The sequence below is a fragment of the Halobaculum sp. MBLA0147 genome (assembly GCF_041361345.1).
In the GTDB taxonomy this organism is placed as follows: Archaea; Halobacteriota; Halobacteria; order Halobacteriales; family Haloferacaceae; genus JAHENP01.
In genome coordinates this window covers 115,344-173,014 of the sequence record NZ_JBGKAD010000005.1, presented here as the reverse complement: position 1 = coordinate 173,014, position 57,671 = coordinate 115,344, and the positions used below count along the sequence as shown (strand labels likewise).

Sequence of the window (57,671 nt, the reverse complement as noted above, 5' to 3'; positions counted from 1 at the left end):
CGGAGTGCGGTCGTGATCTCACCCCGGTGGCCAGCCCGAAGTTCTGTCCAGAGTGTGGTCGGGAACTCCCGTGAGCGAGCTGACCGAGCCCGTGACGAGGTCGACCGGCGAGCCGATACGTGGACTCGCTCTCGACGTCGGGACAGCACTAATGTGGTCGTACACCGTTTGGGACAGTGACAATGAATAAAGACCGTGTACAGTCGATAGTTGACACGGCCGAGCGCGATCCGTCAGCCGTCGACATCGACGAGGCACGATCAGCACTCGATCACCCCGACGCGCAGATTCGAAACGGGGTCTTGTACAGTCTCAAACAAGTGGCCGACGACGATGTCCAGCGAGTTCGTCGCTACCTCGACGACATCGCTCCGCTGTTGTCCGACAACGAAGAGACGAACCGTAACCTCGCGGCCGCGATCTTCCAAGAAGCCGCGAAGGTAGATCCGAACCGAATTACCGACTACTTCCCGGATCTGGCACCGCTGCTTGACGATCCCAACGAGTACACGCGCCACTACGCTGCCTTCACGTTCAGCGAAGTGTCGAAACGAGACCCACGACAGATTCGACGATACCTCTCGGATCTGGCACCGCTGCTAGACGACCCGAACGAGACGACACGCAACTTCGTCACGTTCGCCCTCAACCAGTTCGCCAAAGAGCGTCCCGCCCGCGTGCTGGATTGGTTAAGCGGCCTCGCACTCAGACTCGACGACACGAACGAGTACACGCGCCACTACGCCATGTCGGCGTTCAAGGAGGTGGCTCGAGATCACCCACGAGAGGTCCGACAGTACCTCACGGCTATCGTGTCCCGAATCGAGGACAGTGTTGAGGAAACTCGGAACTTCGCTGCATTCGTCGTCAAGGAGATCGTCGAGACCGACCCAGAGGCGGTTCTCGATCACCTCGCGACACTGTCTGTGGGCCTCCGCGATCAAAACGAGTACGTCCGTCACTACACAGTGTACACGTTTCACGAAGTGGCGCAGGTGAATCCGGGTCGTGTGGCGACGTTCGTCGACGGGCTCGAACCACTCACCGACGACCCGAACGAGAACACGTGCGACTTCTCCGAAGCAACGCTCGACGAGATCGACGCCGAGACCCGAGTCGATCCCGACCCTGGGTCTGGGTCGCTCGAGACAGAACCGATCGAGAAGTCCGAGACAGTCGTGTGGGACGGGTCTGACGACACCGAGATCGAAGACAGCACGAGCGACACGAAAATCTACGACCCGGAGTGACTGTGGACGCCGACGGACGACACACGAGTCAGGAATCCGACGTGGGATCGAACACTTCGGTGTCGGAGGTCGTGTGATTCGTTCCTGTCCCCGAGGTAGTACCGTACGCCTCCGTCCCGGTGGTCGACGGTCCAGCTAGTGCATACACGTCGTTGCCGCCACCGACGTAGATTGTGTCGTCGACGACTGCGAGTGAGTCTGTCACTGGTCCCGTGTCGAACCGCCACTGTGTTTCCCCGCATTCGACACTCAGTGCGTACAGATGTTCGTTGCTACCGACGTAGACTGTGCCACCTACGACCATCGGTGAAGCGTACAGGGCGTCCCCGATCTCCCGGGACCACTGTTCGGTTCCGATCGTGGCGTCGAGTGCATACACGCTGCCGTCTCCACCCGCGGCGTAGACGGTACCGTCGACGACTGCCGGTGACGAACTCACACCGTCGTCGGTCTCGAACGTCCATCGTTCGGTTCCACTCGCTGCGTCAAGCGCATAGACACTTCCGTCTCCGATGAAGACAGTGTCGTCGACGACCGTCGGTGAAGACATCACGTCGCCCCCCGTCTCGGCGCGCCACCGCTCCTCCCCAGTCTGTCCGTCGAGTGCGTGAACGTAGTCGCTTCCACCCCCAATGTAGATAGTTCCGTTCACCACCGCCGGGGACGACCAGATCTCGTAGGAACTGACACTCGTGGTCCACCGTTCGGCTCCGTCGGCTGCGTTGAGCGCGTAGACGTTCCCGTCGAAACTCCCCACGTAGACGGTGCCGTCAACGACTGCGGGCGACGAGTGCACGCCGTCGTCGGTCTCGAAGCGCCAGTGTTCACTCCCCGTCGCTGCATCGAGTGCAACAACTTCCCCACGCGGGTGCACGCGTCCGAGGTAGACTGTCCCGTCGACGACCGCAGGATTACCGTCCAGTCTTGGACCGACCTCCAAGCGCCACTGTGGATCTCCGTCCAGAGTGAATACGAAGACACTGCCAGCTTCGGTCGTACAATACACCTGCCCGTCCCACACCGCCACGTCCGACAACCGTTGGATCTCGTGTGTCCACCGGACGTTCGGAGAAGCTGTCGGCCCAGTGGCCCCCTCCATATCGAACCTGTGTGTCGAGTTGTACATCCGGACACGCCGCATACGTGGTTCGGCGACTGCCACCCACCTAACTGTATCGCTGGATGCACTGACATCTCAAGCCCCATTCGAAGTCCTCCAGGGCACTCTGGGCTCCACTGTCGGAATCTGATGACTGGCCGAGCGTTGAAGTCGGTGCGCCGAGTGCGGGGCGGTAGTGAACACGTGGACTGCGTACCGAGGCGGCCCGGCACGAACGGGATCACTCGCGGGCGTCGACCCTGCCCGTGATCCCAGTTCCGAGACGGCGTGGACGGTCCAACTCGCAGGGGGAACGGTACTCCCGGATATGATCCGCGTTGCCGCTGAACGTGTCTACGTCGGTCGCAGTGACGGGCTCTCGGTTCTCGATGCAGCGACGGGCCAACAGCGCTGGCGGTACACCGACCACGCTCCGGAGGCTGGGCTCACGATTCTCCCCGACTCGAGCCCGGCAGTCCCCGACGGGGTGTGCGATGGAGCGGACGCGGTCGTCTTCCTCGCCCACAGTGATGGAATCGTACAACTCAGAGACGACGGCGACCGGGGGCAGGTCGTACGGACGACCGACGCTACCGTCGACACGTCGGCCTCGTCCGTGCTCTGTCACCCACCGGACTCCCGATACATTTACGCGGTCGTCGGCAGCGGAAAGACCGACGACCGCCGTGTAAAAGTCCTTCCGATTGGTGATCGGTCTGCCGGCGTGTCCCTGCGCGCACCTCGGATTTCGAACTCGGTGTACTCCCCACTCAGTGCCGGCCGAGTCAACCCGACAGCTGGCGAGAACGGGACACGGGTGTACGTCCCGACTGGGGACGAGTGGTTTCCGAAGAGCGTGTCGATCGTCGAGGCGCACTCTGTCGTCGGGCAACTGACAGAGATGGGTGATCTCGATCCACCGATCGTTCCGAACGAGGAGGTACTGTTCGGTCGGTACAGAGATGCAATCTCAACCCGTCTGTTCGAAGGACAAGACCTGTTTCGGTGCGATCTGTCGCGAGGTCTCGACACACCCGACTGGTCGTCCGGATACTGTGTCGCAGACCACGCCCCAGTCGTTACGACCGACCGACTGGTCTCCACGTGCAGACGCGGGGAGACCCTCACTGCAGTCGATCACGACGGTTCCGACCAGTGGACAGTCGACCTGGATGGGGGACGGACGGATCAACCTGATCCGATCGCCGTCGGGGATGTCGTGTACGTCGTGGCGGGAGATTCGCTGCTCGCCTTCGATCACCGCGGGAACGAACTCTTCGACTACACACCGGACGCGCCGATCACGGCGCTCGCTGGAGCCGATCCCGGCCTGTACGTCGGGACCAAATCGGCGGTACACGCACTCACAGACGTCGACGGAACACGTGTGTTCGCGCCGTCCCACAGCACCTGTCCCGACTGTGAGTCGAACCTCGACGAGTACGATGCTCCGGACTTCTGCCCAGAGTGCGGCCACGCACTGTAGTGGAGTTGCCTCACCCTGGGGGTGTCGTCGACTGGACCGTCCACCGATCCGTTAGCGAATTCCCGTTGTCTGCGACCAACACGTCCGCAGAGATCGAGAGGTTCGACGGATCCACCGCTTCGGCGAACGTCAGTGTGAACAACGACACCGGCTCCGAGCGCCCTTGCACCGACTGTGACAGGTCCGCACCGCGAACGCGGACCCGCTGTGAGCCCGAGCCGCCTTCGACGATCTGGAACTCCTCACCGTCGATCGCTCCGGCGTCGACACTCGTGAGTTCCACACTGTCGTGACTGACGCTGAACGCGAACTTCTGTACCCCGTCTGGTGCGCTCTCGAGTTGTACTTCGACTGCGGGACTCGTCGAGTCCGTCGGTGTCGCCGTGGCACTGTCGGCGGCAGGCGTTCCGTCACCACCGTCGGGACCGAACCCGAGACAGCCACTCACACCGAGTATCGCTCCGACACCTGCCGCGAGCGTCGCCCGCCGCGTTACTGCGGTGGTCTCACCGGAGTGACCTGCCGCAGTAGTCGAGTCGGAACCGTCCGTCGGCGTCTGCTCAGTTCGCCTCTCGTTCGTCTCGACAGGCTGTGCACCGTCTGTTGATCGAGGTGTGTGGTGATCGTGGCTCATTCGAATGCGAGTGCGATGGCGTCGTCGATGTCGAGGTCCCCGTCGCCGTCGAAGTCGAGGGCCGTTACCTGTTCGGCGTTCAGTGTGTCCGGCGAGACGAACGCCAGCGCGATGGCGTCGTCGAAGTCTGTGCCGCCGTCACCGTCGACATCTTCGTACAATCCATCCCCATCGAGGTCGCGTGGCGGAGCACCACTGCCGACGGTCGGCAACGGTGCCGGGAACACACCACCTGTCGACACGGAGAGTGTCATCAGATCTGGTGAGAGTGTCTCCCCGTCATCGTCTTGGAACGAGGGTACACGGAGGCTCACGTTCTCCTCGTCGAGCGCGCCGGTGTACGTGAGTGTGACGAGTGTTTCGGAACTACTCGTTTCCTCAACGGCCCCGGCCAAGTCGACGAACTGGAGACGGGTTGTCCGCGACTCGTTCGCCTGTTCGACGATGCGGGTTTGTCCATCAGAGACCAGTGCAGGACTTACAGTCTGGACCGTTGTGGGACGACTCGTCTCGACAACGACACTCGCCTTCTCGAACCCATCCGGGAGTGCGTCGACAGTCACCACGACAGTCGTTGTAGGTCCCGCATCAACGACACTATTGGTCTCGTCGTCACCCGAGTCCGTGTCGTCCCCATCAGTTCCATCTTCGCTGCCGTCGGACTCGTCTTCACCGTTGTCAGATCCGCCTTCGACGACCGCGAGTCTGGCGGCGGGCGTCGCAGTGACGGTGTAGCTGTTCCCAGCTTCGTCACCCAGCGCGGCGACTGCGACATCGACTGTGGCATCACCTGGTTCGACTCCAGTGACAGTGACATTCGCGACCGTCACTTCGCCGTCGTCGGCCGTGTCCATCAGTGCAGCCTCGATGGACGCACGTTCACCGTCGTCGGATACGGTGACGTTCGACGTGCCAGGGTCACCCGCTACCTCGACCCCGTCGATCTGCGCCTCACTGTCGACAGAGACCGTCGCATCGATCGCACCGACACCGTTCGTAGTGCGGTCCACGACGACCGAGAACGTCGTCTCCGCGCCGACGGCCGTCTCGCCGCTCGTCGGACTCAGTCTGACTGTGGTCTCACCACCGTCTGACGACTCATCCGACTCCTCAACTGGGATCGTGACCGAGTCCTCTGCGAACTGGGTGTCGTCCGTGTCGGCCTTGCTCGCGACGGCTGTCACTGCACCTGCGTCGGTCGTGGCCTCTCGAATCTCGACCTCGGCGACGCCGTCAATCCCCGTCTCGAACGTCTGGTCACCGACCGTCACTGTCGCGGCAACTCGGACATCGGTATCCTCCCGTGTGACAGTGAAGCCGACCGTATCACCGACCGTTACTGCCGATCGGTTCGCCGTGACAGACAACGAGACGGTGTCTGTCGCGTCCAACACCGTGACCGACGACCCGAGCGTCGCGGCGACATCGTAGGGGTCTCCATCCTCGTCACCCAACGCCGACACCGATAGGTCAAGCGTCGCGTTACCAGGCTCACTCGCACTGATCGTCACCTCGGCAACCGTCACCGATCCGTCGTCAGAAGTGTTCATCAGCGCACCACGGAGCGTTGCACTTGACCCGTCGTCGGCGACTGTCACGTCCGAGGTCCCTGGATCGCCAAGGAGCGTCGCCGACTCAATCTCGACCGCGTCACTGTCGGTCGACACCGTTGTCGTCACGGCACCGACTCCACCATCTGCGTCGTCGACAACAATCTCGAGTGTCTGTGTCTCTCCGTCGGTCAGCTCAATGTTAGCAGGCGTAAGCTCGACATTCGTCGAGCCGGCTGCCGTGCTCGCTGCTGCAGAATCATCTGACACGATCGTATGACTCGGTCCCTGTGTCGCGGAGACCAGCGGAACTCCAGCAGTCGAAGCGACGACGAGACCGACCACGACGGCGACAAGCAAACGCTGTCCCGTATGTGATGTAATCGACACCGTCAATCACCCCTCCTCTTGGAGTGACGCGAACAGTGCTTGCACGTCTGTCACGTCCACCTGACCGTCTCCGTTGAAGTCGAACAACTCGGGGTTATCCTGTACGGCCGCCGAGTCGAGGTTCGCGAACAACGCCTGCACGTCGACCACGGAGAACTCACCGTCTCCGTTCACGTCCTCAAAGAGACCGTCACCGTCGGGATCTGTGGCGACGTTCCCGTCACCGGTCACGTCTGGCGCGTCCGGTGTCGTATCGGCCCCTTGGAGTGCGTATACAAGTCCGTCCGTACTCGCAGTGTACACAGTGCCGTCGACCGCCACAGGTGGTGCGACGACGTTGTTCCCCGTCGCGAACGACCATCGTTGCTCTCCCTCCGTGTCGTACGCGTACACATTATTATCAGACGATCCGAAGATCAGTGTGTCCCCGACGAGAATCGGTGAGGTTGGGTTCCCGGAGAGATCGGTCGACCACTTCGCCGTTCCCAGTGCTGGATCGATCCCAACCAATTCGCCGGTCGCAGCCGCGTACACGGTGTCAGCTGTCGCTGTCGGGTACGTGCGGACGTTGCTGATGTCCGTGTATCGCCACTCCACTGATCCACTCGCAGCGTTGAGTGCGACGACACCCTGTGTTTCGCCACCGGCCCACAAGCCGGCGTAGAGGCTCCCATCCACCGCTGTCACGGTCGTGTCGAAGTTTATATCATCATCGGCGTATTCTAATTCGGTTTGCCACTCCCGCTCCGGTGACTCAGCTGTCGGGTCCGCAGTGAACGACGACAGGTAGACATCACCGCCGTAGTCGTCATTGGGATACATCACGTACACGCTCCCGTCAGAGACGGTCACGGCGAGTTCGTCGTTTCGTGCTGCGCTAAGATTGTTTTCAAACGAACCGCCGCTCCACTGTACCTCACCACCCGTTGCGTCGATCGCGTACAGTTTGCCACCGCTGCGGGTGTACAGAGTTCCGTCGGACACTGTCGGCGTTCCGACTTGGCCACCGACATCGACCGCGAACTGACCGTCACCCGTCGCCGCAGAGTACGCGAGGAGTCTACTGCCGGCCGGGACGTAGACGAGTCCACCGGAGACAACGGGCCCAGAGTCTAGTGACTCATCGTGGTTTCGAGACCACTGCTCGGCACCCGTCTGTGCGTCCAGTGCGTACAGCGTCCCACCGGTGGTGCCGACGAAGACTGTTCCATCGACGATGATGGGTTGTGTAGTTACCTTGCTCTCGGTGTCGAACGTCCACTGTGCTTCGACACCCTCAGTAGGCACAGAGCCGCCAGGGACATGGCCCGTGTTCGCCGCGTCGTACCTGAGCATCGAAGCGCCACCAGTAGGTGCGACGCTCGGCTCATCTCTGTTGGTTGTCTTCCCTGTTGGTGACCCACGCTGTTCTGCTGACGCATCAGTCGCTCCGAGACCGACGCCAGCTACCCCTGTGACCCCAATGACACCGAGTGTCTGGAGCCACTGCCGTCGACTCTCGGTGCAGTTTTGTTCAGTATCCGTCACAACGGGACACGATTGTAGGAAACCTGTTAAATCCAGCGAGGTCGCTCACTGCCCTGTGAGTTGTCTGATCGGTGGATATGGAAGCTGCCGGGTGATTAGGATGAAATTATTTTATTTTGCTTACATAAGTTATGTTTGATTATTTCAGCTAAATTTTCTAATCCTACTAACACAGACATGAGTAACCAATTCTGACAGGTCCCTATCTCCTCAGAACACGAGAGCACTTGCAGGGTGGTGTGTCTGAGGCCGGTAACGGATTGCAGGAACACTCGCACGGTGGTGACTGCTTCGTCAGGGGAGCACAACAAGTTCGCTCGCGGCGAGCACGAGCTGTGGATTCACACCTTGGTAGCCGTGACAGCCTTCGGAGGCGTGGTGGACTCCTACGTCGACCAGGGTCGATTTGGAGAGTCGGAGGCCGACTTCGCGCAGGTGGCGGTGTTACTCCACGACGGTTGGAAGCACGGTGACTCGGTCAATCGGTTCGTCGAAGGACTTGAGTCGTTCCCCGAACCCACCCCACCGTGTCCGCTGTTCTCGGTCGGTATGCATCGCTGGAGTACCGCCCATCGGAGATGCACTTCTCGCATCGCCGGTTGGACAGTCATCGGTCCCGTCCACCGAAGCGACGGTCGACAGTTCGGGGTTGACGGGCATCACCAAAGTGGCACTCACCGGGGTCACGTCAATCCGGACACGCCCGGTCGGTCTCGTTGCACGAAGGATCGGCGCTGGCTCCTTCGAGAGAGTTCGGAGGTAGTTCGACACACCCCACTGTGTCCGCTGTTCTGGGCCGGGTCAGAGCGAGAACAGCGGACACGGTGGTGTCGGATGGTTCGAACGGACGATGCTCTACCACGAAGCCGTCGAGTAGCACCTCTCGACCGCAGATTTAGACGAACCAACGGACGGAGCGACTTCACCGACACACCCACCCCACTGTGTCCGCTGTTCTTTCGGACCGGTAGGCCTCTGTCTCCCTCAGCGCTTTTCTAAACACATCTTATTCCAGAATAAACCTCTACGCTGCGTGCTTAGTGAACGATACTCACGCACACATCATAAAAGTACCTATATTCACAAAGCCGTCTCACAGGTCCCTCCCCCGCCCCGTACGTTCTGTAGAGAACAGCGGACACAGTGGGGTGGGTGTGTTCCCACCAATACATATAAAGAACGAGAACAGCGGACACTCCGGACGCGGTGGTTTTATCAGGTAGCCGTCCGACCCCCGGTGTGAGATGGGGATGTTCGAGCGGGACACCGAGATCTACCGGGACCGCGACGCTCTTCGCGAGGACTACCAGCCCGAGACGCTCGTCGGCCGCGAGGCGGAGATCGACACGTACCGTGCCGCCCTCCAACCCGTGATCAACGGCGAGCAGCCGAACAACATCTTCCTCTACGGGAAGACCGGGGTTGGGAAGACCGCGGCCACGCGGTACTTACTCGACCACCTAGAGGACGACGCAGCGGAGTACGAGGATCTTGACCTCTCACTCACGGTCCTCAATTGCGACGGTCTCACCACCTCCTACCAGGTCGCCACTCGACTCGTCAACGAGTTCCGCGACGAGAACAACCAGATCTCGACGACGGGCTACCCACGAGGCTCCGTCTACGAGATGTTGTGGGAGGAACTCGACGCCTGCGGCGGGACCATTCTGGTCGTTCTCGACGAGGTCGATCACGTCGAAGACGACTCCGTCCTCTACCAGCTCCCACGAGCGCGGGCGAACGGCAACCTCTCGGAAGCGAAAATCGGGATTATCGGGATCTCCAACGACTTTTCGTTCCGCGAGGACCTCTCCCCGAAGGTCCGCTCGTCGCTGTGCGAACAGGAGATCCACTTCCCCGCGTACGACGCCACGGATCTCGAGTCGATCCTCTCTCAGCGCGCGGAAGTCGCGTTCCACGAAGGTGTCCTCGACAACGGCGTGATCCCGCTGTGTGCTGCCTACGGAGCGAAAGACGCCGGTGACGCTCGGCAGTCACTCGACCTCCTGATGAAGGCCGGCGACCTCGCCCGCGACGCCTCGACCGAGGTCGTCCAGGAGGACCACGTCGAACGAGGCCGCCGCGAACTCGAACGTGGCCGGATCAAGGAGGGGATCACCGGGTTGACACAGCACGGTCACCTCGTGTTGTACGCACTCCTGACGCTCGAACTTGAGGGTGAGACGCCGATCAGGTCCCGTGATGTCCGCCCGCGGTACACTCGCTTCGCCGAGTTGGCCGGACGCGATCCACTCGTCCCGCGACGGATGCGCGATCACCTCTCCGAACTCACGATGCTCGGGATCGTCGCCGTCACCGAACGCAACGAGGGGCGTCGCGGTGGGACCTTCCGCGAGTACGAACTCGACATGGACGAGAACCTCGTCGTCGAGGCCATGGAAGGAACTGTCGAGGATGTCGGCGTCCACTCGTCCGTCCAAGACCTCCTGATCGAAGACACGGAGCCCGACATGGTCGACGCCTCCGTCAGCGACTTCGGGACGAGTGAGTGATCGGGTGAGTGAGCGGATGAGACGGTCGGGTGGTGGGTGAAGCGTTGCCACCGAGTCGAACGAACTCGGAACGAACCAGACTCGGAACGAGCAGTCGACGACTCCGAACCCACCCCACCGTGTCCGCTGTTCTTCGCCACTCTGGGGAGTCCATCGAGCGGACGAGTCGTCGGCCGAGAGACGAGGCGTTCGGCGAAGATCCCACACCACCGTGTCCGCAGTTCTCGACCGAACAGAGTCCTCACGGCCTCCGGTACACCACGGTGTCCGCTGTTCTACCGATCATTCGACTTCTCCCGACTGGAGAACCGCAGCACTGGTCGCTCTTCCCCGTACGGACCCACCCCACCGTGTCCGCTGTTCTGGGCGACGGCGACCACAGGCGGGTCGGTCTCTCGGGAACCCACTCCACCGTGTCCGCTGTTCTTGACTGGCATGGGTCGCTGCGGAGTAGGCCAGCCGTGGACTGTTCTTCGGGACGGTCGAGTGATCACACCCCACCGTTTCATGTGTTCTGGTGGAGGAGGTCGTCCCTCACCCGATTCAAACTTCGACAACTCCCATCCCACTGTTTCATCTGTTCTTCCCGACGAGCTCGCTGCTCGTCTAATCCACGTGTCGACCCACACCCCACCGTTTCATGTGTTCTGACAGGGAGACTCCCAGTCCCCGAGAAACTCAGGTTCCTGACTGCAGTGCGGAATCTTCGACAGATACGTTGTTAGACCTCGAGAGACGGCGATTCTTGGGGGCTGCATGAGGCAACACTCTTCACCGACGGTGGTGGAAGTGTCGGAGTGCTCCACCTCTCGAGTCCATCCGAACCCCCACCCCACTGTTTCATGTGTTCTGGGCAGACAGACGGAGGGAGGGGGGCAACCACCAACTAGAGAAGCACATTTGACAAGAAAAGACTAAATAGACGCGTCTAGAAGTGTCCCGTACTGCAGTCCCAGTTAGCGGTTGAGGTAGCATCACAGTCGGTTGATCCACCGGCGACGAACCCCACCCATCCCCCTCCAGCGAGAACACTTGAAACAGTGGGGTGGGAGTTCCCGACACTCTCCGACTCTCCACACCTTCGTACTAGCTCCACGACGTTGAACCTGAACGGCTCTCCTAGACACCGCCGTGTAGGTATTTACCACCGGCCCCCGTGAACGTAGAGAATGCGCGACAGTTGGCAGTCCGTCCTCCCACTCGTGGCGATCGTGATCCTCGCGGGGTGTTCGGGGGGCGTGACCGACGGCGGAGTCGCAGGGACCCCGACGCCCGAGCAGACGACCCCGCCGTCGACGACGACTGCCGCCGCCCCCGACGGCTCGGTTGAGATGCACTTCATCAACGTCGGCCAGTCGGCGAGTACCCTGATCGTCGGGCCGACGGGCGAGACGATGCTGATCGACACGGGCGACTTCCGCACCGACGGGAAGTACGTCCTCCAGTACCTCAGAGCACACGACGTCGACCGGATCGACCACCTGGTCGTCACGCACAACGACGCCGACCACATCGGCGGGAACGCACCCCTAATCGAGTACATGGAGACGGAGGCCGACGGGATCGGGGCGATCTACGACCCCGGCATCGCCGCCAACACGCAGACGTACGAGCGGTACCTCGACGCCGTCGAGGAACACGACGTGCCGCTGTACGAACTCCGCGAGGGTGACCAGCTCCCGTTCGAGGGCGTCGACACGCGCGTCCTCGGCCCGCCAGAGCCGTACCTCGACGCCGACACGCGCAACGAGAACGGGATCGTCCTCCACCTCGGCTTCGGACGGACGAGTCTCCTCCACACCGGCGACGCCGAGGAGAAGCAGGAGTCGTACCTCGTCGACACCTACGGTGACTCGCTGGCGGCCACCGTGTTCAAGACCGGGCACCACGGGAGCGACAGCAGTTCCCGTCCGGAACTGCTCGACGCAGTCGACCCAGCCGTCGCGATCGTCTCCAGCGCCTACGACTCACAGTACGGCCACCCGCACGAGGCGGTGTTGCGGCGGCTCGCCGACCGCTCGATCCCCACGTACTGGACCGCCACCCACGGCACGATCGTCCTCGAGAGCGACGGGTCGACGGTGACGGTGCAGACCCAGGCCGCCGCGCCGTCGGACCCCCTCTCGCTCCGCGACGCGGACGAGGTTAAACCGGGAACGTCCGGTGCCGTCGAACCCCGCGCTACCGTCGCTGGCAGTGCCGGCGTGCCAGCGCAGACGGCTACTCGCGGGCAGACCAGCACGCCCGCACAGACGGCCACAGCCAGTCAGAACGAGGCCGTGACCGACGGGGGAGCCGACCGGGACGCGCTCGCACTCGTCGATGTCAACGCGGACGCGGCGGGCTCGGACGGCGAGAATCTGAACGACGAGTACGTCGTCTTCGAGAATACGGGTGACGCGGAGCTGGACCTCTCCGGGTGGACAGTGGCGGACGCCGCCGACCACGTGTACACGGTCCCCGACGGGACGACACTCGCCCCCGGCGAAGAACTCACGCTCCACACGGGGTCCGGCACAGACACGGCGAGTGACCTCTACTGGGGTGCCGATTCGCCGATCTGGAACAACGCCGGCGACACCGTGATCGTCCGCACGCCAGATGGCGAGGTCGTGATCGAGGAGGCGTACGATGGGTGACGATACGCTCCCAGAGGGGACACACTCGGCGGTCGTCGACCGTTTCGAGGGCGACACGGCAGTCCTCGAGGTGACCGTCGGCGAGGAGCGACGACAGTCGACTGGCGGCGACGACCTCCGCCAGTGGACCGTCGCCCGCGAGACGCTCCCGACGGCGGCGCGCCACCAGGACGCGGTCGTGACACTAGCCGTCGACGGGACTGGACAGGTAGAGATCGCGTACGACGAGACGACGACCACGGAGCGCACCGAGGCAATGCAGGACCGGTTCGACCGACTCTCTCGTCGTCTGGACGAGGACGACGGGTAGGCGACCTGACGGTCACGGCGACTGTACAAGTCGTTGTCCCGTTCCCACCGCATCGATCACCAGCGCGACGATATCGCCGTCGGCTGTCACGAGAACGTGCCCGGTCCGGAACTCTCCCGGAGCGAAGTGTACCATCTCACCCGCAGCAATACGCACCCTCTCACGGTCTCTGCCAACGGTGAACACGATCGTCTCGGAGAAGACTCAGAAGACATCCCATTGATCGTGGTGGATGTGAAACCCCGACGAGTCGTTCTCACTGGGGTCAGCTCGAGGTGATTCATCGCAACGCTATCAGTGTCGAGCACACCGGAGACCGGACGACGGGATCGGTGGTTCACACGGCTTCTAGTAATGCTGCCAGAGAGATGTCTGACGAGTGATCCCGTCGGTTCGCGCTTGCACGGACCCGGCTTGTTCGAACATCCCCCACGCTAATGCACAACTGCCAGTAAAACTGTGATATGAGCGATTCAGAGCAACTGGAGGAGCCTGTGACGACACGTGTATCGCAGAAGGGGCAGACGACGATTCCGAAAGAGATCCGCGACAGACTTGGAATCGAACCTGGCGATCGGGTGGAGTGGACCGACGACGGCGGTGAGATCACCATCAACAAGCAGATTCCAGAGTCCTCCCGCGGCGCGCTTCGACCGGAGGACATGACCGACGAAGAGGCCGAGGAGTGGGCCCAGCAGATGGAGGACTACGTCAGAGAGAAACGCCGGACAGAGTGGAACGGCGACGCGACACCGTCGGAGGAGCAGTGAGATGGCTACGTACATGGCCGACGCGGTTGCGATGTTGCGGCATCTCGTCGGGCGAGACCCCGAGCGCGTCGCGGACATCTTCGATCGGGCGAACGAGGGCATCGACCTGATCGAAGCACCTCCGACACAGATCGCAGAGGTCGTCGACACGATCGAGAGCGGGCAAGCGGAGGCAGGGGTCGACCCTGCTGGATCGGGTCGAGAAGCCGTACGAACGTTGCTCGATGGACCAGTCGAGGTAGCGAACCTCGACAGAAGCGTGTTCTTCCGTCTCGACAACCTCTACGACGTCTACACGATGCACGACGCGATTCTCGTCGCCGCTCACAAGAGCCGTCAGACAGACGGGATTCTCACGAACGACGAACAGATCCGGACGTACGACGGTGACGCAACTGTCTGGGGGTGATGTCGCGCCACCTCAACGGACTGGAATCCCTGACGGCAGGACGGAACAGAACCTCGACTCCACTGCGGACCTCTGGATATGGCTGGACCCCGATCGTCTCGTGATGACGGTCCGAACCCTGGCGTCTCGATTCCTGTTACCAACTACTCCAGTTCGGTCCTCGTCTCAGAGAACCGTCTCTCGGGTGCACCACCCCACACCATATTTCCGGAGTCGTGTCGGACCGAGAGACTAGAATGTGGTTCCATCCCTCTCCTACCCACCCACACTGGATTTCCGGAGTCTTCCTGGGTCTCAGTCGAGAGCACTCTACTACCCTACACCACGTTTCCGGAGTCGAATTGAGATGGAGGACCGAACACCAGTGTTGGACCCGCGCGACTCGACCACCCCACACCGGATTTCCGGAGTCCGACGCGGACCACGCCGCACCAGGAACACCACCCCACACCACATTTCCGGAGTTTCCTCACCCCACACCGAAGTCACTCCACCACCCACTGGACACACTCAACGAGCACGTCGAACGAAATCCTGCCCACTCCGCCTCATCGGGAGGTCGAGGGTGCCAGTACAGGACACCACAGAGACCCTCCAGTAACGTCTGACAGACACACCACATTTCCGGAGTTGAAGGCCGGTAGAGGGTCTGGTATCACGGTAATTGCTGGATGCGAGTCAAACGTAGCCAGTGACGGACTCGTGGGTGCCGAGCGCTTCGATGGTATCGTCGAGCGCGGTCACCATCACGTCGACTGGGTGTGCGAGTTCGACCTGGATGTACTGGCCACCGACCTGGCCTTGGTTCTGCTCGTCGATGTGTACGGCACCGAGCATCTCCAACTCCCGGAGGAAGTCACGGACACGCCGGAGTGTGAGCCCGTCGACGGCCGCGAGATCACAAATCACCTCGTACCGCTCGTGGATCGGCCGCGTTCTGACCGGTGTCTCCTCTTCGGCGGCCAGCGTCGCGAGTGCGTACAGCGTGTAGCGACTGTGCTCGTGGAGCGACCGGATCCCCTCGATGATGTTCTCTCGTTCGACACGCGACTGGCCCGTCTCGACATCCGCTTCGGTCACCGTCTCGCGGTCGTCGTTCCGGGCGATGTCGCCAGCCGCACGGAGGAGGTCGAGCGCCTCGCGAGCGTCACCGCTCTGCTTCCGGCCGTAGGCGGCACACAGCGGAATGACTCCCTGTTCGAGGGCCCCGTCTTTGAACGCCACCTCGGCTCGCTGCTGGAGGACGGCCCGGAGTTCGTCGGCGTCGTACGTCTCGAAGAAGATCTTCTTCTGACACAGCGAACTGTTGACCTTCGGGCTCAGCTGGTCGCTGAACGTGAGGTCGTTCGAGATTCCGATGACGCCGATCCGCGTCTGGTGGAGGTTCTCGTTCTCCTCGGCCCGAGAGAGCTGGTACAGGATCGAGTCTTCGCCCACCTCCGTGTGGTCGACCTCGTCGAGAACGAGCAGGACGATCGGCGTCTGGGTGGGTGGAGTCCCCTCGGCGATCTGGTCGAGTTCCCGCCACATCATGTCGTACACCTCGCTGGTGCTGTACCCACTCTCACTGATCCGGTCGTGCGGGTCGCGAATCGCGTTCACGATCGCGACCGCGACACGGTACGACGTCGAGAGTCCGTCACAGTTCACGTGGATCGACTCGACGTGTGTGTCGTCGTACTCGGCCACGTCCTCCTCCAGCGCCGAGACGAGGTACTTCGTCGCGGCCGTCTTCCCGACACCCGTCTTCCCGTAGAGGAAGATGTTGTTCGGGTCTTCGCCCCACACGGCCGGTTCGAGGTACTCCTTGTACTGGGCGAGTTCCTCGTCTCGCCCGACCAGCTCTCTCGGCGTGTAGTGATCCGAGAGAGCGTCGCGATTGGAGAACGGCGTGCTACCGCGAGAGAATACACGGTCGCTCATCACCTCACGGATGTGACGGGGAGTATATAAAACCACCCGGACCGGCGTTTCCGGAGTTTCCGGAGTCCCCGCACACACACACCAGATTTCCGGAGTCCATTTCGGACGGGGTGGGAGACCGAGAGTTGACCACAGCAAGCTATAAGCCATCGCTAGCATATAGCAACCGCACGTCGTACATCTACGAGCGATTAACAGGACAGAGACTGTTATTTGAAGATACGTAGCCATTCCGTCTGTGCCCCCCACCCGCAGGTGTGGTCGGAACTCCGGAAATCTGGTGTGTGTGTCTGCGCTCGACTACCGGTCAGGTCTGGAACGTCGCCCTGGCTCGTCGGCACGGAACCCGCGCCGCCGGCCGTAACGGACGCGGCCGCGTAGCGTCTCCAGTTGCGTTCGGCTGGCTCGATACGACGGTCGCGACGCACGGACTACCCGTGTGGCGTACGGCAACGCTCGGTAGATGGTGTGCACGCTCGATGTCCTCGCCGACCTTCGCGTCCCTGAAGATGACTTTCCGAGTCGAAGAGCCCACGAGTAATCGACGTGGTAGACAGTTCGTTGACACTGAGCGGTCGAGGGCCTCCGGTCGAAAACCAATTAGGCGGATGCACACAACCGTATACACGTGTCGAAGCGCATCTACCTCTCGGAGAAGGCCTACGACCGCCTCGCTGCCCACAAGGCGGACGACGAGACGTTCTCGGACATCGTCCTCCGACTGGCTGGCGAGCGGTCGCTCCTCGACCTCGCCGGGATTCTCGACGACGAGGAGGCGGACGCGGTTCGTGACGCCGTCGCCGAGCGTCGCGAGCGACGGAGTGGGGACCTCGAGGCGACGGCCGACCAGTTGGAGAACGCATAGCGTGCTCTCGACACCGCGGCTCTCGTCACTCCGATGAACAGACTACTGTCGCGTGGACCCGCATTGGCCGATTAGTATAACTTCTCGTCGTCCGAGACACCGATAGTGCGTGGAGACGACGGTCGAGTGATCACCGCCGGTGTCGGTGGATTGGGACTCGTCGACATCGCGCTGCGACTCGTTCCCGAAGCCCTCGGTGTCGGGGACGGAATCGTCCTCCCGGCCGCACTCAAACTGATCACCGAGGAGACGATCACCTCGTCGGAGCTCGGCATCGCGACTGGTCTGGTCATGCTGGTCGTTCCGGTGCTGTATCTCACGCCCCGACTGTTCCCGCGCGAGTTCTTCACCTCGCGACACAACATCGTTCTGCGGACTGTTGTCGGCGTGAGCGTGTTGGCTGTAACACTGTACACGAGAGAGGCGATTCTGGTTCTCGTCGTCGGTGAGTCGACGTGGGTGCCGGTGACACCATCTGTTCGGTCAGCTGTGCAGTTGTTGGTCGGCATCATCGTCGGCCTGATCGGCATCCTGTACCTCCCTTGGGAGCGGGTCGGCTCTGCACCCCGTGTGAGCGGGCCGTCGACGGGGGCCGCCTCTGGCGGGTGGTCCGACGTGGGCGACGGTGGAGCGTGGCCATCGGTCGCCGACCTTGACGCACCGATGGGGCCGCTCGCGACGGCGACGTTGCTGGTTGTCGGGGTCGGCGTCGTCTTGGCGACGGTGTCGCTTCTGTATCCGATTCCGGAACTGCTCGCAGTCGGTGTCGGACTCGTGGTTCCCGTGGCGGGGGTGACGACGCGTACTGTCGGCCTTGAGGTTCCGTGGATACAGTCTGGAGATCAGCTGACCGACATCGCCGAACCACTGGTGCTCGCCGTCCGTTCCGTCTGGGACGGTGTCGGTGGCGCAGCGGTCTTCGTCTACACCGTCGTCATCCTCTACAGCCTCTCACTGGCTGGCGCACAAGATGTGGTCTCACAGTTCCAGCAGCACGGCCCGTTCGTCTGGGTGTTGTACGGCGGCACGGTACTCGTGCCAGTCATCTACGCCGTCAGGTACGTCGAACGAGCGTATCGCCACCTGCTCACTGGTGGTGTCGTCCACGTCCCCTACGGCATTATGCTCCCAGCAGGTATCCTCTCGGGACTGGCTGCTGGGGTGAGCCGAGCGGGATTCGAGCGACCTTCAGAAGTAGTGAGTGCGTGGACGACGCCGATGCTGTGGCTTACTGTCGGTGGTGGGGTCGTGGCGCTGGCACTGGCGTTTCTCCCTCGGTGGCGTCGGCGAACTGCGAAAGCGACCGGTGGCCCTGAGGTTGGTCTCTCGGCACCCGAACGTTCGATTCCAGTTGGGCTCGCCGGGCTCGCTGGGTCACAGGACATTACCGCGAGTCTCGTCACGTACCACTTGACGAGTCGAACGACCGTAGCCGGAACGATGCAGGCACTCGGGGAAGCAGCGGTGACCGGGGGGCTCGTCGCGGTCGTGATCGTCGTCGTCCCGTGGGTCGGCGTGTACCTGTTCGTGCGAATCGTACGGACGCTCGTCCGAGCCGTTCCGGTTCTCGGCCGTTAGTGGCAGTGTCTCAGACCAGTCGGTCGAGTCCGACACGTCGGTCTCGAATATCGGCCGATTCGATCCGAGTCGCACGTTGTGATGGCTTTCCAACCAGACGACCAGCGACTCCCCATGCTCAAAACCCCGTCACGGCTCCGTATAGTCGAGTAGATCTCCGAGACGTGCGACGGCCTCGTCGGGCCACTCCGATCGAGCCGTCGTCGCACAGTGCAACCGACGGCACCGAGCAGGCGAGTCGAAACTGTCGAGTGTGATCACCGGTGCCGTTCGGCGCTCGCACGCGGCTCGCCACGGGTCGGACGACTCACACCTGAGGTAGGTCACACCCTCGACGCCGTCGAGTTCCGAACGTCGACGCCGATGACGGCCGGCTGTACTCTTCGCGGCGACGAGGAAGAAGGGGTCCGCGACTTCGGTCTCCGCGACGACGGCGTCGACAAACTGCTCCATACTGTCGGCCGTCCACGCGCAACTCACGTGGTTCGAGACGCGCTCGACGTACACCGTCGGTTCGACGGGGAGCGGGACGCCCATACACGTCGATCACTCGCGACCCGATTCACGCTGTCGGTCCCGTGAGTGGGTTCGCGGTGACGAGCGCCTACGCGTCCGGCCAGTGGCCGTACGCGATGTCACGCTGGACGGCGTTCGGGCCTTCGTAGACGCTGGGGTACTTCGCGTCCCGGAACACGCGGTTCACGCGGGTCTCGGTGCGGAGTCCCTCGCCACCGTGGAGCTGTGTCGCCTCGCGAGCGACGCGCTCTGCCGTCCGGGTCGCTCTCGCCTTCGCGAGACTCGCCCAGAACGCCGGATTCTCTCCGGCGGCGACGTGTTCACAGGCCGTCCACGTGAGCGCCCGCGCCGCCTCGAACTGTTCACGCATCTCGACGAGTCTGTGTTGGACGGTCTGGTTGTCGGCGACCGCCGCGTCGTACAACTCGCGGTCGTGGACGTACGCCCACGCCTCCTCGATCGCCGCGGCGGCGAGTCCGATGCCGTGGCCCGCGACGGCGATCCGGCCGTAGTTGAAGAACCGCGCCAAGTTGTAGAACCCCTGTCCCTCCTCGCCGAGGCGGTTCGCGACCGGTACACGGACTCCGTCGAGTTCGACACGAGCCTGCTGGCTGCCACGCAGTCCCATCTTCTCCGTGATCGGCTCGGCGTCGTACCCCGGATCGTCGGTCGGTACGACGAACAGCGAGTAGCCGTCGTGGCCCGACTCCTCACCCGTCCGGGCGTAGACGACGATCCAGTCGGCCACGACGCCGTTGCTCGTCCAGTACTTCTCGCCGTCGAGAACGTACTCGTCGCCCTCGCGACGCGCAGTCGTCTCCATCCGCGCGAGGTCCGACCCGCCACGTGGCTCCGTCGCCGCCAACCCGGTGATCGTCTCGCCAGCCGCGACGGGTGGGAGCAGTCGCTCTTTCTGGTCGTCGGTGCCGTACATCGTCACCACTTTCGCACCGAAGTCGACGAGCTGAAGCGCGAGTCCGATCCCCCCGTCAGCACGGAAGAACTCCTCGACGACCGCCAACCGCTCGGCCAGGGACCAGTCCTCACCGCCGTACGCGGCGGGGACGTACTGGCCCGCTAGGTCGGCTTCCTGTGCGGCCCCGACGACATCGGACGGGTACTCGCCGCTGGTGTCGTACTCGGCAGCCACGGGGAGGATCGTCTCGTCGGCGAACGCTCTCGCCCGACGCTTCGTCTCGTGGGCTTCCTCCGGGACCAGACTCCGTGAGAGTAGATCCATCGTGCCGTATCACGGCCGTGTGCCGGTTAGCGCTTTCGTCGCTTTCGTCGGTGTCGTTCGGGTCGTGGCTGGACCCGCTGCGAACTCCCCGACAGTACCGGAGCGAGTCGGTCGCAGGCTGGTGTCACCGTGCTCGCTTTCCGCGGTGGACGACGACCTTCTACCCCGCGTCGTGCGGATCCGCTCGCCCGTCTCCGAGGACGACCTCGTAGCTCGGCGGGAACTCCGTGTCGACGAGGAGCCGTGCCCAGTGGGTCGTGATCTCGAAGAAGACGCTCTCGTCGTTGTTGAGGTACTCGCTGGGTCCGTACTTGTCGGTGTACTCGCGAGCGACGATTGCTGCGTCCTCACCGACCAGCTCGGTCGCGGTGCCCTCCAACTGGAGGTTGTACTCGCCGTCGACGACGACGGCGACACGTGGATTCTCCGTCAGGTTCGCGTACTTCTGGTACGGTCGCTCCGTCGTGATGTAGATATTCAACTTGTCGGTTGCGACGAATCGGACGGTCGCTGCCTCCGGCACGGCGTCCGCCGAGGCGGTCGCGAGCGTGCATGTCCGCTCCGTCTCGAGGATCCCCCGTGCCGTCGCACGAGGGTCGGTTGGCGTCCCGTCGCTCATACACCCCCACGACGGTCGTCGAACAGATGAGTGTTGACCACGGCGTGTGGAGACGAGCTGGTGCCAATGACGGTGCTTATAAAGGTGAGAGAAAGGCCCGACCTGTCTCATGGATCACTTCTCGCTCTCGGTCGAATAGGCAGGCGCGCAACCTCTCGTATGTACACAGATCACACGTTTCAGCGCCGTCTCGCACTCGCAGTGTGGACCACACTGCTCGTCGTGACAGTTGTTATCCTGGAACTGGAAAGTGGTGAGTTCTATCCGGCTCTCGGTACACTCTATCTGCCACTGTGCTCGGTATCGTCGTTGCCGTAGGGTTCTCCGGCACACTGCTCTTCGATGAATTCGCTCAACCTTCGCCGACGATGTACCACCACCACACTGCCTGACTGGGACCCGACGCGGAGAGCCTGCTATCCCTGTGGTCGACGGTGACGATTTGATCGGCCACCCATCTGCTCGTCAGCGTTGGTGAAGTGTCGAGGGGAGGAAACGCCACGACGCCGCCAGGGTGATCACCCAAAAGACGGTCCAAACGTTCACAAGGAGTGGTGAGCCGAGTAGTCCCTCACTGTCCAAGACACCCCGAGCGAGCAGTGGGTTGGCGATACCCTGGATACCGACTTCGAACAGAACGTACGGGAACAGAAACAGTGCGACGAAGATCACTCCACGTCGCCGGTTGGACAGCGTGGTGAACGCCCGGTACAGAGGGGGACCGACGAGCAGCAGTACGAGGACGAGGCCAACTGCAGTCAACAGTGACGTATCAACGCTCGGAAAGGCTCCGGTGAGAATAACCATCTCGTCGCCACCACCCAGCACGCCGACAGTGTACACCCGGCCCAGTGGCAGTGCTCCGAACACGAGGCAGAATCCAATCGACCGCCTCTCAGACGGATTGTCGGGAGCGAGGAGCAAGTACCCCACCCACATCAATCCGTACGAAAACACGAGTCCGGCGAGTGGTGCTAACACGATCTCTGGTATCGGAGAACAGGCAGTTTGCCAGCTGTTGAAGTTGCGTGGCCCCCACTCTCCACAGATCATCCGCCCTACCGCCGTATGTGCGATCTCGTGAAGTTCGATATGGACGAACACGAGCGCAACGAACGCTACGATCCAACCCGGTCCGATATCGAAATTCAAAGGACTTCTCTGTGATAAATCTGGGAGCTGTACCATACGCGTACAGGTGTAATCGGTGAAGTTGTTAATGATTGCCAGGAGTTTCGAGGGGAGAAACTGTACCCGAGGAGCGGTTGTATCACGACGACGGTGGTCGCGCAGACGACGAGTAGTCGCTGCTCGAAAATTTGTTGAGGAAGATTGGATTCGGGATACCGACGCCTTCGCCACCGACGACGAATGTAACGACCGTCTCACCCGAGACTCTCTGACCGAGGAGTATATGTCGGCCGACCGGTCACCTGACGACTAACCGACTGGGTGGACAGCGTTCACCTACGAGCGACGACGACGGACTCACGGGTCGGTTGGATCCGGAGGTGGCTGACGCGGTCGGAGCGTATGCTGAGGAACGCGAGCTCCCGGAGCCCGAAGTGGTCCACCACGCCGCCGACAACCACCTCCGCCGACCGACGCGGGACAGTGGCGATGTCCTCAAGCCGTTGAGCTGTACCGCCGACCAGCTCGACCGGATTGACGCTCGCCAGCGTCGTACGGAGCAACTGCAGTTGCAGTACCGCGTCGCACTCGTCGGCTTGCTGGCGCCCCTGAGGGGTTCGTTCTGTTCGACCTCCCGACCGTCTCCGTGGTCCTCGCCGGCGCCGCACTCTCGATCTATGTCTTCGAGGCGATTCCCTCGCAGGTACTCGCCGACCTGCGGTAGCTCCGGCGGGCGACCTGCCCGACCACGACGCTGATAGGCCAGCGCCACGAGTCCTGACCCGTGCCGACGAACTTCCTCGTCACCGGTCCTCCGCGGAGTGGGAAGACGACCGTCCTCCAGCGAGTCCGAGAGCGGGTGACCGCCACGGCGGGTGGTGTCCTCGCACCGGAACGGCGTGTCGACGGCGAGCGAACGGGGTTCGATCTCGTCGACGTGTACACGGAGGACAGCGTCCAGATGGCGCACGTCGACCGGGAGAGTGGGCCCGGTGTCGGGAAGTACCGCGTCGACGTGCCCGCGGTCGACCGGATCGCGAGTCGAGCCTTCTCACACGCCGGCGTGGACTACTACCTGATCGACGAGATCGCACCGATGGAGATCCACAGCGACACGTTCGTCCGGCGCGTGCGCGAGGTGCTCGACGGTGACGTTCCCGTGGTCGCCGCCGTCCACTACCGGGCGGACACCGGGTTTCCGGCAGAAGTCCGGAACAAATCAGATGCGACCCTGTTCGATCTGACAGACGAGTCCGTCGCGGCGGTGACAAAAGACGTGGTGGACTCGATCGCGACGGCAGACTCCGGTGGTCACGAGTGAGCCCCGTACGGACTCTCTGAACGGACCTATCCTCGGTTGTCGATACCGATCTCTGCCGGTGGCTTCCCTTCCGGATCGATCACCGACTCGGTCCGTGCCTGTGTCTCGTCCAACAACGCTACGAGGAAGTCGTTCGACGCGGAGATACTCTCTACGTTGCTCGTCACGTCGTTGGACAACTCTGCCGCCGTGGTCATCTCGCCTCTCACGCGATCAGTGACGGTCGCCTGTTCGTCGGTGGCGGTGGCTACCTCAGTGATACCATCCGATGCTTGATCAGCACTTTCGGAGATATCGTCGAGTATCGCGGCCGTCTCTTCTACGTCGGAGACACCCGCCTTGATCTCCGAACTCGCTTGGTCGAGACTGTCGCGTGTCTCTTCGACTCGATTCGCAATCTCTTCGGTGAGTCCCGTTATTTCACTTGCCTCGTCACTCACACGCTCGGCGAGTGCTTTGACCTCGTCGGCGACGACTTCGAACCCGTCCGACGACCCGTCACCCGCGCGGGCCGCCTCGATCGACGCGTTCAGCGCGAGCATGTTGGTCTGGTCTGCGATCTCGTCGATGACGCCGGCAGCGTCGTTGATCTCCTCGACGGTGGTCTCCAGCCGATCGAACTGGGCTTCGACGTCTGACCGGGCGTCGTCGATGACGTTGATCCGTTCACGAACCGTCGACGCAGCCTCCCCGCCCTCCTGTGCCAGTGAGGCCGTCTCGGAACTGATCTCGTCGACTTCGGCTGCCGTCGTCGCGATCTCTTCGGTCTTCTCGGAGAGCGTGTCGATCTCTTCTGCGACGGACGCGAAGAGCTTCGACTGCTCTCGGGCGTCCTCGATGACTTCGTCTGTCGTCTCACTGACCTCCGTCACGGCACGCCGGAGGTCGTCTAACTCCGGGAGAACGTACTCGCGGAGTTGCTCGACCGTGCCGTCGCCGTCCGCGAGTACCGTCTGCCGCGTACCCGTACCCGTCACCTGTCCACCGCCGCGTGACGACTGTGAGAGTTCGGAGACGGAGTCTCGATGGACGCTTGGGCTGGAGTACATACCCCTGACCGTATCAACAATCGATAGTCGCGCTCTGAGACGTGCGACTCGTTCGGCCAGCGTACTCCGAGTGTCTAGGGTATTCAAAATGTTAGCCACTCGCTCGACGAGCTCTGTCTCCAGCACCGTCGCCTCGAGTCCGATCAGAGCAGGGTGACGGGGCCCTCCACCGCTCCCACCGCTCCGTGCTGGTGTCAGATTACCGTGACACCACTCGGGTACTCGTCGTCCGGTCCGCCTCGTGTCTCGGAATGTGTTCAGGCTGAAAGTCTGCATCCGGATCACCCGTGAACGGGTTGGTCGGCAGCTATCTCGTCTTTCACTGTGCGTGTGTCCATCACGGCACTCACCACGAAATGTCGTAGATACACTCGTCGCCTCCGTCGCGGCGACACTGTGCACTCTGTTCTTCGAACGTGATGTACGCGGTCGGTGGTGTGAATCGCTCCCCGACTCCTCTGATGATCCCTCTGTCGAACACGCACGGGTACGGATTGCGACACGAGAGGCGTAGTGATCGTTCCCCGAGTTGTTCGACCTCGTAGTACCCGACGTCTCCGCGGTGGACGTTGGAGTACGCACCACTGATCGAGTTCATGCCGTCGACGACCGTCCGGACTTCGTCCGGCCAGTCGGTCAGTTCCGGCATCTCTTTCGCGATGAAGTGAACTGCATCGGACCCGACGTGTCGGTCGATGTACTGGATCGCGTCGAGATAGTGTTGGAGTGGGTACCACTGATCGGGGTCAATGTCGCCGAGGTCGTGTTCCGCCAAGATCGCCTCGGCACGTTCACCGAAGACTGTCGAGAGGCTCCGTGCCGCTTGGCTGATCGACGTGATCTCCACCCCCTTGACCGTCGCTTCGTCGTCAAACGTCTGGTACTCCATCTGTTAGCACACCAACAGGATGCGTCCACTGGAATAAATATATGGTGGCACTCTGATACCGGATTTACACGACTCGCCTCCGCGTCACGGTTCGTCAGTCGTGTGGTCGACCGTCGAGTGGATCGGGTCGTTTTCCGTGACCCCGACCGCCCGTACCGGTGCGCCGTCACCGGTGAGTGCGAGCGGAGACGCGAGAAGCGTCAGCCGCCGTGGCGTGGCAGCGAGGTTCGTGAGGTTCTCGACGATGAGTAGATCATCCCCGAGTAGAATGTCGTGCACCGGAAATCCGTCCGGCTCGTCGGTGGTTGCGGCCGGTGTCGGTGTCGGGTCCGGATTGAGGGTGTCGGACGCCACCGCGAATCCACGATCCCGACACACCCTCGCCGCTTCCGGGGACAGATACGGATGATCGAGGTACTCGTCCGTTCCCCAGTGTCGGTCCCACCCAGTGTGGAGAATCACGCAGTCACAGTCCACCCGTGGGATCTGCTCTGGACCGACCGCGTCTCGTGACGTGTAGTCTCGGCAGTCGACCCGGACGGCGTCGAACACGAACCGGTCCACGTCGTACTCGTCGATCGTCTGCCCGTCCGCGAACACGTGTGCCGGCGCGTCGACGTGTGTCCCGGTGTGGCTGCCGAGTTCCACCGCCTCGACGCCGTACCCGTCGTCGTTGACCGACGCCGCTTGCGTGACCTCGACCGGAGGGTCGTCTGGAAACGTCTGCATCCCTGTCTCGATCGGGTGCGTGAGATCGATCACGACAGCCGGTTACTCGCCCAAACGTTTATTATCGTTACTTGTTAACACGGTTCTCAAGGTGGCACACGATTACCACCTCGTGCATCAGTGTCACGGAGGCTAACCAATGGTCGGACAACTCGGCGGATACGGCTTACTCGCGGGATGGGGTATCGGCATGCTGGCGCTCAGCTACTTCGTGTTCAAACGGCAGGGAGTGACCGACACGTCGGAGTTCATCACCGCCGGAGGACGCGCACAACTGGGGCTCACGACCGCCTCGTTCGCCGTGACGTGGATGTGGGCCGGAGACATTCTGGGCGTCCCACAGTACGTCGGGATCACGGGAGTCGCCGGCGTCTGGATGTACGCGGGGCCAGCGGTGTTGTCGTCGTTCGTCGTCATCCCGTTCGCGTTGCGGATGCGCGAACTGTTCCCACAGGGACTGACGTACTCGGAGTACTTCATCGAGCGCTTCGGCGACTACGCACACCTCGCGGTCATCACTGTCATCCTATACACGATGGTACTGGGCGGTGTGATCCAGTTGTTCGTCGGTGGAACGGTGATCGGCGGACTGGCAGGAATCGATCCGAACATCGTCATGGCGATCCTGATGGGTGTGATCGGCGTGTACATCCTCGTCGGCGGCCTCTGGAGTTCCATGACGACGGACTTCGTCCAGTTCGTGAGTGCGATCATCCTCACCCTGGTGTTCGTGCCGCTGCTGATGTTCGAGGTCGGCGGACCGGGTGTCGTCTACGACAACATGGTGGCGAACCTGGGCGACCAGTCCAGTTCGTTCCTCTCGATGGCCAACACGAACTTCATTGAGGCGTTGTTCCTCCCCTACGCCCTCGGGCTGGGTGTCTGGGGAGTCGTCTCGCTGGCGACGTGGCAGCGGGTCTTCGCCGTCCGGCGGGACAAGACGTCACGGTTCCTCACTATCGGTGGGATCGGCGTGTTCACCACCATCGCGATGTACTCCGTCATCGGGTTCGTGGGGCTCTCGCAGTTCACCGACGTGGCGCCCGGCGACCTCTCGGTCGAGGCGCTCGGCCTGCTGCCGAACTGGGCCGCGTTCGTCTTCCTCGGTGTGGCGCTGATGGTGTTGGGCTCCTCGGTGGATTCGTACCTCACGGCCATCGCTAGCCTCACGTCTCGTGACATCTACTACCGTCACGTCAACCAGGACGCTTCCGACGACCAGCAGTTGCGGGTGGCCCGTGGTGCGTCGCTCTTCTTCGCGGCTGTGATCTTCGGTGCGACCGTGTTCGCACTCGGGACGGTCAGCTTCGTCCAGTTGCTGTTGATCGGTGGGATCGGCGCGACGGCACTCGTCGGCCCGTTCGCACTCTCGCTGTTCTGGCCGAAGACGTCGGAACAGGGCTTCGTCAGTGGCGTGGTCGTCTCACAGCTGGTCACGGCGTATCTCCTGATGGCGAATTACGGCGTCGTGTTCTCTACCCCCTCGCTGAAGCTCTGGGAGATCATGGCGATCGGGCACCTCGTCTCGACGACGGTCACCGCCGTCCTCTCCGGCGTCTCGCCGGACGAGTTCGAGTTCGACACGATCGCACAGGAACCGGCAGCAGCTGACGGCGGTGTCCGGACTGACGGCGGCGACGCGGCGACCTCCGATGGCCCAGATGCGGCGGAACAGCCCGAAACCGGGGGTGACGAGCGATGATGGGGAAGGGGATGTTCACCGGAATGGTGGTCCTCTTCTGGCTCGCCGAGGCGATCTTCGGGACCCTCGTCGTCTACTGGTTCGTCACGCAGGGGTTCGACGACGAGGGTACCAGCGTCGGCGAACTCAAACCACTCGAGGACTCGTCGTACACGATCAAATCCCTTGGTATGTGGGGGATCTTCTTCGCCGTCATCATCCTCGGGATCGTGGTCGGAGCGTGAGCACGTAATCGCTCACCTGGTCCACTCCGCTGTAGCCCGACTCGGGGGTTGGAGATCGCCACGCGGAACGGTTCCGTGTAGTGTCGTCCACTCGACTGGAAGTCCACGCTCGGCGAGAAGTGCCGTCCCGACCTCACTGGCCCCAACCGACGTGATCGAACAGAACTCCCAGTCTGGGCCACCGAACGGGAGTGGCGCTCCGTCGCGCGGCCGGTGCAGTTCGAAGTCACCACCGAGTCGCCGGTGGATCTCATCGGCGAGATCGCGTCCCTCCTCTAGTCGTGTGATCGGGAACTCGCGGTAGTCCGCGATGACCTGCCCCGTCTTCGAGTCGAGGACGCCCGTGACGTCGGTGTAACCGGCCTCGATCAGGAGTCGCACGACGTCGATAGACGAGCCGTCACCGCTGATCACGTCGACGTACTCACCGAACCCCGTCTCCGAGGGTGGCTGGACAGGATCCGGGGCCGCCGCCTGCGTCGCCTCCGTGTCCGGTCCCTCAGACTGTTCTCGACGCCCCCCGTCGGACGTCGGCTCGGGGGTTCCACTCGTCGGCTGTCCCGACGCGCTCGTCGCCTGCTCGTCCGTCTCGTCGGGCTCGTTCGTCGGCAGCTCGTGGTACGTGACAGTCCCGGCAGTCAGGAGTTCGGCGTCGATGCCTGCGGCGAGTAGTACGCCGTCGAGGGTGATACTCGACGGGAGCAAGAGCCGTACGTCACTTGGCTCGTCTGGTTGGGTCGTCTCGACCGTCACCAGACAAGGGCCGAACGATGTCTCGCCCAACTGTCGTAGCTGTTCGAGCGCTGCGGCGACGTCGTCGTCGGCTAGATACACCGCCCCCGTGCACACCTCACCGGTGTCGTCGACGGGGTCGTACGTCACCTGACTCGTCAACTCCGCGATCCGCGTCCGGATGTGCGTCACCCGCCGGTTCACCTGTCCCGTCTGGAGTGTCGTCCGACCAGCAGACGTGAGACGGCGGCCACGGCCCGGCACTTTCTCTGTCAGGCCGTCCTCGTCGAGTGTGGACAGTTCGAGTCGCACCGTCCGATCCTTGATGTCGTAGCCGCGACGTTCGAGGAGTCGAACGAGTTGGATCGATCCGACGGGCTCGTGGCGGCGAATGAGACGGAGAATATCGTGTCGCCGCTGGTCGTCACGTGGCACGATTTTCTATTCTACACCGCGTCACTCGTACGTTTCGATTACCGCACCCGGTTTCGTGTCCAGGGTTGCGGAGGAACGTTAATATGGGACGCGGTCACATGCCTGAGTGGTGGCAAGCTGTTACCAGCCTCGGTGATCATATGTCACAGCAAACATCTCGGAATCAGGAAATCATCGATGGGTACGACGAGTACGTCATGCCCATCTGGAAGGAGTTGAACGTACCAGTCAAACGGGCCTCTGGGTGTACCGTCGAGGACTTCGACGGGAACGAGTACTTGGACGTCTTCTCGGGAATCTCCGTCACGAACGTCGGCCACAACAACGAGCGGGTCGTCGAGGCGGCGAAAGACCAACTCGACGAGTTCGTCCACGGGTGTTCGTACGTCCACCCGAACGGGCCGGTGGCGGAACTGGGACAGCGACTGGCAGAGATCACACCTGGCGACCTCCAGAAGTCGTTCTTCTGTAACTCCGGCACGGAGGCCGTCGAGGGGGCGATCAAGCTGGCTCGCAAACACACCGGGAACAAGGAGGTACTCGCCCTCGAGATGGCGTTCCACGGCCGGACACTGGGATCGCTCGCGCTCACGGGGAACAAGTCGTACAAGAGCGAGATGGCCCCGACGATCAACGACGTCGCGCACGTCGCCCCACCGTACGCCTACCGGTGTCAGATGTGTGACGGTGGCCCGTGTTCGTGTGCCTGTGCAGACGATGTCGAACGCGTGATCGGAACGCACACCGCAGGTGATCTGGCCGCGGTCGTCGTCGAGCCGGTGATGGGAGAGGGCGGCATCATCGTGCCGCCCAAGGAGTGGCTGCAACGGGTAAAAGAGATCACTCACGACCACGGTGGACTGCTCATCGTCGACGAGGTGCAGGCCGGCTACGGTCGAACGGGCGAGATGTTCGCGACAGAACACTTCGACGTCGTTCCAGACATCATGCCCCAGGCGAAGGGAATCGCCAACGGCCTCCCGTTGGGTGCGTTCACTGCCTCGGCAGAGGTGGCCGACTCGTTCGAGGCCGGGGATCACCTCTCGACGTTCGGCGGGAATCCCGTCGCGTGTGCCGCGGCGCTCGCGACCATCGACGAACTCGAAGACGGCCTCGTTGAGCACGTCCGCGAGGAGGGTGAGTGGTTGTCGGACCGACTCGCCGAGATCGAGGCCGACTTCGACGTGGTCGGAGACACGCGCGGCCTCGGTCTGATGCAGGGTGTGGAGATGGTCCACCCGGACGGCGACACGGGCCCGATGGACGTGGCACCAGAACCGAACGCGAAGCTGGCGAAACACATCGCTCACCACCTCCGCGACAACGGTGTCATCATGGGCGTGGGCGGGTACCACGGCAACGTGATGCGGTTCCAGCCACCGTTGACCATCGAACGAGACCAGCTGGAGACCGCCGTCGAGGGCCTCCGAGACGCACTCACTGCTCACACATGACCGGGGATGCGAGCAGATTCGACCCGGGCGTCGAGCTCCCGTACGCCGGCGTCGAGACGTTTCTCGATGCCCCACTCCGCGACTTCTACGACCGCGCGTCGACGGGTGACACGGACCGGACGGAGGACGGACTCGACGCGTTCGACGCCGCCGTGACGGGAATCCCGTACGACGGGGCCGTGAGTAACCGCCCTGGCGCGCGGTACGGCCCGCGGGCAATCAGGCGGGCGAGTGGGTGGATCGCCTACCTCTCCGGGTACAAAGGCGGTGTCACGAACATTCGGACGCGAGAGCAGGTCGACTTCGCCGACCTGTCGCTCGTCGACTGTGGTGACGTTCCCGTGTTCCCGATGGATCACGACCGAACTGGCGAGAGTATCGCCGCCCACGTCGGCGCGCTCGCCGCCGAGACGTTCCCCGTCGTCTTGGGCGGTGACCACTCCTGTACGGCGCCGTCGTTCCACGGGTTCGCCGAGGGTGCCGGACACGACACTGTAGGGCTCGTCCAGATCGACGCCCACTCGGACACGAGTACCGAGAGCCCAATCTTCGGCGAGTCCTTCCACGGGTCGAGTACCGCGGAAGTGGCCACGGGACCGTACAGCGACTACAGCCACGTCAGCCAGGTCGGAATCAGGGGCTACGAGGCACCCGAGTTCTTCGAGTTCGCGGACGACACTGGTCTCAACGTCCACCCGATCACCGAAGTCGAGGATCGCGGGATCACCTCCGTCGTCGAAGAGGCGATCTCCGAGGCCGCCGCCGAGACGGACGCCGTGTACGTCACCTTCGATGTCGACGCCGTCGACCCGAGTGTCGCGCCGGGGACGGGCACACCGGAACCGGGTGGCCTTGACGCACACCAAGCGCTCGCGACGATGGAACTCCTCGGGGCGCACGACGCCGTCGGTGCCGTCGATCTGATGGAGGTCGCACCGACGAGTGATCCGACCAGTGGGACCGCGAACCTCGCGGCAGCGCTCTTAGTGACACTCCTAGAACGTCAGTTCGCGACTACCGATGTTTGAGACACACAATCCGGCGACAGCTGAGGCACTGGAGACGTACACCACCCACGACGCCGAGGCCGTCGAGACTCGTCTCGCCGCGGCAGCCGACGCGTTCGACGACTGGCGCGATGTCAGTATCGAAGAGCGGACGGAGGCTGCCGCGGAGTTGGCGACGGGGCTCCGCGAGCGCACCGACGAGTTCGCGCGGCTCATGACCCGAGAGATGGGGAAGCCGATCACACAGGCGCGCTCGGAAGTCGAGAAGTGTGCGTGGCTGTGCGAGTACTACGCCGAGCGAGCCCCCGAACACCTGCAGGACGACCGCATCGGCACGGAACCCGGCGTCAAGTCGTTCGTGACCTACGAACCACTCGGCCCGGTGCTCGCGATCATGCCGTGGAACTACCCGTTCTGGCAGGTGTTCCGGTTCGCCGTCCCGGCACTCACGGCCGGTAACGTCGCCCTGCTGAAACACTCGCCGACGACACTCGGCTGCGGCGAGGCGATCGCCGACCTGTTCGAAGACGCTGGGTACCCGTCCGCGTGTCTCCAGACACTCCGTGTCGACACCGACCGCGTGTCGACCGTCATCGAAGACGCGCGCGTCGCCGCCGTGACACTGACTGGCTCGACACGCGCGGGTCGTGCCGTCGCCCGACAGGCCGGCGAGCAACTCAAGAAGACAGTTCTGGAACTCGGCGGCAGCGATCCGTACATCGTACTCGACGACGCCGACGTGTCGGCCGCCGCAGAGACGGGTGTCCTCGCGCGAACACAGAACTCGGGACAGTCCTGTATCGCCGCGAAGCGGCTCTTCGTCCACACGGACGTGTACGACCAGTTCCGCGAGGCGTTCCTCGACGGGATGGCAGACCTCACCGTCGGCGACCCGACAGACGAGGCCACCGACGTGGGACCACAGGCCCGTGGCGACCTCCTGGAGGAGCTGCACGAGCAGGTGACGGCCTCCGTCGAGGCCGGAGCGACGGTCGCACTGGGCGGCGAGCCACTGGACCGACCGGGACACTTCTACCAGCCGACGGTGCTCACGGACGTCCCTCGTGACTGTCCTGCGACGACCGAGGAACTGTTCGGCCCCGTCGCGACGCTCGTCGAAGTCGACTCCGAAGCAGAAGCCATCCGCCGAGCGAACGACACCACGTACGGCCTGAGCGCGTCGATCTGGACGACCGATCGAGAGCGTGGCGAACGCGTCGCCAGAGAGATCGACGCCGGGGCGGCGTACGTAAATGAGTTGTCGAAGTCCGATCCACGCCTCCCATTCGGGGGGATCGGCGACTCCGGGTACGGGACCGAACTGTCAGAACACGGTATCAAAGAGTTCACGAACGAAAAGACGATTTGGATCCAATGACACGAGACACGATCGACCGACACGAGGCGGCGATCCGAGAGGCGACCGACGGGTTCGAGGTCACCGCTTGGATCGACGGGACTGCTCACAGTGCCGAGAGTGGCGAGACCTTCCCGACGATCGACCCGGCGGTCGGCCTGCAGATCACGTCGGTCCCCCGTTGTGGGGCCGCCGAGGTCGACGCCGCCGTCCGGGCAGCGAGCGACGCCCAGTCGGCGTGGGCGGCGCTGGCTCCCGACGAGCGGGCCGACAGAGTGACCGCGTTCGCCGACGCACTCCGCGACGAGGCTGACCACCTCGCCCGTCTGGAGGCTCTCGATACTGGCAAACCGGAGGCGTTCGCGGACGCCGAGATCCGGGAGGGACTGGAGTACTTGGACTACTACGCGGATCTCGTCGCCAGTGAGGCACACGAGCATACGCCCGTCGACGGCGAGACCCATGCGTACACCAGACACGAACCGTACGGGGTGGCCGGATTGATCGTCCCGTGGAACTACCCCGTGTTGTTGACCTGCTGGAAACTCGGACCCGCTCTCGCCGCGGGGAACTCAGTCGTGTTGAAACCCGCCGAGGGCACACCGCTGACGGCGACTCGGATGGCCCAAGTCGCCTCGGAGGTCCTTCCGGACGGCGTCGTGAACGTCGTCCACGGGTACGGTACCGAAGCCGGCGCTGCGCTGACGACGCACGAGGGGGTCGACAAACTGTCGTTCACCGGCGAAGACACGACCGGCGAAGAGATCATGTCGGCTGCCGCGTCGAACATCACCCCCGTCACGCTCGAACTCGGCGGCAAGTCCCCACTGATCGTCTTCCCGGACGCGGACTTGGAACGGGCAGCGGCGACGGCGGCAGAGGGCATCTTCTATAACGCCGGCCAGTCGTGTGACGCACTGTCCCGGACACTGGTCCACGAGGACGTCCACGACGAGTTCCTCGGGCTGTTCCAGGAGGCACGCGAGGACTGGGTGATCGGCGACCCGCTCGAAGAGGGGACAACTGTCGGCTCACTCGCGTCCGCCGATCAGTTCGAGAAGGTCTCGACGTATGCCGAGTTGGGAACCGACATCGCCGAGCTGGTCGCCGGTGGCGGCCCACCCGACTCGCCCCCGTCGGACGACGGCTGGTACTTCGAACCGACCATCTTCGACGGTGTGTCCAACGACAGCCGTCTCGCACAAGAGGAGATCTTCGGCCCCGTTGCGTCGGTCGTGACGTTCGCGGACTACGAAGAGGCGATCACGTTGGCGAACGACGTTCCCTACGGTCTCGCGTCGTCGGTCGCGACACAGGACCTCTCGCTCGCGCATCGAGCCGCCGCGGACATCGAGGCCGGGACTGTCTGGGTGAACGATTACGCCCGGTTCTCGCCGGGACTCTCCTTCGGGGGCTACAAGCGGTCCGGTATCGGACGGGAGTGTGGTCCCGAAGCACTGGAGGAGTACCGCCAGAGCAAGACCATCTCGATGGCGATCGGCACGACGGATTTCGACAGTCTGTCGTAGTCCACTCTCGTTCTCAGCGGTGTGCTGTCTCGACGTGATCGAGCGCGGCGGTCGGTGTCTCGACGTGCTCGATCCCGTAGACGCCATCGACGCGGTGTGTGTCGAGTCCGGCGACCGGCTTGCCGAAGGTGAGCGCGTGGCCGATCTCGGAGAGGGTACCCGGGCCACCGTCGACGGCGACGACGCCGTCTCCGTTCATCACGACGACCGGGTTCCGAGCGTCGTTGATCCCAGTCGCGATCGCGGTGTCGACGTACTCGTTCGCCTCGTGGCGATCCTTCCCGGGCACGATACCGATCGTGTGGCCGCCCGTCGCCTGCGCCCCCTTACAGACGGCCTCCATCACGCCACCCATCCCACCGCACACGACCTCGTAACCGCGCTCGCCGATCTCCTCGCCGAGCCGTACGGCCGTGGCGTACTCTGCGTCCGTGACGGAACTCCCGCCGATCACACTGATTCGCACGTCTGCATCACGGTGAGGCGACACTTCGGAGTTGTCGTGCGCTCAACTAGTCGACTGTGTCCCAGCCTGCCGTGTCGGGTTGGTGGAATCGATACACCCAATATCGATATACGAATTATTCCTGGATGCCGATAATCCGACCGTCCTACTCGAAGTCGTACCCGTACTCGCGGAGTACTTTGACTGCGAGTTGCGGGTTCCGGAATGCCGCTTCGAGGGCTGCTTCCCGTGCGTCGGCGACGTACACGTCTTCGCCGAGTTCCTCCTCCAGCGTCGCGACGAACGCTTCCTCGCGGTCACGCGTGTCGTCACGGAGGTAGAACGTCACACCGGATCGCTCGTCCTGCACCCGGTCCCGACGATAGATGTACGGCAGTCCGTCGGACACTGACGCTCCACTGTCGGTGTCTGTGCCCGTATCGGTCTCTTCGTTACTCGTCGTCTCGCTCTCGATCGGCTCGACCGTCTCACTCCCCGTGGTCTCCTCTGATCTGGAGCGACTGGGATCGTTGGCTCTCGCGTCTACGTCGCTCTCCTCTCGGCTCTCGGGCGTGGGGTCGTCCGTCTCCTCGGACGCTTCGTCGTCGCTCTCGTCGGCGAACGGATCGTCACCACTACCGGGCCGCATCGTGCACCTCCTCGTCGGTGTACCGGCGGAGGAACGTCGCCAGTTGCTCCAGTTTCTGGAGTGTGTCCTGCTCGTAGTCACGAACGCGGTCGCGATGGTGTTCGACGTACTCGAAGGCGGAACACTGTGCGTCCCAACACGACTCGAACAACGCTCCGCGTTGGCGAATCGTCACAGGGTGCGGGAGATCCATCTCGCCGAGCGCCGACAACGCCTCCTGTTGACTCGTCGTGTCACGGAATCCCATCGGCACCACGGCGAGCACACCGACCGAGATGTCCAGTGAGTCTTCCATACCCGTCACGAGATCCTCGAGGCCGTGGATGGACTCCGTTCCCTTCCCCGACGGCTCGAACGGGACGACGAGGTTCCGCGTCGCGTGGACGGCGTTGTACAGTTTCACGTCGGCCGTCGCCGGCGGATCGACGATGAGCGTGTCGTATCGCTCGTGGACGTCCGCCTCTCGGAGGACACGGAGCAACTGCACGTTCTGGTTCCACGATTCGCCGAGATCCTCGGCCTCTTGACGCCGCCGTGAGAGCAAGTCACCGATCCGTTCGAGCACCGAGTGGGCTGGCACGATGTCGACCCCCTCGCTCGTTCGGACGAGGTCGTCGAACGGACCACGTGGCCGGTCGATCAGGTGTCGTACCAGATGATCGGCGTCGGTATCGTCTCGGTCCTCGTCGACGCCGAGGAGTCGAGAGAGGTTCGCGCGCTGTGGATCGAGATCGACTACCAAGACCTCACGATCCGCTCGCGCCTCGGCGACCGCGAGGTTGGCGGTAAGTGTGGTCTTGCCGATCCCGCCGGCTTCGGCGTGGACGGTGTACGAGAGCACATCCCGAGTGGACACCACGTCTGGACATAAATCCTCGTCAGACATTTTGTCCAGTGTTGTCTGCCAGGATTGCTGGCAACCATTGATGGGCATCATTGCTGAGCATCATTGATGCTCATCAATGACGTCTGTCGCTGGTGGGGACCATTGAGTGTGAGTGGTGCTGATCTCGGCAGCACGGCTACTCGAATCGAGAAAGAGCTGTGGAGGACTACGACTACCGTTTTCCGGCGCGGCCGTAGTCGAAGATCCGCCACTGCCCGCGTTCCGTCCGGAGTTCGTACTCGAGTGTCACCGACTGGTCCGGGAACCGCTGGTCGAAGCGGAGGACGACACGGCGGTCGGTGTCGACGATCCGCTCGAACGAGGAGAGCCCGCGGTGGCGGTCCCGCAGCATCGCCGCGTCGCGGTCGGAGAACCGGTCCGCGTACCCTTCGGAGTGGAACCGACCGTGGGCTCTTCGGCGGTCACCGTCGAGCAGGTCGTCGAAGAACCCCATCACGACGTTCTCGGGCGACGGCCGGTTCTCGCCGTCCTCGTCGTCGTCCCGGTATCGTTTCGCCCACTCGTCCGTCTCGACCGTCTCCGTCACCGTCTGGACGCCCACGTTGTCGGCCTTCGACCCGTTTCGCCGGTCGTTCCCCGTGGCTCGCTCGTCACTTGTCGCCCGATCGTTCCTCGTCGCTCCGTCCGACGGAACGGCACTGCTCTCGTCCGCCTGGTCTCGACTCGCGGACGGCTCTCCACCGAGTTTCCGAGTGACCGATTCGCGCGTCGCCGCCTCGTCGACTGATTCGTCGTCCCGACGGCCGCCGGGACCGTCGCCTCTGTCCGCCTCGCCCGGCGGCTCGGAGTCGCTGGTACTCCGGAGGTAGCGACTGTACTCGCCGAAGTCGGGCGGGTTGAACAGCTTCCCGATCTTGTTCAGTTCGCGCTCGGTGGCACGGACGACGTGTTTCATCCGGACGACGCCGTCGTCGTCCGCGGCGAGGACGGCAGCGGTCTGGGCGACGTTGCGGATGTTGCCACCGGGCATGTCGAACTGCGAGAGGAGATCGTAGTCGATCCCCTCTGTCGGCGTGTCGTCGGGGAACATCACCCGCCAGATCCGTTGTCGTTCCCGTTCTTGCGGGCGCTCGAACTGCACCGTCTGGTGAATCCGCCGGACGAACGCGTCGTACATGTGCGACTCGTTGTTGGTGGTGAGCAGCACTACGCCGTCGTAGCTCTCGATCCGTTGCAGGAGGTAGTTCACCTCCACGTTTGCGTAGCGATCGGTGGCATCACTCACGCCGGCGCGTTGGCCGAAGACGGCGTCCGCCTCGTCGAACAGTAAGATCGCGTTCGAGTCACGCGCCGCGTCGAATATCCGCTCGAGGTTCTCTTCGGTCTCGCCGATGTACTTGCTGACGACGCTGGAGAGGTCGATCTTGTACAGGTCCATCCCGGCGTCGCCCGCGATCACCTCCGCCGAGAGTGTCTTCCCAGTCCCCGACGGTCCCGCGAACAGCGCGACGACGCCCGTCCCGCGAGAGAAGCGTTCCTCGAAGCCCCACTGTTCGTAGACGGTGCCGCGGTGACGAACTCTCGCGGCGACTTCGCGCAGTTCCTCTTCGGTGTCACGGGTGAGGACGACTTCGTCCCAGTTGGCGTCCGGCTCGATCTTCTCTGCGAGGTCTTCCAACCCTTCCGCGGACTGTGCGGTACAGCCCTCTCGGATCGTCTCCAACGAGAGGGGTTCGTCCGGCTCGTCGGCGAGCGCCTGTGCGGTGGTGACTGCGTCGTCGATCTGGCCCTGGGTCAGTTCGAACGTGCTCGCGAGTGTCGTCGGGTCCACGTCGGCCGCCAGGTCGTCGCGGTACCCCTCCCAGATGTCGCGGCGGATCTCGAACGACGGATCGGAGAACTCGACGAGGGTGTACGCAGTGTCGCGGCGCCCCGATGTGGGCGTCCACGCTTCCTCACCCGTGAGGTACACGTCGCGTTCCAGCGCCGCGAGCGTGTCGAGTACGTCCTCGCCGGTCGGGCGTTCCTCGGGGTCCGGTACGTCGGCGGGTGTCGCGTCGCCCGGGTCTGACGTGGCTTCGGAGACGTTCTGGAGGTGGACGGGACAGTCCTGTAACAACGCCTCACGACGGAACCGCTCTAGGAGTCCCTCGTCGAGTAGCCGGTCGAGGTCGCCACGGAGAAGCTCACCGTCGACGAGTGCCTCCACTGCACGCCGCTTTTCCGAACCGTCTGATCCGTGGAAGTAGTGGACACTGCCACCAGTCTCACCCGCGCTGCTTCGCTCTCCATCTTCACGCTCTTCCGACGGGTCGGCGGCGAGTGCGTCGACTCTCTCACGGGTCTGGATGTCGAGCCGGAGGTCGTCCAGTGTCGTCGCTGGTTCGGTGAGGCTCGCGGCGTTGGTGAGTGCCTCGTCGAAGCCACCGGTGCCTCGGAGGTACTCCCGAACCCGTGGTGTCGGTTCGATCACACGCTTCGGGGCGTCTCCGGGTTCTTCTGTGAGTCGTGAGACTTCGAGCAGGTCGTGACGCCGCAGCGGTGACTGCGTGTCGATCAGCCCGAACGTCGTAAGTCGCTCTCGGGCACTCGTTCCGAAGAGCGATTCGAGCAACTCGACGGTCGGGACGGACACGCCCGTCGTGTCGTACATCTCTGCGTAGCGCTCGCCGAACGAGTCGTCGAGTTCTGGCGCTGCAGCGAGCAACAGCACGTCGAGGTGTGCACGTGTGAGGTCGAACCGATCCGCGAGGACCCGGAGACGGAGTGTCACCGTCGAGGGTGTCTCTTCGCACTCGCGATCGATGTCTTCGGCCCACGCTCGGAGTTCCGCCCGTTCGGCCTCGGGAACGGCGAGGGGGAGTCGTGTCGGGTCTCGGACGGGTTCCGAGTCGTCGCGATTGTGTCGTGTCCCGGACGCGCGGCTGTCGTGGTGTTTCAGGAGTGATTCGAGGCGGTTGAGTTCGTCGAGAAGGTGATCGTGACTCGTCTCGTAGGGCATTCGCTCGATCGAGTGCAAGTACCCGCTCTGCTTCCGTATCCTTTTCGCTCAACTATACCCGTCACATGTAGGGAGAACAGTTATACGGGGAGAAGAAGATGGACGAGACAAGGATACCGATGGGTCGACGCTCACGGCGGTCTCGGGGTCGCACACCTGAGGCGGACGGTGAACAGTCGAGTGAGACGGAGGGCGATGACGATGTCCAACGCTGGCCGTCGGACTCGGCAGTCGGTCCGAACACTGCCGGCCCGGCCACGAAGGAGGAAGTCGAAGCCTACTACGGGTGTGAAGTCTCCAGCGCGAAAGAGTACAAGGAGCTCCAGCGGTTGGAGAAGGCCTACGGCGGGCAGGTACTCCGATGGGCCGACGAGGGCATCCCCCTCGACGCGATGGGTGACCAGTCGAAGATCCAACGCTTCAGAGAGCGCCGTGACTCCGAGATCCCCTACGACATCGAGGAGTTCAACAAGGATTCGCTGGACGAGAACACCGGCCGTGTCGCTCGGCGGGTACGTGAGAGCCCCGACGGAAAGACCGATGTCCCCGACTCCGTCCGTGAGGTGATCTCCTCACCCGGCCGACCGTTGGACACCTCGATCCAGCGGGCGGTCGAAGAGCGGATGGGTGACTCGCTCGGTGACGTACGGATTCATACGGGACCGAAAGCTGCTGCGGCGGCCGATCAGATCAACGCCCGCGCGTTCACCGTCGGTAACCACGTCGCGTTCGGCGCTGGTGAGTACGACCCCGAGTCCGCGGAGGGTCAACACGTCTTGGCCCACGAGTTGGCACACGTCCGCCAGCAGACGGGTGGCGACCTCTCGATGCTCCCCGAAGAGGACGTGCAACTGGAGATCGACCCAGATCCCGAGTTGGAACGAGAGGCCGAGGAGACCGCCCAGCGCGTGATGAGTGGCGGAAAGCTCGGCATCCAGAAACTCTCGGACTCCGAGGTGCACGTTCAGCGCGCACTCGATCGGTTCAACCCGCTGAGTGGTTCTTCGGAGAGCGAGAGCTCCGACTCCACTTCTGTCGACGAGCTGGCCCGTCGGTTGGAGGTCGTCGAGCAGAACCAGGCCGCGCTGTTCGAGTCGATGGCGGGCGACGGCGCGGAGAGTGGCGACGTGAATCTCGAAGCCCTCGTGGAGGGCGATCAGAAAGGTGCACTCGAGAAGGTCGGCGAGGCTGGCACGTACGGCGCTCTCGGCGAACTCGTGAAGGCTGGTGGAACAGAGGCGCTCAAACAGGGCGCCGTGGTGGGCGGACTGGCGACTGCCGGGTCAGTCGGGCTTCCGGTCGCACTCGCAGCGGGTGTCGTCGCCGCGACGGCCGCCGGTGGAACCGTGGCAGCAACGAAGAACCGCGGTTCGATAGCAGACTGGATCAAGAGTCTTGTCGAGTCTGATGACGAGAGGAACCCGACCGGCAACCAGTTGGGGAGCGGTTCGCAAGGTGTCGGTGGAAGCAGAGGTGACCGATGATGGACGGTCTAATCACCGGGGAAAATGACGAGCGAGTTGGAATTAGTGTTATTGACAACAACGAGTTTGAGCACGTCATCGAGATGGAGTTCGACGGGGAAATAAAGTACTGGCAAGCAGAGGACTACCCCGAGAAAGAGTCTGACCGAACCTGGATAGAGGACGAACACTGCGCACAGACACACAAGTTCGCTCGCTACCACGTGTACAGAGAGACGGACCACGACCCACTGGAGGGACACTGGAACCCCGACCGAGTCGCCGCGACGCTGATGGCACTCTGGCAGCTCTCGCCCGACCGGGTCGTCGACATCTTTGGATCGTTCTACCAGCAGTGCCGGAGTCACCACGAGGATGTCACTCGACCACTGGAACTCCCGCGAGCCGTCGACGACGGTCAGACGGTCATCTACGAACAGGAAGTATATCTCGACGCCGACCTCGACACGATCCGTGGAGCGGTCGACGCCTTCGGCGACGGTGTGGCTGCCAGCAGTGCCGACGCACTCACCGAACTCTCGACGGGGTCGCTCCTGAGCGACGGTCTCGACGCGCTCTTCGACGCGGTCCAGGCTCACGCCGTCGACGCAGAGTTCGACTTCCCGACGTTCGAGATCGCCGACACCTCCGAGTTGGGTGTGATGTACTACGACGACCGCGGACGCTCGCACAGACACGGCGGTGGCGGTGGCCCCTCGGACGAGAAGTGCGACGCCCGTCTCGAACTCCCACAGGTCGATCCGGGCTCACCCGAGGAGTTCAGATCACTCTTACTCCGACACCTCGTGTGTCAGGTACGAGACTTCTACATCGTGATGGGCGAGGATCCCCCGCCGGCGTTCCGAGTGCTCGGGCTCGGGAAGCACGCGCCGACGCAAGGCTACCGGACTGGTGATCTCTACCCAGACTACTACGACTTCGACGCCGATATTCCGGGCTACCGGGCGTAGTGTCCGCGCTTAGGATCACGCTTCTTGTCGTAGTCACGAACGGCACTACGCAGGTGCTGGAGCGCGTCGGAGTACCGGACCGACGTATCGGACGAACACGCCGGTGTCGGCGAGGTACCCCGTCGTTATACGGCGGTTTCGGTGTGCTCGGTGACGACGGGATCCAGTGCCTGGAGGATGATCTCGGCTTCGAGCGGAGAGAGGTCGAGTTCGCGGGCCGCGAGACGGTAATTGACCGTGCCGTCGACGTACTCGGCGGCGTACTCGAGCGCGACGGCGAGACCGTCGATGCTGTGCCGGTCGACGTAGACGTCGATGTCGTTGTCTTCCTCGCGTCGAGCGACCACCGCGATGAGCGCAGGTGTGATGGTCTGGGTTTCGTCGTCCGTCGAGAGTGTGAGTGCGATCGACTCGGCGTCGTACTCGACGGGTGTGCTTTCGCGCCGTCGCCGTCGCTATTCTATCCTCCCGATGACGTCACGGCACGGCATTTATAAATCATAATATATTGTAATAATAGTAGAAAATCACCTAAACGGCCATCTCGATCCACGGCTTGAACGCTTTTCGTCGTCATCTGTATCCGACTCAGTCTCTGTGGTATCCCTCTGCTCTATCTGTTCTTCTAAGTGGTCCACCCGAGTACGCAGCTTCTCAAGCTCCGCAGGCTGATTACTCTCTTCTACCCGTTCCAGCCTATCCTGCAGGTCCTCTAGCAGTCGATGTGTCCTGTCAATCTTCCCAGCGAGGCTATCAACCTCTGACAGGTGTTTATTCACCTTCGATTTGACTTCTCTGTTTATTTGAACCTTCGATTGGGTCTTGGTCAACATACTCGACTCCAACTCGTCCATTTTGTTGGAGTACGACGAGATTGCTCCTTGTATCCCTGAGAGTTCAGCTCTGAGCCCGTCTATCTGCTCGTCCATTGATGTCATCCGCTCGCGGTGTGAGTCGAGTTCCGACCAGAGCCGCTCATTCTCCCGGGCTAGATCGCTGAGCGTGGAGGCTTTGTTTAGTTCTTCATATCCGCCACTATCTAACCAAGACTCGGCTTCCTCTGTGAGACCGTAGATAATCCGACTTTGCTCACCAATATCCACCTGAGTGATGAGATTGGCTGGCTCCAAGTGTTTGGAGACTCGGTAATGCACGCTACGTTTAGTGTTGACTCTTGGAGACTCATCAGTAACCTCACGTGCTGTAACGCCGTTCCTTCGATCTGCGAGAATTATGAGTTGTTTACTTATCTCGTCTATTTTGTATCCATCGTAATCTATATGAGACATACAGGTGTGTCTGTCACAGTACAGATTATATATCTATCCTTTCGCAGATCGTATTAACTGCAACTCTGAGCAACCCAGTGTGTCACACCCTGTGACGCCCTGTGAACATAGTATGTCACACCCCGTGACGCCCCGTGACGCACCGTGATGCACCGTGATATGGGGGGTTTCACACCCTGTGAACACGGGGGGTGTCACGCCCTGTGACCAACACAACATTACGCACATATTTCCCGGAATCCACCGAGAACGACAACCCTATGTGGACTAACCCCCCTGGGTGTGACTGGGCATCAGCACATCAGTGAGGCTGTGAAGGAAGGTATGAGTTGAGACTGTTGAAGCGGGTGTCGATGTAACGCGACCCAATACCTGTACTTATCAGAGTGTGTGTATAAGCGTGGGTTAGGACCAGCTCAAGGACACTCTGGCTAACGAATGTCCTGTGCCGGAGTATGTAGCTAATAGCATCTGATTCACTTTGAGTGAGGGGTGTGTCTGGAGGGAGGTTAGATTTCACTTTGAGCGAGGGGTGTGTCTCCCCAAGAGAGTTGCATTTCACTTTGAGTGAGGGGTGTGCCTACCTGAACAGGTCACGCTCACCCTGTCAGCCTCCGAATTGACCGTGTAGCACTTGTGTGTTATAAATGTACGATTCCCCGAGTAGACCAATTATACTTAGATTGCGACTTCAGTTCGGTCTGATGTGCTGGCTGCAGGGCTAGACTCCTCGTAATCGGTGTGCCTAGTTCAGATTGCAGTTCTAATAACTGTGAAACAACTCCAGAGCAGGCACCCTATGTTCGATATATCAATAAACGGTTTACTGTTGTCTTCTGGTGGACTTTTCTCTTCTTTCGTATGTACCTGACCCCTGTCGGCACAGTGCGCTGATGGCCGCTAGTCGTGTGAACCGTTCAGGGGAGTGGCAGATTCTATGGTAAAGACTGCCACTCGTCACCACTAAGACCCCTGCACCCCACCGTTCGTTTATACCTGATGTCCGACTCGTCACCTGCTGACACAAAGACTGCCACTCAGCCGCAAGCAAAGACGTGGCTTCGACCAAGCGATGTTGAGCAGCTTCGAGACGCGTGTCTCTCGAGTGAGGTGCCGACCTATTTGCAGGATCGTAATGAGGCCTTGATCGCGTTGCTCTATGATACCGGGTTGCGTCGAGAGGAAGCGTCCCTCTTGGATGTCGACTACCTCGATCTCGAGGAGGGCGTGCTTCGCCTGCCGTCGGAGATTCAAAAAGGAGCGAATCCACCAGCAGCAACGCTCAAACTCGGAAAGTTCGGAGCCGACTCGACGCGCACTCTGAAACGCTACCTTCGGGACCGATGGAAAGACAGTGATGCCCTCTTTCCTTCACGACAGTCTGACCGCCTGTCACCACGAGCGATCACTCGCACGGTCAAACAACTGGCGGAAATCGGCGACGTGCGCCCACTCGTCGTCGACGGGGGCCGTGGTGACCCGACCGAGACAACGCCGCACACGCTGCGTCACTCTGTTGCCTACCGCGTGATCCGCGAAGAAGGTGGTCGTCTTGAGGACGTCCAGCTCAGACTCCGACACCAGAATCTCGAGACGACTGACCGTGTGTACTCACATCTCCGCACTCGGTAAGTACCCCCTGAGTGATGACAAGCGGCTAAGCATCCGGCGGTAGCAATTCTGTGTCACTCCTTTTGACCGGTTCTCCCGCCGTTCCCACTGGCAGGGCAACAGGACTGCCGTTGACCTGCTGGTGATTGGCTAACTAACACGCTCTAAGATGAGCGTGGAAGTGTTGGTTAGCCTGCAGCCTCCGACACGATCCGGTTTCACTACGAGTTGCACGACGGTCTATCAAAAACTGAGCAAATAACGCGATCTGTGTCTCTCATCTACTAACCACCATTATGATCGTAGAGGGACCATCGGTTCTCATGACTCTTCCACCCGAACTAGCTGCTGTTGAGGGCGAGGTTATTGAACAGTCCGACGAACCGCTCTCGTCTGACGACATTGATCAACACCATGCAGTCGAGATTCGATACAATCGACGGTACCCAAACCGCCTCAGTGATGGAATAGATTCAATCGTTGTCGCTGAGTGGGACGATGACCAGTATCTCATCAACTACGTTGGGTATGACCGTGGGCGTCTCATCGCCACTGATGACGGGATAGCTCGTCTTGGATCCGAACTGCTGGGTGATCGAGATCAGGTTCCAAAGTGGGTGATAGAACGGCGGGGGATCGGTGGGAAGCTCCCGTGGTGGGTGCCGGATGGGTACGAAGACGGGCGCGAAGTTGCCTGTCAAACCTGCGATGAGCTGACACCGGTTGGTGAGCTGCTCACACCGAGTGCCATCGGAGAGCAACCGATCTGTGAAGACTGCTGGGAGAACTCTCGATACACGCGCTGACGAGACTCATTCGCTACTGTGGTTGTGAGGATGTAGATGATCCTGGGAGGCGTCAGTCCAACTGCTCGGGTTGCCTCGTCGCTCGTGGTGCAGGGTCCCGGTAGTGACTTGACGGAGCGTGTTGACGAGTTTCGCTTCGGTCTTGTACGTCTCGACACGGAGATCCCACCGGGCCGTTGGCATCTCGGGTCATCATACTCGTCACCTCGTCCTCGTGGATGAACAATTTCTATTTTAATCAGCTGACCGAATGAGCCGACACTACTGTGTTATTGCGCTGCTTTGCCTGATGTTTCCAATAAGTTCTTTACTCTTCGAAGTTGTAGACATCAGCTCGTGAGAGGTACCCCTGCTGCGTGAAGAACTCGCGAATCTGTTCAGGGTCGAGTTCTCCCTGTTGCATTCGTACCATCGCGGCGGCGAACGCTGGAGCATCCATCAAGAGGACGCTGGTTTCAAGAGCGGCATCCGTTGTTTCGTCGGTAAATTCGGGTGCGCCCACCGTGACGAGGGCGTCACTACTATCACGCGCCTTTTTAACGACTTCTGTTGCATCATCCGTCCCAACTGCCCCGTCTAATTCGACTTTAGATTTGCACTCGAGAGCAATTTCAAATGGTTCTCCAGAGTAGGTCTGGACGTAGCTGCCATCGCTCGTATAGATGTAACAGTACGCTTCGGGGTCGTATCCGGGGCCGCTTTCGTCCACCTCATTAACCTCGATACTGGAGATCCGTTCCAGTTCATTGATCACGCAATTCTGGAATTCAAGCTCCCAAGTCGAGAGGAGTTGTCGGAATGTTTCTGCGTTGAGCCCCTGTTCGTAGACATCTAGAAGCACTGCATGGCGATCTTGTTCGACTCCATCTAGAAGCCTATTGACAGCGCTGCGCTTATAACGAAGGGCTCGGCGCCTTTTCATTGAAGTAACTATCTCTTGGACCGGAGTGTCAAGGAGTTCGTCCGGTGAGTCGATCCCGACCCGAGTCCGGAGATCGATGACGCGTCGGCGATTGCGTTCAATATCATAAGTGGCGAACGGGATCCCCTCTTTGCTGAGTCCGTAGTCGATGCGCTGGGCAAGCTGGGTTAGGTTTTCACCGTATTCGAGGTGGAAATCTGGCCGTGCCTCTTCGAGCACTTCTACCACGGAGGTGAGGATACGAACGAAAATAGGAGCGATTCGTTCGCGCACATCGGCGGTCCCCCAGTAATCGTCGTCGACCGCCCGCTCGTTATAAATTGTGGGCAGTTCCTGTTCGTTAATCCAGTCGTATATCACGAGCGCCGTCGTTATGACCTTATCGAACTCGTCGAGCTCGATGTGGGTGAGCCCGAGCGTTTCCCTGATCTCATCTCGCTGTTCCCAGTATCGGTTGCCATTCATAAACAGGCGATATCCGAGATCGAATTCCGGGGCTGTCGCAATGGTTACCAGCAGGTCCTGAATATCGATTTTGTCGGCGGTCTGGAGATAATCGATTACGAGATGAATAGACTGTGGGCTGACGAGTTGCTTGGAGGTGGCTGTGCCAAGCTGAGACAAGCGGAATTCCCCCGATTCCAAGTCCAACATATTCCAGCGACTGAGATCGCTGACGGCCTCGCCGACGCTGTCACCGATGTCAGCGTGAGTTACTGACTGTTCGTGACCGAAATAGGTCCGGTTCAGAAATTCAAGCAGATCTGGCATCGACGAATACTTGCGGACCAAATTCAGCAGTACACCATAGTGTTCCTCGAAATCGATTTGGGACTGGAGCGGGTCTATCCTCCCCTGAATGTAGTTAGAGACGATAGGGATAGACTGGTTCTCGTTCTGAGCAAACAGGACAGCTTCACCCGGTTCATCCAAGCGGGGGCGGCCAGCGCGTCCAGCCAGGTTCTTGTACTGGCTGACGAGCATCTCTGATCGTCCGAGCTTCGGCTCGAGGACGAACACGCGTTTGATGGGGAGATTGACGCCGGCAGCGAGTGTACTTGTAGCGACGACAGCCTTGATATGTCCATCGTCGAACCCCTCTTCTAGCACGGATTTAGCATGACGTGAGAGGCCAGCGTGATGGAATCCGATGCCGCTGTTGAGGCAGTTCTTGAGCTCGCCTTCCGTCTTTCCACCATCCGGTCCTGCCTCAATGCGTTCTTTGAGCGTCTTCAGTGCTTCTCTGTCCAGTCCAAAATCGTGGGATCGTTTGCGAGAGTCGATGAAATTAGCCAGGCTGGTTGCAGTCTGCTTCGTGTCGTTTCTGGTCGGAGCGAAGACGAGGGCTTGCCCCATTTCTTCGCGATCAGTTTCGCTAACAAGGAAGTCGTAAATGGCATTTGTCTTGGCATTCCCATCGAAATGGTTTCCAACGGCTTCTGTTCGGATCTGCGAGTCGTCGTTGTAAAATCGAATTTCCTGTTCCTGCGCGAGAGAAATTCCCTCGTGAAGGTCGTTATGCCGCCAGTCGGGAGAGTAGCTGAAGGACCCGCCAAGCCAATCACTGACCTCTTCTGGGTTGGGCGTGGTTGCACTGAGTCCGACGATGCGTACACTGGGATGATTTGCCATCAAGTCGGTGATAGAAACCTCGAGATTGGGACCACGAGTCTCGTCGGAGATCATATGGAACTCGTCGACGACGGCACAGCTAATATCGCCGACGTAGTCAGGGTAGTTGCGGAGGTAATAGTCGAATTTCTCGTAGGTCATGACGATAACCTGTGACTCGAACAGATCTTTGGGATTCGGATATTCAGTCTCCGTGGCTTTCTCGATCTCAAGTCCCATCATCCCGCCGAGGTTCTGATCGAACTCATCGTACTTTTCTTCGGCAATAGCCACATATGGAACCAAGTAAACCACGGGATCACCAGATGAAACCCATTCGTTGACTGAGATAAGCTCTGCAACCAGTGTCTTCCCAGTTCCTGGCGGAGAAACCATCAAGAAATTTGAATCGCCATTGGCTCCATCCTCGAACGATTTGACTTGAGGCGGCCACAAATCCGTGATACCACGATCATCCTGCAGGTGCTGAATGTGCTCACCCCATAAACTGTACGAGTCCGCAATGTCATCGAGATTCCTTGTCTCAGTCATATCTCAACAAATACACTGGATTTAGAAATAGGTTGGTGTTGAACTCAGGGGTTCAGCAGGAAGCCAGTCGAAAATTCTTCTTTTCTTCCGAATACCATCTCCGTATTACAAGGTTCTGTGGAAATCAACAGCAGAATGCGTCGATGGTCTGTTGGGCCGACCGAGAGCCACCTCCGGTGACTGCACTACTCAGATACAACCGTAACCTGTGTGATCTCGAACCGAGCACCACCATCGGAACTATCGACAACCTGGACATCCCACCCATGCGCGTCAGCGATCACCTCGACGATCGCTAGTCCAAACCCCGTTCCGTCTTCCGACGTCGAGTACCCACGATCGAAGATGTCCGAGCGGTCCGCTTCGGGAATTCCAGGACCGTCGTCACACACGTAAAAACCACCGTCGACTGAACCGACGGTGACCGTCACATCGGCCCCGACGTGTTCGATCGCGTTCCGGAAGAGATTCGCCAGCAGTTGCCGCGTCCGGTCCCGGTCGGCCCTGATGACTTGGTCGGTCTCGATCTCGAGTGTCGCCTCCGGCGTCTTGACTGTCTGCCAGCCTGTCCGTGCGACGGTCGACAACTCGACGGCAGTCGTCTCCTCGACCGCAGTGCCCGACCGTGCGAAGGTCAGCAGGTCGTCGATCAGGGCTGCCATCTGCTCGTGTGCGTCCGCTGCAGCCTCGAGATGATCGTTGTCCACTTCTTTTTGAGCGAGCGTGACCCGCCCCTGTGCGACGTTCAACGGGTTCCGTAGATCGTGTGAGACTGTGCTGGCGAACTGATCGAGGCGTTCGTTCTGTCGTTCGAGTTCCTGCTCTCGATGCTTTTGCGCGGTGATCTCTCGAAGGACGATCAGCTGCCCTTGTGTCGTCCCTCGGCCATTGCCGATCGGTGCGATATCGGGTGTGAAGTACCGCTCTGTCTCGCCGTCTACGATGCTGATCGTGTGAGTATCGGTCTCACCGGTAACGACGCGGCGAGCGTCGTCGGGGAGTGGTGCGAAGAACGCCTCTGCAGGGGTCCCGTGCCAGTCGGGGGGAGCGCCCACGATCGCTCGTGCCGCTGGGTTACAGTCGACGACCGTCTCGTCGTCGTCGAGCATGATAACTGGGTCGGGCATCTCTCTGACGAGTTGCTGCCGTCCGACCGGCGCGATCTCGAAGAGTCGGTACCGGAACGTCGCCACGGCGAACGCCACGGCTGTGATACCGTACGATACACCTGTCACACTCAACTCCGGTGGAACGATCCCGCTGATCAGTGATGCGCCTGCCACCAGCGGTGCCCCTGCTCCGATAGCGATTGCGACAGCGTGACCCGACTCGACGTCTCCGCGACGCCGGAGAAGGTACCGACCGAGCACGCCAGTTGCGAGAAGCCCCAATGCGTAGATGTAGAGGTTCAGAATCAAGAACGGCGGCTTGAGCGTCCGATCGAGTGTGTACCACTCTCCGAACCTGACCCCCAGAATCGTCACAGGGCCGTGTGTGACGAGCCCGTGGGCCTCGTACAGAAACTCTGGGGGCGACAGTTCCGATCGTACCGAACGTGATCGGCGTCGCGACCGCGATGCCGACCGTCCACCGATTGACCCACTGGGTGTTGTTCGTATACGCCAACGCGAACCAGAGAAGCGCGTAACTCGACACCCAGATACAGATGGTGTTGAGGAAGTTGAATCCGAGGAGCTTCAGCGCCGGCGACGTTACGACTCGGAGGAAGGTCTCTGCGAGCAGCGAAAGACTCAGTGCCCCCATCAGCACGACGAACGCGAGTAGATCGTTCCGTCGAACGCGCTGCAGGTACTGGCGTCGTCCGTAGCCCGCTAATGATGCTGTGATGAACAGGGAAACCACGAGAAGCGGTACTCCCGGCGGGACCTGCAGCATCACTTCATTACCAGGTACGAGCCAACATTATGTTTGTGATATCTCACTTTCATATCTGATTGTAATTCAGCTACACTTCAGTACGTGCTCGATCAAAACCGGCGCTCGTGAGGGACGTGACGATTGGAGGATTGGTCTAGCTAGCGAGGGTGTTCTGGGCACAGAGTGTCGCTACCCGGCACAAGACATTAGTTAGTGTAACCACCAAATTGTCACGTCAGGTGTGTCCCGCCTGCCACCGTGTCGTGTGCCTGCACACTGTGGCCGAGATCACTGACCCCCCTTTCCGCACCTGACCTCTCTCCCGACAGACACCGGCCGTCACCAGCCTGTTTACCGATGATCGCGCTCCGTCGGGGGTCTTTTTTCGAAACTCCTGGCTGGCCACTCTCGTCACCCGAGCGTGGTGACGATAATGTGCCGCACAGAGACGCTGCAGCAGTGAAGCGTCGTTGAGCGCATTCGACGAGGGCTTGCGACCACGGGTGTGCTGTAGCACTTTGCTCTCCACTATTCCTATTGCAATCGCGGTTCTATCGTCTGTATGGCCGATCCAGCGGTTGTCGAACGGTCCGATCCGGACGAGGTGTTCGGCCTCCTGTCGGACGACAGTCGTGTCGCTATTCTGCGAGCGCTGTGGGAGGCCGATGGGCACGAGGCGACGTTCTCGGAACTCCGTGACGCGGTTGTGATGCGTGACTCTGGGCAGTTCAACTACCACCTCGGCAAGCTGGTCGGACAGTTCGTCACCAACACCGAGGATGCGTACGAACTCACCCAAGCGGGTATCCAGATCAACGGCGCGATTGAGGCGGGAGCGTACACGGCTGCAGGCTCGCTGGAGCCAGTCACACTGACGGACCCGTGTCCCACTTGTGGAGGGGACCGGACACTCGAGTACGACGACGAAACCGTCCGAATCAGCTGTCAGTCGTGCCCGGTCGAGTATCGGATCGGTGTTCCACCGGCGGTGTTCGCCGGGCACAGCCGCGACGAGATTCCACGTGTCGCCGACCGGTATCTCCGGACGACGTTTCACCACATCACCAACGGGTTCTGTTCGTTCTGCGACGGCCCGGTAGCGCCGACCGTCGAGGTAGAGGAGCCTCCGGCACCCGATGGAGACGTGCCGTCCGACGAGTCGGCCGCCGACGCCGGTGACGATTCCGCGCAACCGTCGACCGTTCTGCTGGCCCAGTACACCTGTCAGCAATGTGGCTCCGACTTGACGATCGGGTTGCCCCAGGTGTTTCTCCACCATCCCGCCGTGGTCAGTTTCTACTACGACCACGGTGTCGATGTCCGTGACCGGCCTGTCTGGGAATTCAACCTCACCGACCCGGACTACCAGACCGTCCGTGGACGGGATCCGTTTCGCGTGGGTGTGACGTACGAGTGTGGCGAGGAGACGCTGACGCTCGTCGTCGACGAGACTCTCAATGTGGTCGCGATCGAAGAGTAGCGTGGCGGTGCCGAACACTCTCGGAAAGCGGCTCGAAGGTAGTGTCAGCCACGGGCTCGCTGGCTACTGTCGGGGGCTCCTATCGACCGACTCGATGTCGCTTGCCCAACTGGGTGAAAGCCTACCGCGACGAACCCACACCGAAGTCGGGGCTGTCACCGACTCCGCGTGATCCCTGTCGTGTCACCGTCTCTGACGGCGACGACATCTCCGTCGAACGCCGACGCCGCCTGTGTGACGAGTTGCTCTTCGTCGCCCTCGTGTCGTGGGGAGATGTGCGTGAGCCAGAGCCGGTCCGCGTTCGCCTCGGTAGCGACCTCACCTGCCTCGCGTGCCGTCGAGTGGCCTGTCGAGCGGGCGTGTCCTGCTAGATCCTCGCTGAACATCGCGCTGTAAATCACCAACGAGGCGTCTGCCGCTGCGTCGACGACTGCCTGCGTTGGTCTCGTATCGCCGGTGTAGACCAGCTTGCGCCCCGGTTGTGGCTCGGACAGGACGTCGTCGGGCTGGACTGTCTCCCCATCGGGTGTCTCGACGGACTGAACGGCCTGCAGCTGGCCGTACTTCGGGCCCGGACTGATGCCGAGTTCCTGTGCTCGTTCGGGGTCGAACTCGCGTTTTGCCGCCTCCTGGACGACGAATCCGTGTGAGTAGTCTGTGTATGGGGTGGCGAACGGGGTGACACTGTACTCGTCCGTCTCGACGGCCGGCTCGTCGCTGGTGTAGGTGTGGATCTCGACCGGGTAGCTGGGCTCTCCGTACGCGCCCTCGATCAGATCGACAGCGCGATCGTACCGTCCCGCGGGAACGTGCACGTCGAGTTGGCGGTCACGGTCGTCCATCTCCAACGCCTGGATCACGCCGGGGAGCCCGAGCGTGTGGTCGGCGTAGAAGTGGCTGATCAGGATGCTATCGACGTTCACCGACGCGTGCCGCATCAGCCGCTGACTCGAGCCTTCACCGCAGTCGAGAAGGAATCTGTCGCCGAACAACTCCATCGACACGCAACTCGTCCCGTACCTCGCGGTCGGGACACCGCCACTCGTTCCGACGGCCGTCACTCGCATATCCCGTTCTGGGCCGAGATCCACCTAAACGTTGAGAAGACGGACGGCTTCGCGATGTGAGGGTCGTATCCCTTGAGACGGGAGTGCTGGAGTATGTGTCTCGGGATCGAGCTGTCGCCAGCTCCCGAGAGAACGGACAATTCATCCTCAGCCAGTACCTCGCCTCGGTGTGAACGTCCTCGTCGCAGGCGGCACCGGGTTCGTCGGTCGCTCACTTTGCACCGTGCTGGACGAGCGTGGTCACGCCGTCACGGCCGCTTCTCGGTCGCCGGACGACGGTGTGCTTCCCGACAGTGTCGCGACGACTTCGGTTGACGTGACCAATCCCGAACTCGACGACGTAGTCCGGGGGTTCGACACGGTGGTAAACCTCGTCGCCCTCCCTTCACACGTGGAGCCGACGGAGCAGCGTCACAGCGACGTCCACTTGGCCGGCACACGACACCTCGTCGACGCGTGTGAACGCACTGGCGTCGAGCGCTTCGTTCAGATGAGTGCGTTGGGTGTCGACGCAGACATCTCGACTGCGTACTTCGATGCCAAGCGTGGCGCGGAACGGTGTGTCCGCGAGGCGGATCTGAACTGGGCGATCTACCGTCCGTCGATCATCTTCGGAGACGGGTGTGCGTTCCTGCCGTTTCTGGAGCGACTCACAGCTGCACGCGTCGTTCCGCTCCCGGAGGGTGGTGCTCTGCCCGTGCAACCGCTGTGGATCGGTGACCTCGCACCGATGCTCGCCGACGGCTGTACGTCCGGACGACACGTCGGTGAGACGTACGCACTCGGTGGCCCAGACCGCCTGTCGCTTCGGGACGTGGTCTCTCTGGTCCGCGAGGACGCCGTCGTGATTCCGGTTCCCGGGTCGGTGGCAGCGGTCGGCGCACGAGTCGTCAACGCGATTCCCGGTGTCCCGATCGGTGTCGACCAGTACCGCGTGTTCGACCTCGACAACACGACGTCGAACGAGGCGCTGGCTGCATTCGACGTCACGGAAGCGAATCTGCGCTCGCTCCGTTCGTACCTAAGCTGACCCGTCGATTGTTGCGTGCGGTGCTCTCTGATCGATGCTCACAGGCCTATCGAGCGCGGAGGGATGGTGTGAACCACGACAGGATCCACGCCCAGCCGCCGAAGACGGATCCCGAGACGTGGCGGACTGGGGAGATCACCGACATCACCGAGCGTGACGGCCACGCCGTCTTTACGGTCGCCGTCACGGACGCGACAGCCGATAGTGGTGACGACGGCTCGACCCCAGAGACGGTCGAGTTGACCGTGACGTACGCCGTTCGTGATCTTGTCGTGTCACGGGTGGACGGGGACGCAGAGGACTCACCGATCGGCGAGTCGGTGTGGTTCCGACCCCGTGGTGGCGGGTGATGTGTATCATCTGGAGTGCCTATGGGATTACTCTCACACCCGGCGAGGCTTTACTCTGAGCCACGGTGAAGAACGCTATATGTCGCGGTACGTCGTCTCAGATCACCACTTTGGGCACGCGAACATCATCGACTACTGCGACCGGCCGTTTACCTCGGTCGGTGAGATGAACACTGTCCTAACGGACCGCCACTTCGAGACTGTCGACCCCGAGGACACGGTGATCCACCTCGGCGACATCGCGATGGACATGCAGGACGGAACCGAGACGGCCGAGCGCATGAACGCGCTCGGTGTCGATCTCCTCGTCTAGGGGAACCACGATGTCGGTCTCTCGGACGGACAGGCTCCCAGCCCAGTCGTCGATCAGTGTTGCCTCTCGCACGACGGCTACGAGTTTCTCTGTGTCCACCGTCCACAGAACGTTCCGGACTCTTGGCCCGGCTGGGTGATCCACGGGCACCACCACAACAACGACACCGACACCTTCCCGCTGATCGACGCTTCCGCCCGACGCGTCAACGTCAGCGTCGAACTCCTCGAATACAGCCCCCTCACCCTCGGCACGCTCACCACCGTTCTCGGCGAGTGGCCCGAACAGACACATCTCGAAACGATCTCCGACCTTCGGTCATGGGCAGCCGATGTCGGGCTACAGGTGGAGTGAACCGCCTCGGGGTCAAGCCCCGAGGCACTCGCCTTGCTGATCTGTAGAACGCCGAGAAGCAAACTGTCGTCTCGTGTATTGCGACAACGTCACTCGGTTCGGATCAGTGCTAGGCAACTCCGTATCTGACACGCTGAGGTAGTTGAGCGTAGGGTAGTTCAAACTACCCTATCTCAAACTACCTTAATCAGCAGTACTATCGGGGAGGCCCCGAACTGTGAATGTATGGACGCGTTCGTCGACCGGAATACCGATATTGCGGCCCTCCAAGAGCGGTACGATACTGACGAACCCTCGCTGATTACCGTCTGGGGCCGTCGCCGGGTCGGGAAGACAGAGTTAGTCGAACACTCGATCCGTGACCGAGACGATGTCGTCTACTACCAGGCCACCGAGACGACCAAGCAGGTGCAACTCGACGACTTCGTCGCCGAGGCCGCTCGGACCTTCTCGGGCATCGAACGCATCCGGCGCGAGTGGGAAGATGTGCTCGGTTATCTCTTCGAACAAGACGCGTTGATCGTCCTCGACGAGTTCCCGTTCCTGATTGAGGCCGACGAGAGCCTTCCGTCGGTCGTCCAACGACTGTGGGATCACGACGTCGACGGCACGAGCACCACGTTGGTACTGGTCGGATCGTCGATCAGTATGATGAAAGAGAAAGTGATGAGCGGCGGAAGTCCACTTCATGGCCGATTCGATATGCGCTTGCAACTGACGGAACTGCCGTTCGACGCCGCGGCGGAGTTCTTCCCTGACTACGACCCCGAGGAGATGGTACTGGCGTGGAGTGTTTTCGGCGGGACCCCGCATTACCTCCAAGCCGTTGACGACGACCGCCCGCTGCAGAGGAACATCCGGGAGGCCGTTCTCTCGAAGCGTGGCTTCCTCCACGACGAACCCGAGTACGTCTTGCGTACCGAACTGGAGGAGCCGAATCGGTACTTTTCGATCCTGAAGACGATCGCTGCCGGAAACAAGACCTCCAACGAGATCGCACAGGCGGCCGGTATCGACTCGGATCAGATCAGCCACTACCTGAAGAACCTCCGAGACCTAGAGATCGTCCGTCGAGAGGTTCCGGTGACCCAGAATCCCGCACAATCTCGCCGCGGGCAGTACGTGTTACAGGACGCACTGTTCCGGTTCTGGTTCCGGTTTGTCTACGGCCAGGGCGAGAAGTACGACCGAGCAGGCACTGACGCTTACGAGGACTTGATCGAACCACACCTCGCGGACGCCGTCAGCTCGAAGTTTGAGGAACTGTGTCAGACAGCCGTACCCCACCTCTACGAGGAATACACGTTCGACCGAATCGGCCGCTGGTGGTATCAGGAGCAGGAGGTCGACGTGATCGGCTTGACGGCCGGCGATACGGTGGTCGCCGGAGAGTGCAAATTCACGAGCCAGCCGATGGGATACGACGTGCTGAGCGACCTCGAAACCGACGTCGAAGACATCCGCTGGACACCACAGGGCGGCGCGGATGTCGATCATGAGTTCTGTCTGTTCACTCGAAGCGGCTTCAGCCGGAGTCTGATCGAGGCCGCAGCAGAACGCGATGATCTCCGCCTGTTCTCCATCGAAGACATCGTGGCCGCATTCTGATTCTGTGTCATTGCGCTGCCTCGTGGCTAGTTACGTACCTCCGGTCGATGGTACCCCAAGTTGCGATATCGCGATGCCAGCCGCGGCAATCGGCGTTGAGAGCAAATGTCGGTGACCGCTCTGACAGGAACTACAGAAGTTCATCCAGAGGGACGAAGCTAGCCAACACGGTCGCACCGCTCGTGAGTGAGGTGCCGGCCTCATACGAACACTACGACGGCATTCGTGAACTGTCTCAGATGGGCCACCGTCGGAAGACGGCCGACGAATGACCGCTACCCCTATCCGTGCGGTGGTGTCTGTTCACGAGTGACGAGCGCCAACACTGAACAGACGGTCGTCGGTCACCGGGATTTCTGTGGAAGACGACCACTGATGGTCGGCGGCAACTGGTTGTCCCTCAGCGAGCCTGTCCTGCGGGAGAACATTGCAGAAGTCGACGACGTGAGCGACACCACCTGCCGCTGATTGATTAATGTCGTCGTGACTGCGCTGTTGGTAATCGAATAGACTTTTTGAACGTCGGGTCCGTCGCTGGTGACATGAC

At 61.6% G+C, this 57,671-nt stretch carries 51 protein-coding genes and 1 pseudogene (2 of these 52 cut by a window edge); 29 read left to right on the top strand and 23 right to left on the bottom strand.

Annotation, left to right across the window (positions count from 1 at the left end):
• Together RYH80_RS19630 and RYH80_RS19625 are read left to right on the top strand one after the other, a co-directional pair.
• Nucleotides 1-74, top strand: partial view of a hypothetical protein gene (locus RYH80_RS19630; protein ID WP_370905800.1) — the final stretch only. The gene continues 499 nt to the left of window position 1, outside the view; only the last 74 of its 573 coding nucleotides appear in the window; the start codon falls outside the window, past its left edge; its stop codon occupies nucleotides 72-74.
• A 108-nt stretch (nucleotides 75-182) separates the two neighbouring features.
• Nucleotides 183-1,250, top strand: coding sequence for a hypothetical protein (locus RYH80_RS19625; RefSeq protein ID WP_370905798.1), 1,068 nt, complete (start codon nucleotides 183-185; stop codon nucleotides 1,248-1,250).
• A gap of 28 nt (nucleotides 1,251-1,278) precedes the next feature.
• Here RYH80_RS19625 and RYH80_RS19620 read toward each other — a convergent pair whose 3' ends face one another.
• On the bottom strand, nucleotides 1,279-2,391 hold the full coding sequence (locus RYH80_RS19620) for an outer membrane protein assembly factor BamB family protein (protein ID WP_370905796.1): 1,113 nt from the start codon (nucleotides 2,389-2,391) through the stop codon (nucleotides 1,279-1,281).
• Between the two features lie 154 nt (nucleotides 2,392-2,545).
• On the opposite strand from RYH80_RS19620, the gene RYH80_RS19615 reads away from it, so the two are divergent.
• On the top strand, nucleotides 2,546-3,835 hold the full coding sequence (locus RYH80_RS19615; RefSeq protein ID WP_370905794.1) for an outer membrane protein assembly factor BamB family protein: 1,290 nt from the start codon (nucleotides 2,546-2,548) through the stop codon (nucleotides 3,833-3,835).
• Nucleotides 3,836-3,845: 10 nt separating this feature from the next.
• Here the strand turns inward: RYH80_RS19615 and RYH80_RS19610 are convergent, their stop codons facing one another.
• The 3 genes from RYH80_RS19610 to RYH80_RS19600 form a co-directional block, all read right to left on the bottom strand.
• Nucleotides 3,846-4,283, bottom strand: a complete 438-nt coding sequence (locus RYH80_RS19610; protein WP_370905792.1) for a hypothetical protein — start codon at nucleotides 4,281-4,283, stop codon at nucleotides 3,846-3,848.
• 182 nt (nucleotides 4,284-4,465) lie between these two features.
• Nucleotides 4,466-6,148 (bottom strand): hypothetical protein, encoded by a 1,683-nt coding sequence (locus RYH80_RS19605; RefSeq protein ID WP_370905790.1) that lies wholly within the window; start codon nucleotides 6,146-6,148, stop codon nucleotides 4,466-4,468.
• 267 nt (nucleotides 6,149-6,415) lie between these two features.
• Nucleotides 6,416-7,744: an outer membrane protein assembly factor BamB family protein gene (locus RYH80_RS19600; protein ID WP_370905789.1), complete on the bottom strand. Its 1,329-nt coding sequence runs from the start codon at nucleotides 7,742-7,744 to the stop codon at nucleotides 6,416-6,418.
• 1,436 nt (nucleotides 7,745-9,180) lie between these two features.
• Between RYH80_RS19600 and RYH80_RS19595 the strand changes: the two genes are divergently transcribed.
• The 5 genes from RYH80_RS19595 to RYH80_RS19575 all read left to right on the top strand — a co-directional run bounded on the left by RYH80_RS19595 (nucleotide 9,181) and on the right by RYH80_RS19575 (nucleotide 14,577).
• The gene (locus RYH80_RS19595) at nucleotides 9,181-10,449 is read left to right on the top strand and encodes an orc1/cdc6 family replication initiation protein (protein ID WP_370905788.1); all 1,269 of its coding nucleotides are present in this window, start codon (nucleotides 9,181-9,183) and stop codon (nucleotides 10,447-10,449) included.
• A gap of 1,169 nt (nucleotides 10,450-11,618) precedes the next feature.
• The gene (locus tag RYH80_RS19590) at nucleotides 11,619-13,088 is read left to right on the top strand and encodes a lamin tail domain-containing protein (RefSeq protein WP_370905787.1); all 1,470 of its coding nucleotides are present in this window, start codon (nucleotides 11,619-11,621) and stop codon (nucleotides 13,086-13,088) included.
• Complete coding sequence (locus RYH80_RS19585; RefSeq protein ID WP_370905786.1) at nucleotides 13,081-13,398, top strand: DUF3006 family protein; 318 nt, start codon at nucleotides 13,081-13,083, stop codon at nucleotides 13,396-13,398. The genes RYH80_RS19590 and RYH80_RS19585 overlap by 8 nt, the downstream gene beginning before the upstream one ends.
• A gap of 464 nt (nucleotides 13,399-13,862) precedes the next feature.
• A complete protein-coding gene (locus tag RYH80_RS19580) occupies nucleotides 13,863-14,168 on the top strand; it encodes an AbrB/MazE/SpoVT family DNA-binding domain-containing protein (protein WP_370905784.1) in 306 nt (101 codons plus the stop codon).
• Between the two features lies 1 nt (nucleotide 14,169).
• Nucleotides 14,170-14,577 (top strand): hypothetical protein, encoded by a 408-nt coding sequence (locus RYH80_RS19575; RefSeq protein WP_370905782.1) that lies wholly within the window; start codon nucleotides 14,170-14,172, stop codon nucleotides 14,575-14,577.
• 678 nt (nucleotides 14,578-15,255) lie between these two features.
• Here the strand turns inward: RYH80_RS19575 and RYH80_RS19570 are convergent.
• Entirely contained in the window at nucleotides 15,256-16,500 is a 1,245-nt protein-coding gene (locus RYH80_RS19570; RefSeq protein ID WP_370905780.1) for a Cdc6/Cdc18 family protein, read from the bottom strand.
• A 628-nt stretch (nucleotides 16,501-17,128) separates the two neighbouring features.
• On the opposite strand from RYH80_RS19570, the gene RYH80_RS19565 reads away from it, so the two are divergent.
• Nucleotides 17,129-17,365, top strand: coding sequence for an antitoxin VapB family protein (locus tag RYH80_RS19565; RefSeq protein ID WP_370905778.1), 237 nt, complete (start codon nucleotides 17,129-17,131; stop codon nucleotides 17,363-17,365).
• A gap of 126 nt (nucleotides 17,366-17,491) precedes the next feature.
• Entirely contained in the window at nucleotides 17,492-18,943 is a 1,452-nt protein-coding gene (locus RYH80_RS19560; RefSeq protein WP_370905777.1) for a hypothetical protein, read from the top strand.
• Nucleotides 18,944-19,072: 129 nt separating this feature from the next.
• Here the strand turns inward: RYH80_RS19560 and RYH80_RS19555 are convergent, their stop codons facing one another.
• The 5 genes from RYH80_RS19555 to RYH80_RS19535 form a co-directional block, all read right to left on the bottom strand.
• A complete protein-coding gene (locus tag RYH80_RS19555; RefSeq protein ID WP_370905775.1) occupies nucleotides 19,073-19,480 on the bottom strand; it encodes a hypothetical protein in 408 nt (135 codons plus the stop codon).
• Between the two features lie 67 nt (nucleotides 19,481-19,547).
• Nucleotides 19,548-20,699 (bottom strand): acyl-CoA dehydrogenase family protein, encoded by a 1,152-nt coding sequence (locus RYH80_RS19550; RefSeq protein ID WP_370905774.1) that lies wholly within the window; start codon nucleotides 20,697-20,699, stop codon nucleotides 19,548-19,550.
• A 160-nt stretch (nucleotides 20,700-20,859) separates the two neighbouring features.
• Nucleotides 20,860-21,318, bottom strand: a complete 459-nt coding sequence (locus tag RYH80_RS19545) for a pyridoxamine 5'-phosphate oxidase family protein (protein ID WP_370905773.1) — start codon at nucleotides 21,316-21,318, stop codon at nucleotides 20,860-20,862.
• A 465-nt stretch (nucleotides 21,319-21,783) separates the two neighbouring features.
• Nucleotides 21,784-22,506 (bottom strand): hypothetical protein, encoded by a 723-nt coding sequence (locus RYH80_RS19540; protein WP_370905772.1) that lies wholly within the window; start codon nucleotides 22,504-22,506, stop codon nucleotides 21,784-21,786.
• 275 nt (nucleotides 22,507-22,781) lie between these two features.
• Nucleotides 22,782-23,012 carry a hypothetical protein gene (locus RYH80_RS19535; protein ID WP_370905771.1) on the bottom strand — a complete coding sequence of 77 codons (231 nt, stop codon included), beginning with the start codon at nucleotides 23,010-23,012 and terminating at the stop codon, nucleotides 22,782-22,784.
• Between the two features lie 221 nt (nucleotides 23,013-23,233).
• Here RYH80_RS19535 and RYH80_RS19530 point away from each other — a divergent pair, with 221 nt between their 5' ends.
• Nucleotides 23,234-23,770, top strand: coding sequence for a nucleoside-triphosphatase (locus RYH80_RS19530; protein WP_370905770.1), 537 nt, complete (start codon nucleotides 23,234-23,236; stop codon nucleotides 23,768-23,770).
• 26 nt (nucleotides 23,771-23,796) lie between these two features.
• Here the strand turns inward: RYH80_RS19530 and RYH80_RS19525 are convergent, their stop codons facing one another.
• The 3 genes from RYH80_RS19525 to RYH80_RS19515 all read right to left on the bottom strand — a co-directional run bounded on the left by RYH80_RS19525 (nucleotide 23,797) and on the right by RYH80_RS19515 (nucleotide 26,470).
• On the bottom strand, nucleotides 23,797-24,747 hold the full coding sequence (locus RYH80_RS19525; RefSeq protein WP_370905769.1) for a methyl-accepting chemotaxis protein: 951 nt from the start codon (nucleotides 24,745-24,747) through the stop codon (nucleotides 23,797-23,799).
• A gap of 418 nt (nucleotides 24,748-25,165) precedes the next feature.
• Nucleotides 25,166-25,708, bottom strand: a complete 543-nt coding sequence (locus RYH80_RS19520) for a hypothetical protein (protein ID WP_370905768.1) — start codon at nucleotides 25,706-25,708, stop codon at nucleotides 25,166-25,168.
• Nucleotides 25,709-25,792: 84 nt separating this feature from the next.
• Nucleotides 25,793-26,470 (bottom strand): cyclase family protein, encoded by a 678-nt coding sequence (locus RYH80_RS19515; RefSeq protein WP_370905767.1) that lies wholly within the window; start codon nucleotides 26,468-26,470, stop codon nucleotides 25,793-25,795.
• Nucleotides 26,471-26,576: 106 nt separating this feature from the next.
• Here RYH80_RS19515 and RYH80_RS19510 point away from each other — a divergent pair, with 106 nt between their 5' ends.
• Together RYH80_RS19510 and RYH80_RS19505 are read left to right on the top strand one after the other, a co-directional pair.
• A complete protein-coding gene (locus RYH80_RS19510; protein ID WP_370905766.1) occupies nucleotides 26,577-28,139 on the top strand; it encodes a sodium:solute symporter family protein in 1,563 nt (520 codons plus the stop codon).
• Nucleotides 28,136-28,363 (top strand): hypothetical protein, encoded by a 228-nt coding sequence (locus RYH80_RS19505; RefSeq protein ID WP_370905765.1) that lies wholly within the window; start codon nucleotides 28,136-28,138, stop codon nucleotides 28,361-28,363. Before RYH80_RS19510 ends, RYH80_RS19505 begins: the two co-directional genes overlap by 4 nt.
• A gap of 12 nt (nucleotides 28,364-28,375) precedes the next feature.
• Here RYH80_RS19505 and RYH80_RS19500 read toward each other — a convergent pair whose 3' ends face one another.
• The gene (locus RYH80_RS19500; protein WP_370905764.1) at nucleotides 28,376-29,530 is read right to left on the bottom strand and encodes an NrpR regulatory domain-containing protein; all 1,155 of its coding nucleotides are present in this window, start codon (nucleotides 29,528-29,530) and stop codon (nucleotides 28,376-28,378) included.
• A 140-nt stretch (nucleotides 29,531-29,670) separates the two neighbouring features.
• Between RYH80_RS19500 and RYH80_RS19495 the strand changes: the two genes are divergently transcribed.
• From RYH80_RS19495 to RYH80_RS19480, 4 genes are read left to right on the top strand one after another with little or no spacing between them, the layout of a single operon-like run.
• Nucleotides 29,671-30,984, top strand: a complete 1,314-nt coding sequence (locus tag RYH80_RS19495; protein ID WP_370905863.1) for an aspartate aminotransferase family protein — start codon at nucleotides 29,671-29,673, stop codon at nucleotides 30,982-30,984.
• Nucleotides 30,981-32,012: an agmatinase family protein gene (locus RYH80_RS19490; protein ID WP_370905763.1), complete on the top strand. Its 1,032-nt coding sequence runs from the start codon at nucleotides 30,981-30,983 to the stop codon at nucleotides 32,010-32,012. The genes RYH80_RS19495 and RYH80_RS19490 overlap by 4 nt, the downstream gene beginning before the upstream one ends.
• Nucleotides 32,005-33,369, top strand: coding sequence for an NAD-dependent succinate-semialdehyde dehydrogenase (locus tag RYH80_RS19485; RefSeq protein ID WP_370905762.1), 1,365 nt, complete (start codon nucleotides 32,005-32,007; stop codon nucleotides 33,367-33,369). Before RYH80_RS19490 ends, RYH80_RS19485 begins: the two co-directional genes overlap by 8 nt.
• Entirely contained in the window at nucleotides 33,366-34,877 is a 1,512-nt protein-coding gene (locus RYH80_RS19480; RefSeq protein WP_370905761.1) for an aldehyde dehydrogenase family protein, read from the top strand. Before RYH80_RS19485 ends, RYH80_RS19480 begins: the two co-directional genes overlap by 4 nt.
• Before the next feature lie 13 nt (nucleotides 34,878-34,890).
• Here RYH80_RS19480 and RYH80_RS19475 read toward each other — a convergent pair whose 3' ends face one another.
• From RYH80_RS19475 to RYH80_RS19460, 4 genes are all read right to left on the bottom strand, one after another.
• Complete coding sequence (locus RYH80_RS19475) at nucleotides 34,891-35,343, bottom strand: TIGR00725 family protein (protein WP_370905760.1); 453 nt, start codon at nucleotides 35,341-35,343, stop codon at nucleotides 34,891-34,893.
• A gap of 145 nt (nucleotides 35,344-35,488) precedes the next feature.
• Nucleotides 35,489-35,971, bottom strand: a complete 483-nt coding sequence (locus RYH80_RS19470; protein ID WP_370905759.1) for a DUF7970 domain-containing protein — start codon at nucleotides 35,969-35,971, stop codon at nucleotides 35,489-35,491.
• On the bottom strand, nucleotides 35,958-36,812 hold the full coding sequence (locus RYH80_RS19465; protein ID WP_370905758.1) for a ParA family protein: 855 nt from the start codon (nucleotides 36,810-36,812) through the stop codon (nucleotides 35,958-35,960). The genes RYH80_RS19470 and RYH80_RS19465 overlap by 14 nt, the downstream gene beginning before the upstream one ends.
• Nucleotides 36,813-37,029: 217 nt before the next feature.
• On the bottom strand, nucleotides 37,030-39,819 hold the full coding sequence (locus RYH80_RS19460) for an AAA family ATPase (RefSeq protein ID WP_370905756.1): 2,790 nt from the start codon (nucleotides 39,817-39,819) through the stop codon (nucleotides 37,030-37,032).
• A gap of 119 nt (nucleotides 39,820-39,938) precedes the next feature.
• Between RYH80_RS19460 and RYH80_RS19455 the strand changes: the two genes are divergently transcribed.
• Both RYH80_RS19455 and RYH80_RS19450 read left to right on the top strand, forming a co-directional pair.
• Nucleotides 39,939-41,303, top strand: coding sequence for an eCIS core domain-containing protein (locus RYH80_RS19455; RefSeq protein WP_370905755.1), 1,365 nt, complete (start codon nucleotides 39,939-39,941; stop codon nucleotides 41,301-41,303).
• A complete protein-coding gene (locus RYH80_RS19450; RefSeq protein ID WP_370905754.1) occupies nucleotides 41,300-42,253 on the top strand; it encodes a DUF7958 family protein in 954 nt (317 codons plus the stop codon). The genes RYH80_RS19455 and RYH80_RS19450 overlap by 4 nt, the downstream gene beginning before the upstream one ends.
• Nucleotides 42,254-42,378: 125 nt before the next feature.
• Here the strand turns inward: RYH80_RS19450 and RYH80_RS19445 are convergent.
• Nucleotides 42,379-42,693: pseudogene (locus RYH80_RS19445) on the bottom strand (DUF7437 domain-containing protein); the annotation flags it as partial.
• A gap of 87 nt (nucleotides 42,694-42,780) precedes the next feature.
• Entirely contained in the window at nucleotides 42,781-43,542 is a 762-nt protein-coding gene (locus RYH80_RS19440) for a hypothetical protein (RefSeq protein ID WP_370905753.1), read from the bottom strand.
• A 999-nt stretch (nucleotides 43,543-44,541) separates the two neighbouring features.
• Here RYH80_RS19440 and RYH80_RS19435 point away from each other — a divergent pair.
• Together RYH80_RS19435 and RYH80_RS19430 are read left to right on the top strand one after the other, a co-directional pair.
• Nucleotides 44,542-45,174 (top strand): tyrosine-type recombinase/integrase, encoded by a 633-nt coding sequence (locus tag RYH80_RS19435; protein WP_370905752.1) that lies wholly within the window; start codon nucleotides 44,542-44,544, stop codon nucleotides 45,172-45,174.
• Between the two features lie 275 nt (nucleotides 45,175-45,449).
• Nucleotides 45,450-45,959, top strand: a complete 510-nt coding sequence (locus RYH80_RS19430) for a hypothetical protein (RefSeq protein ID WP_370905751.1) — start codon at nucleotides 45,450-45,452, stop codon at nucleotides 45,957-45,959.
• Nucleotides 45,960-46,266: 307 nt separating this feature from the next.
• Here RYH80_RS19430 and RYH80_RS19425 read toward each other — a convergent pair whose 3' ends face one another.
• Both RYH80_RS19425 and RYH80_RS19420 read right to left on the bottom strand, forming a co-directional pair.
• Nucleotides 46,267-49,044, bottom strand: coding sequence for a DEAD/DEAH box helicase (locus RYH80_RS19425; RefSeq protein ID WP_370905750.1), 2,778 nt, complete (start codon nucleotides 49,042-49,044; stop codon nucleotides 46,267-46,269).
• 185 nt (nucleotides 49,045-49,229) lie between these two features.
• On the bottom strand, nucleotides 49,230-50,564 hold the full coding sequence (locus RYH80_RS19420) for an ATP-binding protein (RefSeq protein WP_370905862.1): 1,335 nt from the start codon (nucleotides 50,562-50,564) through the stop codon (nucleotides 49,230-49,232).
• Between the two features lie 920 nt (nucleotides 50,565-51,484).
• Between RYH80_RS19420 and RYH80_RS19415 the strand changes: the two genes are divergently transcribed.
• On the top strand, nucleotides 51,485-52,402 hold the full coding sequence (locus RYH80_RS19415; protein WP_370905749.1) for a winged helix-turn-helix domain-containing protein: 918 nt from the start codon (nucleotides 51,485-51,487) through the stop codon (nucleotides 52,400-52,402).
• 155 nt (nucleotides 52,403-52,557) lie between these two features.
• Here RYH80_RS19415 and RYH80_RS19410 read toward each other — a convergent pair whose 3' ends face one another.
• On the bottom strand, nucleotides 52,558-53,469 hold the full coding sequence (locus RYH80_RS19410) for an MBL fold metallo-hydrolase (protein ID WP_370905748.1): 912 nt from the start codon (nucleotides 53,467-53,469) through the stop codon (nucleotides 52,558-52,560).
• Between the two features lie 169 nt (nucleotides 53,470-53,638).
• Here RYH80_RS19410 and RYH80_RS19405 point away from each other — a divergent pair, with 169 nt between their 5' ends.
• From RYH80_RS19405 to RYH80_RS19375, 7 genes are all read left to right on the top strand, one after another.
• Nucleotides 53,639-54,499: an NAD(P)H-binding protein gene (locus tag RYH80_RS19405; protein WP_370905747.1), complete on the top strand. Its 861-nt coding sequence runs from the start codon at nucleotides 53,639-53,641 to the stop codon at nucleotides 54,497-54,499.
• A gap of 68 nt (nucleotides 54,500-54,567) precedes the next feature.
• Nucleotides 54,568-54,849, top strand: coding sequence for a DUF7861 family protein (locus tag RYH80_RS19400; protein WP_370905746.1), 282 nt, complete (start codon nucleotides 54,568-54,570; stop codon nucleotides 54,847-54,849).
• Nucleotides 54,850-54,928: 79 nt separating this feature from the next.
• Entirely contained in the window at nucleotides 54,929-55,162 is a 234-nt protein-coding gene (locus RYH80_RS19395; RefSeq protein WP_370905744.1) for a hypothetical protein, read from the top strand.
• A gap of 135 nt (nucleotides 55,163-55,297) precedes the next feature.
• Nucleotides 55,298-55,516 carry a hypothetical protein gene (locus RYH80_RS19390; protein WP_370905742.1) on the top strand — a complete coding sequence of 73 codons (219 nt, stop codon included), beginning with the start codon at nucleotides 55,298-55,300 and terminating at the stop codon, nucleotides 55,514-55,516.
• Between the two features lie 225 nt (nucleotides 55,517-55,741).
• Nucleotides 55,742-57,124, top strand: a complete 1,383-nt coding sequence (locus tag RYH80_RS19385) for an ATP-binding protein (protein ID WP_370905741.1) — start codon at nucleotides 55,742-55,744, stop codon at nucleotides 57,122-57,124.
• Between the two features lie 309 nt (nucleotides 57,125-57,433).
• Nucleotides 57,434-57,592 (top strand): hypothetical protein, encoded by a 159-nt coding sequence (locus tag RYH80_RS19380; RefSeq protein WP_370905740.1) that lies wholly within the window; start codon nucleotides 57,434-57,436, stop codon nucleotides 57,590-57,592.
• A gap of 74 nt (nucleotides 57,593-57,666) precedes the next feature.
• Nucleotides 57,667-57,671, top strand: partial view of a class I SAM-dependent methyltransferase gene (locus tag RYH80_RS19375; RefSeq protein WP_370905739.1) — the start only. 637 nt of this gene lie beyond the right edge of the window; 5 of the gene's 642 nt are visible here — the first part of the coding sequence; its start codon is at nucleotides 57,667-57,669; its stop codon lies off the right edge, out of view.

What these genes read in the sequence shown, in the direction of transcription:
- RYH80_RS19590 (WP_370905787.1), top strand. Translation starts at nt 11,619, where the DNA reads ATGCGCGACAGTTGGCAGTCCGTCCTCCCACTCGTGGCGATCGTGATC.
- RYH80_RS19490 (WP_370905763.1), top strand. Translation starts at nt 30,981, where the DNA reads ATGACCGGGGATGCGAGCAGATTCGACCCGGGCGTCGAGCTCCCGTAC.
- RYH80_RS19620 (WP_370905796.1), bottom strand. Translation starts at nt 2,391, where the DNA reads ATGCGGCGTGTCCGGATGTACAACTCGACACACAGGTTCGATATGGAG.
- RYH80_RS19435 (WP_370905752.1), top strand. Translation starts at nt 44,542, where the DNA reads ATGTCCGACTCGTCACCTGCTGACACAAAGACTGCCACTCAGCCGCAA.
- RYH80_RS19510 (WP_370905766.1), top strand. Translation starts at nt 26,577, where the DNA reads ATGGTCGGACAACTCGGCGGATACGGCTTACTCGCGGGATGGGGTATC.
- RYH80_RS19450 (WP_370905754.1), top strand. Translation starts at nt 41,300, where the DNA reads ATGATGGACGGTCTAATCACCGGGGAAAATGACGAGCGAGTTGGAATT.
- RYH80_RS19415 (WP_370905749.1), top strand. Translation starts at nt 51,485, where the DNA reads ATGGCCGATCCAGCGGTTGTCGAACGGTCCGATCCGGACGAGGTGTTC.
- RYH80_RS19595 (WP_370905788.1), top strand. Translation starts at nt 9,181, where the DNA reads ATGGGGATGTTCGAGCGGGACACCGAGATCTACCGGGACCGCGACGCT.
- RYH80_RS19580 (WP_370905784.1), top strand. Translation starts at nt 13,863, where the DNA reads ATGAGCGATTCAGAGCAACTGGAGGAGCCTGTGACGACACGTGTATCG.
- RYH80_RS19555 (WP_370905775.1), bottom strand. Translation starts at nt 19,480, where the DNA reads ATGGGCGTCCCGCTCCCCGTCGAACCGACGGTGTACGTCGAGCGCGTC.
- RYH80_RS19470 (WP_370905759.1), bottom strand. Translation starts at nt 35,971, where the DNA reads ATGCGGCCCGGTAGTGGTGACGATCCGTTCGCCGACGAGAGCGACGAC.
- RYH80_RS19460 (WP_370905756.1), bottom strand. Translation starts at nt 39,819, where the DNA reads ATGCCCTACGAGACGAGTCACGATCACCTTCTCGACGAACTCAACCGC.
- RYH80_RS19480 (WP_370905761.1), top strand. Translation starts at nt 33,366, where the DNA reads ATGACACGAGACACGATCGACCGACACGAGGCGGCGATCCGAGAGGCG.
- RYH80_RS19520 (WP_370905768.1), bottom strand. Translation starts at nt 25,708, where the DNA reads ATGGAGTACCAGACGTTTGACGACGAAGCGACGGTCAAGGGGGTGGAG.
- RYH80_RS19410 (WP_370905748.1), bottom strand. Translation starts at nt 53,469, where the DNA reads ATGCGAGTGACGGCCGTCGGAACGAGTGGCGGTGTCCCGACCGCGAGG.
- RYH80_RS19385 (WP_370905741.1), top strand. Translation starts at nt 55,742, where the DNA reads ATGGACGCGTTCGTCGACCGGAATACCGATATTGCGGCCCTCCAAGAG.
- RYH80_RS19570 (WP_370905780.1), bottom strand. Translation starts at nt 16,500, where the DNA reads ATGAGCGACCGTGTATTCTCTCGCGGTAGCACGCCGTTCTCCAATCGC.
- RYH80_RS19425 (WP_370905750.1), bottom strand. Translation starts at nt 49,044, where the DNA reads ATGACTGAGACAAGGAATCTCGATGACATTGCGGACTCGTACAGTTTA.
- RYH80_RS19455 (WP_370905755.1), top strand. Translation starts at nt 39,939, where the DNA reads ATGGGTCGACGCTCACGGCGGTCTCGGGGTCGCACACCTGAGGCGGAC.
- RYH80_RS19505 (WP_370905765.1), top strand. Translation starts at nt 28,136, where the DNA reads ATGATGGGGAAGGGGATGTTCACCGGAATGGTGGTCCTCTTCTGGCTC.
- RYH80_RS19585 (WP_370905786.1), top strand. Translation starts at nt 13,081, where the DNA reads ATGGGTGACGATACGCTCCCAGAGGGGACACACTCGGCGGTCGTCGAC.
- RYH80_RS19540 (WP_370905772.1), bottom strand. Translation starts at nt 22,506, where the DNA reads ATGGTACAGCTCCCAGATTTATCACAGAGAAGTCCTTTGAATTTCGAT.
- RYH80_RS19545 (WP_370905773.1), bottom strand. Translation starts at nt 21,318, where the DNA reads ATGAGCGACGGGACGCCAACCGACCCTCGTGCGACGGCACGGGGGATC.
- RYH80_RS19625 (WP_370905798.1), top strand. Translation starts at nt 183, where the DNA reads ATGAATAAAGACCGTGTACAGTCGATAGTTGACACGGCCGAGCGCGAT.
- RYH80_RS19495 (WP_370905863.1), top strand. Translation starts at nt 29,671, where the DNA reads ATGTCACAGCAAACATCTCGGAATCAGGAAATCATCGATGGGTACGAC.
- RYH80_RS19575 (WP_370905782.1), top strand. Translation starts at nt 14,170, where the DNA reads ATGGCTACGTACATGGCCGACGCGGTTGCGATGTTGCGGCATCTCGTC.
- RYH80_RS19430 (WP_370905751.1), top strand. Translation starts at nt 45,450, where the DNA reads ATGATCGTAGAGGGACCATCGGTTCTCATGACTCTTCCACCCGAACTA.
- RYH80_RS19440 (WP_370905753.1), bottom strand. Translation starts at nt 43,542, where the DNA reads ATGTCTCATATAGATTACGATGGATACAAAATAGACGAGATAAGTAAA.
- RYH80_RS19395 (WP_370905744.1), top strand. Translation starts at nt 54,929, where the DNA reads ATGTCGCGGTACGTCGTCTCAGATCACCACTTTGGGCACGCGAACATC.
- RYH80_RS19600 (WP_370905789.1), bottom strand. Translation starts at nt 7,744, where the DNA reads ATGCTCAGGTACGACGCGGCGAACACGGGCCATGTCCCTGGCGGCTCT.
- RYH80_RS19485 (WP_370905762.1), top strand. Translation starts at nt 32,005, where the DNA reads ATGTTTGAGACACACAATCCGGCGACAGCTGAGGCACTGGAGACGTAC.
- RYH80_RS19550 (WP_370905774.1), bottom strand. Translation starts at nt 20,699, where the DNA reads ATGGATCTACTCTCACGGAGTCTGGTCCCGGAGGAAGCCCACGAGACG.